Raw genomic sequence first — 56,746 nt, 5'->3', positions numbered from 1 at the left:
GCCGCGGCCACCCCCACCGCCGTCCGGAGTCTCGCGGGGGCCGTGGAGACCGGTTCAGCGGTTCGGATCACCGGTCGGACGCTAGCAAAACCGGGCGACCGGCGACGGACGGCCGGTCACGGTTGTGAACGCCGGCCGTCGGGTAGTCCCGGTTGGTGGGGGCATCACTTACTTTCACCCCTGTGGGTGACGCGGTGCGGCGGCTCGTGGGGTCGTGGGCGGACCGCGTCGGCGCCGGCGTGGACGCCGGGCGGGCCGTGGCGGGCGAGGCCCTGGAGCTCGCGGGCGGCGTGCTGCGGGCCGCCGCTTCACCCGGAGGTGTGCGCGGTGTCGCCGTCGAGGCCGCCTGGCTGGCCGCCCGCACCGTCCTCTACCCCTGGGGTGTCCTGGAAGAACAGGTGAAGCCGGACGGCCACCTCCGCGCCTACCGCACCGACCGCCTGCCGCCCCGGCAGCGGGGCCTGGTGGTTTCGTCGATGGAAGCGGCGGGCACCCCGATCGTGTTGGTGCACGGCATCGGGGACAACCGGTCCGCCTTCGCAGTGCTTTCGGGGGCGCTGCGGAGGCGTGGCTTCGGAGTGGTGCACGCGGTGAACTACAGCGTGCTGACCGCGTTGACGGGGGACGTCCGGCGGTCGGCGGCGCTGCTCGGGGAGCACGTCGAGCGGATCTGCGCGGAGACCGGGTCCGACCGGGTGCACGTGGTGGGCCACTCGCTGGGCGGCCTGATCGCGCGTTATTACGTGCAGCGCCTGGGGGGCGACGCCCGCGTCCGCACGCTCGTGACGCTGGGGACCCCGCACCGGGGCACGATGACCGCCTACCTGCTGTCCACCTCGCTGACCAGGCAGTTGAGGCCCGGCTCGGACCTGCTGTCCGAATTGGCCGAACCGTCCCGACCGTGCCGCACCAGGTTCGTCGTCGTGTGGAGCGAGATGGACCAGGTGGTCGTGCCCCAGCGGAACGCCCGGTTGGAGCACCCCTCGTTGGTCGTCGAGGAGCACCGGATACGTGATTCAGGTCACCTTTCGCTCCCGGTCGACACGCGCACGCTTCACCTCGTTGTGACCGCCATCACGCGTCCGGATGACAACCTGGATCACCCCATCGTGCCTGCACGCGCCGTGTTTACCGCCGGCGATCATGACCCTGCGTGACGGGTCATACGCGGGGATGTCCCACTGACCGCTAAACGGTCATCTTCACCTTCGGGGATTGCCCTTAGGGGCTCCGCGCCGTTATCTTCCCCCGGTCCGTTGTCACGGTCTGGTCACAAGCAGGACGACGAGTCGGTACCCCGACCGGCTCAACCGGGATCCCCCGCCCGGTAGTCCGACCGGACTCCCCGAAGACGGAAGGCCAGGTTTTGTCTCAACACCGCTCCCCCGGCGGCCATACGAGTTCTGCTGTGCTCGAAGAAGCGGTAGACCGCGCTTCGACGCGCACGGTGAGCACGCACCGGCTCCCGCCCCCGCCCTCGGCGCTGCGCGGACGGATCGTGGTCGCCGCGGTCGCCGTCGGCGCCTTCGCCGCCGCAGGCGCAGGGCAGACGCTCCACGCGCTCGGCTCCGACTCGCCGTCCCAGGCCGACGAGGTCACCCCGCTCGCGAACGCCGCCGCCGACGGCGCCGCCGCGTTCGGCGTCGGCGGCACCGGCCCCGCCTCCCCGCAGGTCCTGCCCGTCGCCAAGACGGTCGACCCGGCGGCCGAGGCGCAGAAGCTCGTCAAGAGCCAGCACATCACCGAGACCCGCGAGGCCGAAGAGGCTGAAGCGCGTCGCCCCAAGTTCGCCCGCCCCGCCGCCGGTGACTTCACGTCCGGGTACGGCGGTCGCTGGGGCGAGATGCACTACGGCATCGACATCGCGGGCCCCATCGGCACGCCGATCCTGTCCGCCGCGGATGGTGTCGTGATCGAGGCCGGTCCCGCAAGCGGTTTTGGCCTGTGGGTCAAGGTCGAGCACGCCGACGGCTCCGTGACCGTCTACGGCCACGTGGACACCTACTCGGTGCGCAAGGGTCAGCGGGTCCTGGCGGGCGAGCAGATCGCGCGCATGGGCAACCGCGGCTTCTCCACCGGCCCGCACCTGCACTTCGAGGTCTGGAACCCGGAGGGCAAGAAGATCAACCCGCTGAGCTGGCTGAACTCCAAGGGCATCAGCGTCTGAGCCGATCGGGCTCGATCACAAGCGCAAAAGGAGGGGCCGGGCTGCTGAGCAGCCCGGCCCCTCCACTGTGTGGAACCGCCCCCCGGAGGTGATCCCCTCTCGCGGTCACCGCCCCCGACGCGGCTCCCGCACCTGCTGCACCCCCGTGCAACCCCCTGCCGCCGGCGGGCTCCCCCCGGCCGGTTCACCCCGAATGACCCGGCCTTCCCGCTTGTGACACCTCTAGAGACGCACGGACCCGATTCGGGTTGCGCGGGAATTCCGGCCACGTTCAGGTGAACACCGGTCGACCCCAGAGGTCGACCGGGCACACCTATATGTACGTAGGACGGCGAACTACGGCTGAGCGCGCCTAGAGCTTCACGAGGGGCACGCCGCCGATGAGCATCAGCCGCACGGTCCCCGCGCCGCCGAAGTCGATCGTGGCGGTCGCGCGGGGCCCTGAGCCGTCCACGGCCACCACGCGACCGAGCCCGTACTTGTCGTGGCTCACCCGGTCGCCCACGTCCAGCTTCAGCGCGGGCGTGTCCTTCCAGCCCGCGTTCGTCGGCGCCGGGCGCGACGGGCCCGAACCGCGGCTCCACGACGTCGGCGCGGACGGCGCGGTGCGCCTGGGCTCCACCCGCCGCCAGTCGAGCAGGTCGGCCGGGATCTCGTCCAGGAACCGCGACGCCGGGTTGGCCGACGGCTGGCCCCACGCCGAGCGCACCAGCGCCCGCGACAGGTACAGCCGCTTCTGGGCGCGCGTGATGCCCACGTACGCCAGGCGGCGCTCCTCGGCCAGCTCCGTCGGGTCGCCCAGGGCCCGCATGTGCGGGAAGACGCCGTCCTCCCAGCCGGTGCAGAACACGACCGGGTACTCCAGGCCCTTGGCGGTGTGCAGCGTCATCAGCGTGACCACGCCGTCGGACTCCGCGTCCGGCACCGAGTCGGCGTCCGCGACCAGCGACACCCGCTCCAGGAACGCGGCCAGCGAGCCCTCGGCGGGGAGGTCCGCGGAATCAGGGGCCACTGCCTCGTCCGGCGTGCCGGTGTTCAGGTCGGTGAACTCGCGGGCCACCGTGACCAGCTCGTTCAGGTTCTCGACCCGGGTGTGGTCCTGCGGGTCCTCGCTGGCCTCCAGCTCGGCCCGGTAGGCGGTCTTCTCCAGCACCGCCTCCAGGACGTCGGCCACGTCGTCGCCGCGCTCGACCAGCTGCCCCAGCTCGTCCATCATCTCGACGAACCCGGCGATCGCGTTGCGCGAGCGCGGGTTGAGCAGCGGCACCTTGCCGGTCACCGCGTCGCGCAGCGCCGCCGCGAAGCCGATCCGCTCGCGCTCGGCGTACATCGACACGCACGCCTCCGCGCGCTCGCCGATGCCGCGCTTGGGCACGTTGAGGATGCGCCGCAGCGACACCGTGTCGTCGGGGTTGGACAGCGCCCGCAGGTAGGCCAGGGCGTCGCGCACCTCGCGCCGCTCGTAGAACCGGACGCCGCCGACCACCCGGTAGGGCAGGCCGAGGCGGATGAAGATCTCCTCGAACACGCGCGACTGGTTGTTGGTGCGGTAGAACACGGCGATCTCGCCGTTGTTCGCCTCGCCGGTGTCGACCAGGCGGTCGATCTCGTTGGCGACGAACTGGGCCTCGTCGTGCTCGTTGTCCGCGACGTAGCCGACGATCTTCTCGCCGTCGCCCAGGTCGCTCCACAGCCGCTTGTCCCGGCGGTTCGGGTTGCGCGAGATGACCGCGTTGGCCGCGGTCAGGATGGTCTGGGTGGACCGGTAGTTCTGCTCCAGCAGGATCGTGGTGGCCTGCGGGTAGTCCCGCTCGAACTCCACGATGTTGCGGATCGTCGCGCCGCGGAAGGCGTAGATCGACTGGTCGGCGTCGCCCACCACGCACAGCTCGCCCGGCGGCACGCCGTCCGCGCCGGTCCCGATCAGCTCGCGGACCAGCGTGTACTGGGCGTGGTTGGTGTCCTGGTACTCGTCGACCAGCACGTGCCGGAACCGGCGGTGGTAGTGCTCGGCCACGTCCGGGTGGTTCTGCAGCAGCTCGACGGTCCGCATGATCAGGTCGTCGAAGTCCAGCGAGTTCGAGTCGCCGAGCCGGCGCTGGTAGCTCTCGTAGACCTCGGCGACGCGGCGCTCCAGGTCGTTGGTCGCGCGCTCCTTGGCGGTGGCCGCGTCGACCAGCTCGTTCTTCAGGTTCGAGATGTGGATCGCCAGCGTGCGCGCCGGGTAGCGCTTGGGGTCCAGGTCGAGGTCGCGCGCCACCAGCGTGATGAGCCGGCGGGTGTCGTCGGAGTCGTAGATGGAGAAGTTCGACGACATGCCGAGCGTCTTGGCCTCGCGGCGCATGACCCGCACGCACATCGAGTGGAACGTGGACACCCACATCGAGCGGGCCCGCGCGCCGACCAGGTCGGCGACGCGCTCCTTCATCTCGGCGGCGGCCTTGTTGGTGAAGGTGATCGCCATGACCTCGCCGGGGTGCACGTTCCGCTCGGCGAGCAGGTAGGCGATCCGACGGGTGAGCACGCGCGTCTTGCCCGAGCCCGCACCCGCGACGACCAGCAGCGGGGCGCCCGAGTGCTCGACGGCCCGACGCTGGGACGGGTTGAGGTCTTCGAGCAGCCGCCCAGAGGGGGAACCGCTCGACCGGGGGGCAGGGGGACTTGCGGGCAAGTCGAACAAGGCGCTCATCGCCTGTCCACGTTACCGGGTGCCACCGACAGCCCGCGGCTGTGGCATGATGAGCGGGTGCGCATGGCCCACTTCGAGTTTTTTTACGGGAACCGGACTCCGGCTCCCGTGGACCGCTAGCGCCGACAAAGCCACCACGAAGCCCCGGAGTCCTCGGACCCCGGGGCTTCGCTGCTGCCAGGGCTGGGACTCCAACCAGAGTCGAGAGGTCGTCACGATGAACAGCACCGAAACCGCTCACGACACCGAAACCGCCCAGGACATCGACGCGCTGCGCCAGGAGATCGACCACCTGGACGCGGAGCTGCTGCGGCTGGTCAAGCGACGGGTCGAGGTCTCCAAGATCATCGGCGCGGCGCGGATGGCCGCCGGCGGCACGCGGATCGTGCACAACCGGGAGATCGACGTGATCAACCGGTACAAGGAGCTCGGCCCGGACGGCCGCGACCTGGCCATGATCCTGCTCAAGCTGGGCCGCGGCCACCTCGGTCGGTGAGCCCCACCGGCGAGGTCGACCCCCGGGCGGCCGAGCCCTCGGCGCCGGGGGCGGCGAAGTCCCACGCGGTGAGCGCCGACCTGGCCCTCGCCAGGTCGGCGTCCACCAGCTGGGTGTCGTCCGGCACGTAGGCCAGCGGGTCGTCCAGCAGGTCCACGCCGACCAGGCCCTCCACCAGGGCGTGCAGGCACAGCGCCGCGTAGCCGCGCAGGTAGCCGCCCTCCTGCGTGAGCACGGTCGGCAGGCCGAGGCCGGACACCGCACGGCCGATGTCCCGGTACCCGGCGGCGGTGAGGTTGTGCCTGCCGTTCGGGTCGAACGCCGACCCGTCGAACCCCGACGCGCACACCAGGAAGTCCGCGCCGAACTCGGCCAGCGCCGGGAACGCGACCTCCGCGAGCGCCCGCCGGTACGCCTCGTCACCCGCGCCCAGCGACAGCTCGACGTTGATGTTCGAGGCGTCCGACTCGGCGGGCGCGCCGGTCTGCGGGTGGTTCGCGCCCCACGGCCCGTGCCGCATGTGCACGGACACCGTGAGCACGTCCGGGGTGTCGCGGAACACCTCCTGCGTGCCGTTGCCGTGGTGCACGTCCCAGTCCAGGACGGCGACCCGGCGACCCGCCCGCCGGGCCGTCTCGGCGACCAGCGCGGCGTTGTTGACCAGGCAGTACCCGTCCGCCGCGGTCGGCTGGGCGTGGTGGCCGGGCGGGCGGATCAGGGCGTACGCCAGGCGCGTGCGGCCGGCCGCGACCGCCTCGTAGGCCGCGAGCGAGGTGCCCGCGGCGGCGCGGATCGCGTCCCACGATCCGGGGCCGACGACGGTGTTCACCTCGACCGCGGTGCGCTCCCGGCACGCGGCGCGCAGCTCGGCCAGGTAGGACGGCGCGTGCACGCGGGCCAGCTCCTCGTCGTCGGCGAACCGGCCGGTCGACCACGACAGGTGCGGCGCGACCGGGCCGTGGCGCAGCGCGTGCCGGAACGTGCGCAGCCGCGCCGCGTTCTCCGGGTGCGGTTCGGGCGCGTCGAGCCACTCCCACCGGCCGGGCAGCTCCCACAGCCCCTCGCCGGTGTCGTGCTCGAGGCAGGCGTCGTGCCAGAAGACCTCCACCCGGGGTGGATATCAGGGCGATCACGGATGGTCCAGCGGGTTTGGGCGCGGGCACACTGGTGCCATGGTCATCGGTCTCATCACGGGCCTCATCGCGATCCTGGGTGTGCTCGCCGCGCTGGCGCACGACGGGTACCTCGCGATGCTCGGTTCCGCCGCCAAGTCCAAGCGCGCCGCGGGCGCGCCCATCGCCCAGTACGTGCGCAGCCGGTGGACCCTCGCCGGGGTGACGACGATCATCGCGCTGGTCGGTCTGCTGATCACCTCGGGCGCGAGCGTCTCGGGCGACATCATCGGCGCGCTCGTCGCGGGCGGCGCCGGCCTGGCCGCCACCAACGCGCTCCAGGGCACGAGGAAGAAGCTGAACAGCGGGAGCTGAGGGATTCACTCTTACGTGTGTCGATCAGCCCCACAAGGCTGATCTGCGCAGCTCTACGTGCACCCGGCACCTACCCTGAGGTAGCGGCGGGGTCCTCGGCGTCCCACCCCCAATTCCCCGCGCCACCGGTCAGCACACCAGGTGAGTTCGACCCATCAGGGTGAAAAACCGCGAGGGCCGTCAGGCCGGGGGGCGGGAGGGGTCTGCACAGCATGGACATCGGGGAACCGGAACGGTCGGGTCGGCATCGGCTGGAGGACGGGGCGGCGATCTGGCTGCCCATGGGCGGGGAGCTGGACCACACCCCCCTCGAACGCGCGCCGGCGCGACCGGCGCCGCCCCCGCCACCACCGGACCCGCTGGTCGACACCGACGCGATGGGTCTGCGCAAGTTCAACATCGGGCTCGTGCCCGCGTCCGTGACGCCGCCCCGGACGTGGCGGTTCGCCGCCTGGTTCGCCGTGCTGTCGTCGGCGGGCGTGCTGGTCGGCCTGGCCGTCGCGGCGGCCAGCCTGGTCGGCACGAACGGCCCGACCGAGCGCATCGGGCTGCCCGGCTACCCCACCGACGTGCCGCTGCTGAGCGGCTTCCCCACCACCCCGCCCCCGCCGCCACCGCCGTCGACGGCGCGCCGCCAGCCCGCCGAGGCCCTGGCGAACGGCCTGGTGCCCGCGAGCGGCGAGCGCGCCGCGCCCGGCTCCGGCGCGGACCGCACCGGAGCCGCGCCGGGCCCCGACACGTCCGCGCACGTCACCACCGTGCCCGCGGGCGCGCAGCCGATCGTGGACCCGGAGACCATCGCGGAGAACACCGAGCTGTTCTACGAGGGGGTCGCGGTGAACTCCGACAGCGCGCTGACGCTGGTGTCCGACACGTTCCGGCTCGCCGGCGAGGTGCTGCTGGCGGAGGAGTTCGCCGACGTGTCGCTGATCGAGGTGCGCGAGATCACCGTGGACGCGGTCCGGGGCATCACGGTGAGCACGCTGGAGGTGACCCGCAAGGACGGGTCCAGGAGCACGGAGAGGCGCGAGCTGGTGTTCACCACCGGCGGCGCGCCGCTGATCGACGGTGAACGGCGGGCCGCCGGGGCCTGAACCCGCACCCCGGGTGGGCGTCGTTCCGTAGTCCTTCGCCCGTTCGAGCTACGGCGATCGACCACTGGTCGCCACGAACGAGTGAACTCCCCCGCTGAGCTGGCTTCTCGCAGGTCCACCACGGTACGAGTTTCGGCGACGACACGACCGAGGGAGTCGCCAGTGCAGCGCCCTACGACGAGCGGTCGCAGGCACAACCGCGCGGGTTCGGTCACGGTGGCGGAGCTGATCAGGAAGCAGCCCGCGTCGGTGCGGACCCGGCCCCGCGAGCAGCCCACCACCCGCGGTCCGGCCGCCGAGCCGCAGCCGGTGCCGGGCGACCCGGTGCCGTCCGCCCGACGACCCGTCCGCGCGGCGAAGCTCGCCGGCGTGGCCACCGGGGCGATCGTGCTGCTGGCCTCGATCGCGGCGGCCTCGGTGCTGGCGGGCAACCGCTCCGGCGGCCCCGCCCAGCCGCGGGTGGAGCCGCCCGGGTCGATCACCGGCTCGTCCGCGCTGCGGCCCGACCTGCTGTCGGCCGAACTGGGCGGCGGGCGGCCCGAACGCGTGCCGGTCGCGGCCCTGCAGGCCGCGCCGCCGAACGACGTGCCGCCGGAGTCGCCGGTGATGGTGCCGCCGCCGCAGGTGAGCGTCGGGCCGCAGCCGCAGGTCGACATCGTGCGGCGGTTCTTCGAGCTGCTGCCCGCCAAGCCCGCGGAGGCGTCCCGGCTGCTGTCGCCGGAGCTGCTCGGCGGCAGCGCGCGGGACTTCGTCGAGTCGTGGGGTCACGTGCAGGCGATCACGATCGAGTCGACCTCGCTGCGGCCGGACGGCGCGGTGCTCGCGGTGGTGTCGATGCAGGAGCGCACCGGCCGGTGGCTGCGCGTCGAGCAGCTTTTCCGGTTGACCGACACGAGCGTCCCGCGCATCGTGGCCACCGAGATCCTATCGGCCCAACAACGCTGACTCTCCGTAGTGATCAAGCACGAACTGTTCACCCAGCGTTCAGAAGACCCCTGATCCCGTAGGAAACTTCACTCAAAGGGGTTACGAAGACGGTCACGATTCGGTATCCATGGTCCCGGTCAGTAGCGCAACGCACTCCCGGGAAAGGTGTCCATCGGTGTCGAACGACGACAAACGCCGTCGGCAGGATGGCTCGACGGCCAAGCTGTCGGTGGCCGACCTGCTCGCCAGGCGCGAGGCGGAGACGCAGCCGATCCCGCGGATCACCGCCGGCAGCCGGCCGAACGCCGATCGGGCCGCCGACCGGATCGCTCCCGGCGCCCGGGCCACCGAGCACACCGACGACGAGGAGACCGTGCGCTTCTCGGCCGCCGCCCTCGCGGCGGGTGCGACCAACCTCTCGGGTCGCGAGCTGCACGTCACCGAGTTGCTGCGCCGCGAGGGGCGCGCCGGTGAGGAGGAGCGCGGCGGGTTCTCCGTGCCGAAGCTCGTCGCGATGGCGGGCGGCGGCGTGGTGCTCGCCGGCACCGTCGCGTTCACCGCGACCAACTTGATGTCGTCCCCGGACGAGCGCCCGCTGGCGGAGGTGCGCTTCGACGCCCGCCCGGCGGCCCGCGCCACCAACACGCTCACCAAGGACCTCGGCGCCGCCGCCGCCCAGCAGCAGGCCCAGCAGGCGCAGGTCGAGACCACCACCACGACGCCCGAGCAGACGCCGGAGACGACGACCCAGCGCGCGCCGCGGCCCGTCACGCAGCAGCAGACGACCACCACCACCCAGCAGCAGGCGCAGCAGCAGACCCCGTCGAGCACGACGACGCAGCCGCCGAGCTCCAGCAGCCAGCAGACGACGACCCCGTCGCCGAGCACGAGCACCACGACGCCGCCGCCGCCGAGCAACAGCTCGCAGCCGCCGTCGTCCTCCACTCCGCCGTCGTCCTCCACTCCGCCGTCGTCCTCCACTCCGCCGTCCTCGTCCACCCCGAGCACCCCGCCGTCCGACGACGGCTCGGGCCTCGGCCTGGGCCTGGACCTCGACCTGGGCGGGATCCTGAACCCCCTCGGCGGGTTCGACTTCTTCGCCCCGGCCGGCTGACCCCCGCACCGGCGTCCACCCACCCCGCCGCCCGGCGTGCCCGAGCGGCGGGTGAGGGCTGTCCGTCCCCCTCTAGCGGATCATCCGAACGGGTGACGGGCGAGACAGTTAGCCCGTTCGGCCGCAAAACCGGCGATCTTCGTGCGAACGGGTGTCCTTACGCGCCGGTATCCGGTATCCCTTCCCGGTCACCCCTCGGCTCACGTGACCTGCGCAACGGCTCGAAAGGCGTAGTCACGGCCGGGGTAGGCTCTGCGGGCGAGCGGTGGCCTAGCCTGTTCCGCGCACCGATCCGCACGACGAGGAGCCCGAGCGTGAGACCAGCAGCCCTTGCCGCGGTCACGCAGCGCCCCAGCGAGGTGGAACGGTGAGCAACGACGGTCGCGTCATCGCCGAGCGCTACCGGTTCCTGGACCGGATCGGCAGCGGCGCGATGGGCGTCGTGTGGCGCGCCCAGGACGAGCGGCTGGGCCGGATCGTGGCGATCAAGCAGCTGCTGCTGGCCCCCAGCCTGGACGAGCGCGAGCAGGACGAGGCGATCCAGCGCGCCATGCGCGAGGGCCGCATCGCCGCCAAGCTGCACCACCCCAACGCCATCGCCGTCTACGACGTGGTGGAGGAGAACGGCGCTCCCTGCCTGGTCATGGAGTACCTGCCGTCCTACAGCCTGGCCGACACGATGGCCGAGCACGGCCCGCTGGACCCCGTCGAGGTGGCCCAGATCGGCATGCAGGCCGCCGCCGCGCTGGCCGCCGCGCACGCCGCCGGGATCGTGCACCGCGACGTGAAGCCCGGCAACGTGCTGCTCGCCGACAACGGCCTGGTCAAGATCACCGACTTCGGCATCTCGCGGGCCAGCGACGACGTCACGGTCACCAAGACCGGCCTGATCGCGGGCACCCCGGCCTACCTGGCACCGGAGATCGCGCGCGGCCAGGACCCGACACCCGCCTCGGACGTGTTCTCGCTCGGCTCGACGCTGTACGCGGCGGCCGAGGGCGAGCCGCCGTTCGGGCTGTCGGAGAACACCCTGGGCGTGCTGCACGCCGTCGCGGCGGGCCGGATCAACCCGCCGACGGTCGACCACCCGCTGACCGACGTGCTCCTGCGGCTGCTCAACTACGACCCGGCCGACCGGCCGACCATGGCGCAGGCGCGCGACATGCTCAGCGCGGTCGCGCACGGCCGCAACCCCAGCCTGACCGGCCTGCTGCCGGCCAGCTCGCCGGGGTTCGCGCCGGTGCCCGCGGGCGCCACGGCGGTGATGGACGCCGACCGCACCCGCGTGGTGCGGCCCGGTCCGCGGTCGACGGGCGGCGCCGCCCCGGTCGCCGCGCCACCGCCGCAGCGGTCGAACAACCGGCCGCTGGTGATCGCCGCGGTGGTGCTGGCGGTCGTGCTGCTGCTGGGCACGATGGCGGTCGCGTTCGACTGGTTCGACCGGAAGGACCCGGTCACGCCGCCCATGAGCACGACCTCGTCGTCGGTCGCGCCGACCACCACGACCACGACGCAGGCGCCGACGACCACCGTGGAGACGCAGACGGTCACGGTCGAGCAGACCACGACGACGACCACCACGACCACCACGACGACCACACCGCCGCCGCCGACGACCACCACTACCACCACCCAGGCGCCGCCGAGTTCGGCGAAGCCGACGACGACCACCACGACACCCGCGCCGACCACCGCCACACAAGCGAACCCATGAACCTCGTAAGGTGGTGCCGAACCCGTTCGGGTGACGCAACGTTCTTGTCCTAGTGGCGTCTTGTCGTTCGCCACTGAATGAAGCCCTAGCAGCTACTGGGAGCACGCCGTGAGCGACGATGGCCGCCTGGTTGCCGGCCGCTACCGACTTGGCCGGCGGATCGGCAGCGGTGCGATGGGCATCGTCTGGCAGGCGCACGACGAGCGACTGCACCGCACGGTCGCGGTCAAGCAGCTCCTGCTCCAGCCCGGCTTGGCCGAGTCCGACACGGACGAGGCCAAGCGCCGCGCGATGCGCGAGGGCCGGATCGCGGCCCGCCTCCAGCACCCGCACGCGATCGCCGTGTACGACGTGGCGGAGGACGACGGCCAGCCCTGGCTGGTGATGGAGTACCTGCCGTCCAAGAGCCTGTCCACGGCCCTGTCCGAGCGGGGCACGCTGCCGCCGCGCGACGTGGCGTCGATCGGCTCGCAGGTCGCCTCCGCGCTGGCCGCCGCGCACAACGCGGGGATCGTGCACCGCGACATCAAGCCGGGCAACATCCTGCTCGGCAACGAGGGCACGGTGAAGATCACCGACTTCGGCATCTCCCGGGCCACCGGCGACGTCACGGTCACCGCGACCGGGATGCTCGCGGGCACGCCCGCCTACCTCGCGCCCGAGGTGGCCAAGGGCTACGACCCGGGCCCGCCGTCGGACGTGTTCTCGCTGGGCTCGACGCTGTACGCGGCCATCGAGGGCGCGCCGCCGTTCGGCCTCAACGAGAACACCATCGCGCTGCTGCACCAGGTCGCGTCGGGCAAGGTGGTGCCGCCGAAGCAGGCCGGTCCGCTGACCGCGCTGCTGATGCGCCTGCTGCGCGCCGAGCCGGAGGACCGGCCCACCATGGCCGAGGCCCGCGAGGCGCTGGCCGCGGTGGCGGCCGGTCGGGCCGCGCCGGAGTTCCCGATGGCGCTGCCGCAGACCCACCCGCCGTCGTGGCAGGGCGCGCCCGTGCAGGCCCAGCCGACCCGGGCGCTGACCCCCTCGGCCCAGCAGAACCCGCAGGTCGCGTCGAGCACCCCGCCGCACTCCGCGACGAGGGTGGCCCCCGCGCCGACCCCGCCGCCCGCCGCGCAGCGGCAGGTGGGCGCCACCCCGCCGCCCGCCCGCCCGTTCGGCGCGTCGAGACCGGCCGGCGGTCCGATGAGGAACAAGCGGTCCGCCGCGGTCACCGCGCTGGCCATCGCGGCCGCCGCGGTGGTCGGCATCCTGCTGGCGAGCGTGCTGTCCAACGGTGACGACACCAAGGACGACCTGGCCGACCCGCCCCCGTCGAGCGCGGCGGTGGAAGCGGGCGGCGAGGCGTCGGTGACGCCGTCGAAGAAGCCGGTCGGCCCGCCGCTCAAGATCACCACGTCGCCGACGGTGCAGCAGCAGCAACAGGCGATCCGCGACTACTTCGCGTCCATGCCGGAGGACGTGGACGGCGGGTTCAGCCGGCTGAGCGCGAAGATGAAGGGCACCTCGGGCGGGCTGGAGACCTACCGGGCCTGGTGGGCCAGGGTGAAGTCGGTCAGCCTCGACGAGATGAAGGAGAACTCGTCGTACGCGTACGAGGTCGTCCTCACCTACACCATGAAGGACGGCTCGGTCAGCCGCGAGCGCAAGCTGGTCGCCCTGGAGTGGCAGGGCGAGTACCTGCTCATCGACAAGGAAGACCCGATGGGCAAAGCCTGACCTAGCCGGTCGATGCCTTGAGGGCGTCCAGCAGGCTCGCCACGGCGGGTGAGCGGACGCCGTCCTCCCGGATCGCCGCGCAGATCGTCCTGGTCGGCTCGGGGTGGCGCAGCTTGCGGATCACCACGCCGGGGTGCACCACGCCCAGGCTGAGCTTGGGCACGATGGTCACGCCGAGCCCGGCCGCGACGAAACCCTGCGCGGTCGGGTAGTCGTCGGCCTCCACCACGACGTGGGGCGCGAACCCGGCGCCCGCGCACGCGTCGAGCACGATGTCGCGGCACGGTCCGGGCGGCGTCACGGCGTCCACCCACTGCTCGTCGGCCAGGTCGGCGAGGTCGACCACGCGCTTGCGGGTCAGCTCGTGCCCGCGCGGCAGCACGGCCAGGTACGGGTCGTCGAGCAGGTGCACGAGGTGCACGCCGCGCGGCGTTCCGCTCTCCCGGTGGTGCACGACGATGGCGATGTCGGCGCGCCCCGCCTCGACCTCGACCATCGGGTCGTCCGGCTCGGTCAGCTTGAGGTCGAGCTGGACGTCGGCGTGCGCGGCCCGGAACAGGGCCACGGCGGGCGGCACGAGCGCCGCGCCCGCGGTGGCGAAGTAGCGCACCCGCAGCCGCCCGGTGCGGCCCGCGCGCAGGTCGGCGAGCGCCGCCTCGGCCTCGACCAGCCGGTCGGTGATGAGGGCGGCGTGCTCGGTGAGGAGCTTGCCCGCCACCGTGGGCCGCACCCCGCGCCCGACCCGGTCCAGCAGGGGCAGGCCGGCCTGCTTCTCCAGGGCCGAGACCTGCTGGCTGACGGCCGAGGGCGTGTACCCGAGGTTCACCGCCGCGGCGGTGATGGAGCCGGTGGTGACCACGGCCCGGAGCACCTGCATGCGTCGCACGTCCAACATGAGCCAACCGTACAGCCCTGCTTAAGCGTCGTGCAGTTCTATTCACTTGTGCTGATACTTCGCGTCGCGCACAGTATGGCCGTGAACAAGCCTGGCACGCTGATCAGGATGGGTGTCCTGGCCCTGCTCTGGGGCTCCAGCTTCCTGTGGATCAAGATCGCCCTGACCGGCCTCTCGCCGGTCCAGATCACGCTCACCCGCACCGCGCTCGGCGCGGCGGTGCTGGTCGCGCTGGTCTACTGGAACAAGCAGCGGCTGCCGCGGGACCGGACGTCGTGGCTGCACCTGAGCTTCGCCGCGCTCTTCGGCAGCGCGGTGCCGTTCGCGCTGTTCGCGCTGGGCGAGCAGACGGTGGACTCGGGTGTGGCGGGCGTGCTGAACGCCACCACCCCGCTGTGGGCGCTGGGGATCGGGCTGGCCCTGGGCACCGAGCGGCAGCGCAACCCGGCCCGGTTCGCGGGCCTCGGGCTCGGCTTCGCGGGCGTGCTGCTCATCTTCGCGCCGTGGCAGAAGGCCGGGCTGGCGAGCTGGGGCGCGCTGGCGTGCCTGGCCGCCGCGGCCTCCTACGCGGTCAGCTACGCCTACATCGGCCACAAGGTGTCCGGGCGCGGCCTGACCCCGATGCAGATCTCCTCGACGCAGCTGGTGGCCGCGGCGGGCATGACGGCCGTGGTGGTGCCGGTGGCCGGGTTGCAGCCGGTGCACCTGTCCTGGCCGCCGCTGGTCGCGGTGGCGATCCTGGGCGTGTTCGGGACGGGCGTCGCGTTCGTGCTGAACTACCGCGTCATCGAGGACGAGGGCGCGACGAACGCCACGATGGTCGGCTACCTGCTGCCCGTGGTGTCGGTGCTGCTGGGCGCGCTGTTCCTCGGCGAGGCGCTCAACCTCCGCGTCGTGCTGGGCATGGTCGTGGTGCTCGTCGGCGTCGCGCTGACCCGCAAGCAGCCCGCGGTGGCGATCGTCCCGGTGGTCGCGGAACCGGCCGCCGAACCGGTCACCGAGCCGGCGACCGAAAAGGTGACTACGCTCAAGTGACCTGCGATAACGCAGGGTTACTCATCGGTACGGCGGGCTCCGCGGCCAACTGAGACAGCTGTCCTGGGCAAACGGGTGGACTTGAGACGCAGGTCTCCCCCGATCGCGTGGTGTTCACGCGAACCACGTCCCGATTCGCCCTCTCGGACGTCTCCTCACATGAGAGGGACGACTCCGGAAGGGAACCCACAGGCATGAGCAACGACAGCATCACCATCACGACGACGTTCCACCTCCTCGTCCCGGGCGTGGCCCCGGCGCCGGTGGAGGCCGAACTCCACTACGAGCCGGAGGACCCGTACGCGGTAGCCGTGCTGTTCCACACCGGCCAGGGCAAGGTCGAGTGGATCTTCGCCCGCGACCTGCTCGCGGACGGCCTGCTGACCTCGTCCGGCGAGGGCGACATCCTGGTCCGGCCGGCGGCCGACGACCCGGAGCGGGTCCTGGTGGAGCTGAACGCGCCCACCGGCTTCGCCATCCTGTCCGCCGACGCCGAGGACATCGCCGAGTTCCTGGACCTCACCTACGACGTGGTCCAGCCCGGCGAGGAGGACCTGTGGATCGACTTCGACCGCGAACTGGCCAAGCTGGTCTCGACCAACTGACCGTTCCGACCCACGCCATCGCCTAACCTGCTGGCGTGGCGGAGTCCGGGGGGACAGGGGCGGGAGCGGGGACGGTCGGCGGCCGGTACGCGCTGGTCGAGCGGGTCGGCAGCGGCGCGATGGGCGTCGTCTGGCGGGCGCGGGACGAGCTGCTGGGCCGCGAGGTGGCGGTGAAGCAGCTCCGGTGGCCCGACCTGACGGCCGAGGTGGCCACGGCGCGGGCGATGCGCGAGGCGCGCAACGCGGCGCGACTGCAGCACCCCGACGCGATCTCCGTGTTCGACGTGGTGGTCGAGGACGACCGGCCTTGGCTGGTCATGGAGTACCTGCCCGCGCGCAGCCTGGCCGGGTTGCTCGCCGAGCGGGGCGGGCTGGGCCCCGACGAGGCGGCCAGGATCGGCGGCCGGGTGGCGTCCGCGCTGGCCGCGGCGCACGAGGCGGGCATCGTGCACCGGGACGTGAAGCCGTCCAACGTGCTCATCGGGCACGACGGCAGGGTCAAGCTCACCGATTTCGGGATCTCGCGGGCCGCGGGGGACGGCACGCTGACCGACAGCGGCATGATCACCGGCACCCCGGCGTACCTGGCGCCCGAGGTGGCGCGGGGTGAGCAGCCGTCACCGGCTTCGGACGTGTTCTCGCTGGGGGCGACGCTGTACGCGGCGACCGAGGGGCAGTCGCCGCACGGGGTGAGCGACAACAGCTTCGGGCTGCTGTACCGGGCCGCGGCGGGGCGGATCGAGCCGCCCAGGCGTTCCGGGGCGTTGACGGGGGTGCTGCTGCGCCTCCTCGCCGCCGACCCGGCTGAGCGGCCCTCAGCGGCGGAAGCGGTCGAGCTGCTGGCCGAGGTGGGGCCCGGGGTCGACACCCGCCCGTCGGTCGAGTCGAGGACGCCGGTCACGCCCGTGCGGGCGGTCGGGTCGCCGAAGTCCGCCGAGGCAGCCGTGTCCCCCGAGCCGGCGGGGTCCGCCGAGTCGGTGGAACCGGCCGAGTCGGTGAAGCCGGTGCGGCCGGGCAAGCGGGGCCGGTCGGTGGAGCCGGTGGAGCCGGTCGAGTCGGTGGAGCCCGCGGAGGCGGCAGAGTCGGCCGGGTCGGAAGCGCCGGTCGGGTCGGGCGCGGTCGACGGTGGGAAGCGCAAGCGGTGGCTCGCACCGGTGGTGGCGGCCGTCGTGCTGCTGCTCGGCGCCGGGGCCGTCGCGTTCGCCGCGTTGTTCGGCGAGCGGTCGCCCGACTTCACGACGACCGACGCCATGGGGTTGGTGCGGGAGCACTACGAGCAGCTCCCGGAGAACACACCGGTCGCCTACGAGAACCTCACCCCGTCGTTCCGGCAGCCGTTCGACGAGTACCAGGGCTTCTGGCGCCAGTACCAGGACGTGCGCACGGACCAGTTCGAGGCGTGGCAGGACCAGCCGAGCCGGTTCATCGTCCGGGTCCGGGTGACGTTCGTGCGCGGCGCGGCGGAGGTCGCGGGCTCCTACCAGCTCGTCGTCGAGGCGGTCGACGGCCGGCTGCGGATCAGCTCCTCCGAGCAGCTCACCTAGTCCCGCGTCACACCAGGCGGCGGTCCGACGCCCAGCGCGACAGCTCGTAGCGGTTCGACAGCTGCGTCTTGCGCAGCACGCTCGACACGTGCGTCTCGACCGTCTTCACCGAGATGAACAGCTCCGACGCGATCTCCTTGTACGCGTACCCGCGCGCCAGCAGCCGCAGCACGTCCCGCTCGCGCGGGGTCAGCAGGTCCAGCTCGGGGTCGCTGATCGGCGCCGCGCCCGGCCGGTCGGCGAACGCGTCCAGCACGAACCCGGCCAGCCGCGGGCTGAACACCGCGTCGCCCTCCGAGACGCGCACGACCGCGCGCACCAGCTCCTGGCTGGAGATGGTCTTCGTCACGTACCCGCGCGCGCCGGCGCGGATGACCGCGATGACGTCCTCGGCCGCGTCCGACACCGACAGCGCCAGGAACACCACCTCGGGCAGCGCGGTGCGCACCTGCCGCAGCACCTCCGCGCCACCGCCGTCGGGCATGTGCACGTCCAGCAGCACCACGTCCGGGCGGTGGTGCCCGATGCCCGCCACCGCCTCGCCGACCGAACCGGCCTCGCCGACCACGTCGATCTCGTCGGTGATCGAGTCCAGCTCGGCCCGCACCCCGGCGCGGAACAACGCGTGGTCGTCCACCAGGAACACCCGAACGGTCATGTCCTGGCCCCCGTCTCTCTCTTGTCTGCGGTCTTCCTCGGCATCATCAGCTGCACCTCCGTGCCCTCACCCACGCGGGTGCGGATCCGGACCTCGCCGCCGTGCCGGTCCATCCTCCCCCCGATCGAGTCCGCGAGGCCATGCCGGTCCTCCGGCACGGTCTTCGGGTCGAAGCCCTTGCCCCGGTCGCGGACGAACACGGTGACGCGTTCCGGCTCGACCTCGCCGTACACGCTGATCTCGGCCACGCCCGCGTGCTTGGCCGCGTTGACCATCGCCTCGCGGGCGGCCTGCACCAGCGCGTACAGGTTCGGGTCCAGGTGGCAGTCGCCGACCACGACCTGCTGCACGGCCAGCGCGAAGCTGTCCTCCACCTCGCCCGCCGCCTTGGCGATCGCGGCGGACATGGTGGTCGGCTGGTCGTTGTCCTCCACGATCCGCCCGTACAGCCACTCGCGCAGCTGCCGCTCCTGGCCGCGGGCCAGGCGCTTGACCTCGCGCGGCTGCTCGGCCTGCTTCTGGATCAGGGCGAGCGTCTGCAGCACGGAGTCGTGCAGGTGGGCGGCGATCTCGGCGCGCTCCTCGGTGCGGATGCGGACCCGGCGCTCCTCGCCCAGGTCGTTGATCAGCTTGATCCACAGCGGCACGGTGAGCACCGCCACCCCACCCAGCGTCGCGACCACGGCCAGCAGCGCGAACCGGAGCTGGTCGATGCCGTAGCTGTTGACCAGCAGCACGCCGATGCCGATGGCGACCAGCGCCACGCCCGCCATGACCCGCACGATCGTGCTGCGGCCCGTGCCGCCGAGGATCCCGGACTTCGCGCCGTCCCGCCACCGGCGGCGTTGCGCTTCGTCGGCCTCCCGCCACACCACGGCCGCGCCGACCAGGGCGACGGCCAGCGGTCCGGCGATCCAGCCGCTGAGCGGACCGGAGAACAGGCCGGCGAGCACGGCCGCGCCGATGCCCAGGGCGACCAGGCCCAGCGCCTGCTGGCGCTCCCTCGGGTTCGGGGCCTCCTCCGGCTCGCCGGCGGCCCGCTGGGGCACGAACAGCCACAGCAGCCCGTACGCGATCACGCCGACGCCGTTGAGCGCGGTCAGCGCGGCGAACGCCGCCCGCACCCAGAACACCTCGATGCCGAGGTGGTCGGCGACACCGCCGGCCACGCCCGCGACCACCCGGCCGGTTCGCCTGCGGCGCACCGGCTCGACGGCGGTCTTCGTCTCCACGCTCACCCTGTGATGGTCACACGCGGGTCCGGGCCGGTCATCAGGGTTCCACCCGATGCCCGGTTCAGGGTGGGTCCCCGATGTGCGCGGGCCGGTCGGGGACGCAAGCTTGTCGTCGTGAGCGGGAGCATCAGCGCAGCCGGCGTCGAAGAGACGCTGAAGGACTTCTGGGCCACGCGGCCCAGGCGGCCCCACGACGGTCGCAAGATCGCCGGAGTCGCCGCCGGTATCGCCCAGCGGTACCAGATCGACCCGGTGATCGTCCGGGTGGCGTTCGTGGCCATGGCGCTGTGCAACGGCGCCGGGGTGCTCATCTACCTGCTCGGCTGGTTGTTGCTGGCGCAGGCGGACGACGAGGTGTCGGCCGCGGAGGCGCTGCTCGGGCGTGGGCGCAGCTCGACGCCGACGGCGTTGACGGTGCTGCTCGGGCTCGCGGTGGTGCCCGCGACCGGGTTCTTCGTGGACGGTGGTTTCACCATGGTCGGCGGCGTGCTGCTGTCCGTGGGCGCGATCTACCTGCTGCACCGCGGTCGCGGGCAGCTCAACCGGCCGGAGTCCGCGGTGGCCTTCGGCGCGGGGCAAGGCGTCGGTGTCGGTGACGGTGCAGGGGGCAGGGTGTCGACGGAGGAGCAGACGACCGAGCGCGTGACGCCGCCGGCGTGGGACCCGCTGGGCGCGGCACCGTTCGCGTGGGACCTGCCCGAGCCGGGTGGTCCGCCGGAGCCGGTGGCGGCCTCGCCCGCGCCGGTGGTGGCGCGGCGGCCCCGGTCGCGGGTCGGGCCGGCGACGTTCGGCGCGGCGCTGGTGGTGCTGGCGGGGTCGCTGGTGGCGTCGTCCTACTCGGACTGGTTCCAGGCCCAGCACGTGCTGGGGCTGCTGGTGGCGGTGCTGGGCGCGGGGATGGTGCTCGGCGCGCTGCGCGGCAACGGCGGGCGCGGGCTGATCTGGCTCGTGGTGCCGCTGTCGGTGGTGGGCGTGGTGCTGACGTCGGTGGACTTCGACGTGGACGCCAAGCAGATGGGCAGCACGCGGGAGAGGCCGACCGCGGTGGCCGAGGTGGACGACCGGTACACGGCGAGCGTGGGCGAGGTCGAGCTCGACCTGACCGCGTTGCCGAGCAGCGGGTCCGTGACCACGGGGGTCGAGGTCGGGTTGGGCAGCGCGCGGGTCAGGGTGCCCGCGGAGGCGGACGTGACGGTGAACTGCCGGACCGACCTGGGTTCGGTGCGCTGCCTCGGCCGCGAGTCCGACGGTGAGGGCAGGCACGAGGAGGTCACCGACTACGGGACCGACGGGCCTGGCGGGTTGACGATCGTGCTGGACGTGCGCACGGATCTCGGAGAGGTGGAGGTGAGTCGTGGCTGACCAGGATTCGGTCGAGAAGCGCGGGGTCGACGTGGTGGGGCTGGTGTTCGGGGTCGCGGCCCTGGTGGCAGCCGCCTACATGCTCTCCGACGGCGCGTCCTGGCCCGACTTCCTCGACCTGAGGTGGGCGTTGGCCGGAGGGGCGATGGTGATCGGGCTGGGGTTGCTGGCGGGCTCGGCCCGTCGGCGGCGCTGAGCCGGGGGAAAGCCGGGGGAACGAGGAAAGGGCCCGTCCTGGGGAGGACGGGCCCTTTCCGCTACTCCCACTCGATGGTGCCCGGCGGCTTGCTCGTCACGTCCAGGACCACGCGGTTGACCTCGGCCACCTCGTTGGTGATGCGGGTCGAGATGCGCTCCAGCACCTCGTACGGCAGGCGGGTCCAGTCGGCGGTCATGGCGTCCTCGCTGGACACCGGGCGCAACACGATCGGGTGACCGTAGGTGCGGCCGTCGCCCTGCACGCCCACGCTGCGCACGTCGGCCAGCAGGACCACCGGGCACTGCCAGATCTGGCGGTCGAGGCCCGCGGCGGTCAGCTCCTCGCGGGCGATCGCGTCGGCCTTGCGCAGGACGTCCAGGCGCTCCTGGGTGACCTCGCCGATGATCCGGATGCCCAGGCCGGGGCCGGGGAACGGCTGGCGCTGCACGATCGTCTCCGGCAGGCCCAGCTCGGTGCCGACCCGGCGCACCTCGTCCTTGAACAACGCGCGCAGCGGCTCGACCAGGGCGAACTGGAGGTCGTCCGGGAGACCGCCGACGTTGTGGTGGCTCTTGATGTTCGCCGCGCCCGCGCCGCCGCCGGACTCGACCACGTCCGGGTAGAGCGTGCCCTGGACCAGGAACCCGTAGTCGCCCTCGGCCTTGAGGTCGCGCTCGGCCTGCTCGAAGACGCGGATGAACTCCCGGCCGATGATCTTGCGCTTCTGCTCCGGGTCGGTGACGCCCTTGAGCGCGTCGAGGAACCGCTCGCGGGCGTCGACGGTGATCAGGTTGACGCCGGTCGCGGCCACGAAGTCGCGCTCGACCTGGGTGCGCTCCCCCGCCCGCAGCAGGCCGTGGTCGACGAAGACGCAGGTCAGCCGGTCACCGATGGCGCGCTGGACGAGCGCGGCGGCCACCGCCGAGTCGACGCCGCCGGACAGGGCGCAGATGGCCTTGCCGTCGCCGACCTGCTCGCGGATGCGCGCCACCTGCTCGTCCACGATCGAGGACGTCGTCCACTGCGGCCGGATGCCCGCGATCTCGTGCAGGAACCGGCGCAGCACCTCCTGGCCGTGCGGCGAGTGGCCGACCTCGGGGTGGTACTGCACGCCCGCGAAGCGGCGCTCGGTGTCCTCGAACGCGGCGACCGGCGCGCCTTCGCTGGTCGCGGTCACCGTGAAGCCCTCGGGGGCCTTGGTGACGCAGTCGCCGTGGCTCATCCACACCGGGTGGTTGGCGGGCAGCTCCTCGTGCAGCAGGCCGCCGGTGTGCTGGACGCCCAGCTCGGTGCGGCCGTACTCGCGGGTGCCGGTGTGCTCGACCGTGCCGCCGAGCGCGCCCGCCATGGCCTGGAAGCCGTAGCAGATGCCGAAGACCGGGACGTTCATCTCGAACAGCTTCGGGTCGACCTGCGGCGCGCCCGGCTCGTAGACGCTCGACGGGCCGCCGGACAGCACGATGGCGGCCGGGTCGCGCTCCAGCAGCTCCGCCACGGGTGTGGTGTGCGGGACGACTTCCGAGTAGACCTGCGCCTCCCGGACTCGCCGGGCGATCAGCTGCGCGTACTGCGCGCCGAAGTCGACTACCAGCACAGGGCGGTTGCTGCTCTCGGCCACTGGGGAAAAACCTCTCGTCTGGCGGATCCGCGCAGGTGAAGGATGTCATGCATGCGGGAGGAAGTGCTCACCGGAGGCGGGCTCAACGAAGTCGTGCGGGTCGGGTCGACGGTCCTGCGACCGGTCGGGCCGTGGACGCCCACCGTGCACCGGCTGCTCGAACACCTTGCCCCGCTTGGCATTTCGCCGGTGGTGCACGGCATCGACGAGTCGGGCGGGCGGCGCCGGGAGGTGCTGTCGTACCTGGAGGGTGAGGTCGGCCACCCGCCGCTGGCGCCGCGGTTGCGGTCGGACGAGGTGCTCGTGGCGGTGGCGCGGATGGTGCGGCGGTTGCACGACGCGTCGGTGGAGCTGGTGCGGGACGGGGCGTGGTCGGAGGGGTGGCAGTTCCCGGCGATGTCACCCGTCGAGGTGATCTGCCACAACGACCTCGCGCCGTACAACATGGTGTTCCGGGACGGGCTGCCGGTCGGGGTGTTCGACTTCGACGGTGCCCGGCCGGGGCCGCGGTGGTGGGACGTGGCATACACGGCGTACTGCCTGGTGCCGTTCTCGCCGGAGTTCGGCGAGGTCGAGGACCAGCGGCGGCGGGCGGCGCTGTTCTGCGAGACCTACGGGTTGCCGGTGCGCGGGATGGGGCGACGGGTGCTGGCCCGGCTGGACGACATGGTGGCGATGATCCGGGAGCGACCCGAGTTCCGGCGGCAGCGGGAAGAGGGTCACGACGATTACTACTCGGGGCACATCGAGTACGTGCGGGAGCATTTCTCGGACATGTAGGGCGTTGTCGGCGTTCGCCGTCGAATGAGATGGGTCGAGTGGTTCCCGGACCGCCGGGGACCGGTGGCGCGTTGTGGGGTCGGTGGCCCGGCCCTACGGTTGCGGCATGGACGCGTTTACGCCTCAGCCACGGCCCTGTTGGATTGCTGGACGCGCTGAGCAGGGCGTTTCAGCCATCGCGGTGCACCACCCGTTCGACGGGACGGAGGTGGCGTCGGTGGCGGTGCCCGGGCCGGAGCAGGTGGAGCGGGCCGTGGCGGCAGCGGCGGCGGTCGCCAAGGAGTTCAGGCGGACGCCCGCGCACGTCCGGGCGAAGGCGTTGTCGCAGGTGTCGGAGGCCCTGGTGGAGCGGGCCGAGGAGATCGCGGAGACGATCACGGCGGAGAACGGCAAGCCGCTGAAGTGGGCCGAGATCGAGGTCCGGCGGGCGGTGAGCACGTTCCGGTTCGCGGCGGAGGAGGCGCGGCGGTTCAGCGGCGACGTGCAGCGGTTGGACACCGACCCCAACGGCGAGGGGCGGATGGCGGTGGTGCGGCGGGTGCCGCGGGGGCCCGTGCTGGCGGTGGCGCCGTTCAACTTCCCGTTGAACCTGGTGGCGCACAAGGTGGCGCCGGCGTTGGCGGTCGGGGCTCCGGTCATCGTGAAGCCTGCGTCGGCGACCCCGTTGTCGGCGTTGTTGCTGGGCGAGTTGTTGGCCGAGACGGATTTGCCCGAAGGGGCGTTCTCCGTGCTGCCGGTGCGCGGCTCGGACATGAAGAGCCTGGTGACGGACGAGCGGTTGCCGGTCATCTCGTTCACCGGGTCGACGGGTGTCGGGTGGTCGTTGATGGATTCGGCCCCGCGCAAGCACGTGGTGATGGAGTTGGGCTCGAACTCGGCGGCGATCGTGTGCCCGGATTGGACCGACCTGGATTTCGCGGCGCGGAGGATCGCGACGTTCGGCAATTACCAGGGCGGCCAGTCGTGCATCGCGGTGCAGCGGGTGCTGGTGCACCGCGACGTGGCCGCGGAGTTCGTGCCGAAGTTGGTGGAGGCGGTCCGGGGGTTGAAGACCGGTGACCCGCACGACCCGGAGGTCGAGGTCGGGCCGTTGATCGACGAGGACAACGCCCGGCGGGTCGAGGAGTGGGTCGAGGAGGCCGTGGCCGGCGGGGCGGTGCTGCACGTCGGCGGTGGGCGGTCGGGGACCTCGGTGGAGCCGACCGTGGTGCAGGACGTGCCGGTGGAGGCCAGGTTGTGGCACCAGGAGGTGTTCGGGCCGGTGCTGGCGGTGGCTGTGGTGGACTCGGTGGACGAGGCGTTCGAGCAGGCCAACGCGACGGACTACGGGTTGCAGGCGGGCGTGTTCACCAAGGACGTGACGGTGGCGTTCGCGGCGGCGGCGGAGCTGGAGGTCGGCGGGGTGATCATCGGCGACGTGCCGTCCTACCGGGCCGACCAGATGCCGTACGGCGGGGTGAAGGGGTCGGGCACCGGGCGCGAGGGCGTGCGGTCGGCGATGGAGGACTTCACCGAGGAGCGCACGATGGTGCTCACCGGCATCACTCTCTGAGCGCGCCCTTGGCGAGCATCAGCAGGCCGTTGACCAGGTCGTCCGTGCCGCAGCCGGTGGCCAGGGCCCGCAGCTTGAGGCCCATGACCATGCCGACGACGGCGCCCGCGACCTGGTCGGCGTCCTTCACGCCGATCGAGGCCAGCACGGTCTCGGCGAGCTTGTCGTAGGCGGCGAAGCACTCGGCGGCGGCGGCGCGCAGCTCCGGGTCGCGGCCCGCGTGCAGGTACAGCTCGTAGGGCGCGATGCGCTCGCTGTCGGTGCCGGTGGCCTCGGCCACCTGGCCGACGATGTCGACGACCTGGTCGAGGTCGGCGCAGGCGGCCTTGTTCTCGGTCGCCAGCTCGCCGAAGCGCTTCGTCTCCTCGGTGACGAAGTGGCGCAGGCTCTCGCGCAGCAGGTCCTGCTGGGTGGCGAAGTGGTAGGTGACGGAGCCGAGCGAGACGCCCGCCTCCTGCGCGATGCGCCGGTTGGTCACGCCCGCGACCCCGTCGTCACCGATGATCCGCAGCACGGCCGCGATGATCCGCTGCCTCGTCTCGGCCGGTCTCGTCATGTCGTTCATTCTCCGCCATGGGACGGGTCGCCGGATCCGCGATACTGTTCGTTCGAACGAACAGTATCGGGAGGGCGCATGCGGGTCTCGGGATCGACCGTGTTGGTGACCGGCGCGACGGGCGGGATCGGGCAGTCGATCGCCCGCGTCCTGGCCGGTCGTGGCGCGAAGGTGGTGGTGACCGGGCGGAAGGTCGCCGAGTTGGAGCGGCTCGCCGGGGAGGTCGGCGGGCGCGCCGTGGCAGCCGACCTGGCCGACTCGGACGACGTCCGGCGGTTGGTGGACGAGGTCGGCGCGGTGGACGTCCTGGTGGCCAACGCGGCGCTGCCGGCCAACGGTGCGCTGACCGACTTCACCCCCGAGCAGGTCAGGCGGGCGCTGGCGGTGAACCTGGAGGCGCCCATCGAGCTGGCCCACGCGTTGGTGCCGTCGATGGTCGCGGCCCGGCGGGGTCACGTCGTGCTCATCGGGTCGTTGGCGGGCAAGGTGGCCTCGGCGCACTCCTCGCTCTACAACGCGACGAAGTTCGGGCTGCGCGGCTTCGCCCTGGGGCTGCGGGAAGACCTGCACGGCAGCGGTGTGGGCGTGTCGATCGTGCAGCCGGGGTTCGTGCGGGACGCGGGGATGTTCGCCGACACGGGCGCGAAGCCGCCGGCGGGGATGCGGACCGTGTCACCGGGGCAGGTCGCGGCCGGCGTGGTCAAGGCGATCGAGGAGGACCGGGCCGAGGTCAACGTGGCACCGCCCGAGCTGCGGGTGCTCAGCGCGGTGGGCGGGGCGTTCCCGGCGATCTCCTCCGGGTTGCAGCGGCGGATGTCGAACGACGAGCTGATGCGGCGGATGAGCGCGGCGAACCGGGACAAGCGGTGACGGCCGCCGCGATCCCGCACCCGAGGTGGCGGGTGCCGTTCCTGGGTGACGTGCTGGGCACCAACCGGCACACGCCGGTGCAGGACACCATGCGGCTGGGGCGCGAGCTCGGCCCGATCTTCACCCGGCGGTTCCTGGACCAGGAGATCGTCTTCGTCGGGGGCGCCCGGCTGGCCGCGGAGCTGGCCGACGAGTCGCGCTTCGCGAAGCACCTCGCGCTGGGCGTGGAGGCGTTGCGGGACGTCGGCGGCGACGGGCTGTTCACCGCCTACAACGACGAGCCGAACTGGAAGGCGGCGCACGACGTGCTGCTGCCCGCGTTCACCCAGAGCGCCATGCGCGCCTACCACCCGACCATGGTCGACGTCACGGCCCAGCTCGTCGAGAAGTGGGACCGGGGCGGCGTGGTCGACGTCTCCGGCGACATGACGAAGCTGACGCTGGAGACGATCGGGCGGGTCGGCTTCGGGTACTCGTTCGAGTCGTTCTCGCGCGTGGACACCCACCCGTTCGTGCGGGCGATGACCGGGTCGTTGCGGTACGCGCAGCGCAAGAACTTCGTGATCCCCGTGCTGGGCAGGCTGTTCGGGCGCGAGGCCGAGGAGCGCTACCGGCGTGACCTCGCGTACCTGGCCGAGGTGGTGGACGAGGTGGTCCGGTCGCGGCGCGGGTCGGGCGGGTCGGACCTGCTCGGGCTCATGCTGTCGTCCGGTGAGCTGGACGAGGTGAACATCCGCAACCAGGTGATCACGTTCCTGATCGCGGGGCACGAGACGACGTCCGGCGCGCTGTCGTTCGCGCTGTACTACCTGTCGCGGCACCCGGAGGTGGTCGAGAAGGCCCGCGCGGAGGTCGAGGCGGTGTGGGGTTCGGCGGACGTGCCGGAGTTCGAGCAGGTGACGAAGCTGCGGTACGTGCGACGGGTGCTGGACGAGGCGTTGCGGCTGTGGCCGACCGCGCCGGGGTTCGCGCGGGAGGCGCGGGCGGACACCGTGCTGGGCGGGCGGTACCCGATGCGGGCGGGCCAGTGGGCGCTGGTGCTGCTGCCCCTGGTGCACCGCGACCCGGCGGTGTGGGAGTCGCCGGAGGCGTTCGACCCGGACCGGTTCACGCCCGCGCGGGTGAAGGCGCGGCCCGCGCACGTCTACAAGCCGTTCGGGACGGGGGAACGGGCGTGCATCGGGCGGCAGTTCGCGGTGCACGAGGCGACGTTGGCCCTGGGCACGCTGCTGCGCCGGTACGACCTGGTGGCGGCGGGCGACTACGAGCTGCGGGTGGCGGAGATGCTGACGTTGAAGCCGGACGGGTTCACGGTGACGCCTCGGCGGCGGTGAAGCCCCGGGCGCGGCGGAGGGCGCGCGCGAGGTCGGTCCCGGTGGCGGCGGTGTGGCCGTCGGGGCGGACCAGCGCGTCGCCCTCGACCGTGAAGCCGGGGCCGTAGCGGCGGCTGTCGGGGCGGAGCTCGCCGTCGCCGTTGGTGGTCAGCGGCGAGTCGCGGTAGGCGAAGGGCTCGAAGAGCTTGCCGGAGTCGATCTCGTGGGCGGGGCCGTGCTCCAGGACGTGGCGGCGGTGGGAGCGTTCGGCTTCGGTCCGGGGCACCAGGAAGCGCATGGTGGCGTCGGTGACGCGCAGGTTCTCGTCGGCGGCGGCCGCGCGTTCGCGGTGGTAGGAGTCGAGGAGGTGGGGGCCCGCTTCGCCGGCGCGGTCGAGGGCGACCTTCCACGCGGCGTTGTCGGCGTCGCAGATGCCGGAGTTGAGGCCGCGGGCGCCGAAGGGGCTCATGACGTGGGCGGCGTCGCCCGCGAGCAGGACGTTGCCGACGCGGAAGCGGGCGGCTCGGCGTTGGTGGAAGCGGTAGGTGGACTGCCAGAGGACCTCGTGCGGGCGGTCGCCGGTGATGGCGCGGACGTGGTCGGGGGTGAGGACGAAGTCCTCGGGGACCTGCCAGTCGATGCGGTGCACGCCGTCCGGTTGGGGGTGCACGAGGACCTGGCGGCCGGGGTTGGCCGGCGGGTCGAAGTGGAAGCGGCGCTCGGGCTCGGGGTGGCCCAGGTCGACGCGGATGTCGGCGATGACGAACCGGTCGTCGTAGGAGTGGCCCTCGAACGGGATGCCGAGCAGGTGCCGGACGGTGGAGTGCGCGCCGTCGGCCGCGATGCAGTGCGTGCCCTCGAACGTCCGGTCTTGTGTATGCACTATGACGTGTTCGATCTGCTGTATGCGTTCGACCTTCTGCCCGAACCACAGGTCGATCAGCGGCTCACTCTGAGCTTTTGTATGCAGGATGCGTTCGACAACGGTCTGGGGTGTGTTGACGAACGGCGGGAAGCCGGCGGTGCGCGGCAGCTCGACGGTCAGCACTTCGCGGTCGCGGTAGTAGGTCCGGCCGCGGTACCAGGTGACGCCGGCGTCCACGACGGCTTGGCCGACGCCGACCCGTTCGAGGATGTCGAGCACGTCCCGCTGGACGCAGAGGGAACGGCTGCCGATCGCCCGGTGCCGGTCCTGGGCTTCCAGCACGACCGTCGGCACGCCCGCGCGGGCCAGCAGGAGCGCGGCGGTCAGCCCCACCGGCCCCGCGCCGACGATTAGCACGGGTCTCATCGCCGGTCCCGGGTCATCGCCGCTGCCCGCTCATCGCGAGCCCCGTGATCGCCGGCCCCTGGTCGCCGGCGGCCCCGGTGATCGCGAGCCCAGGTGAGCGCGGGTTGTCGTGGGGCCGGGTCCTCGTGGCGTCCTGGTCATTGCAGCGCCGCCCACACCTCGCGGTCCCGCTCGGCGGTCCAGATACGGGGCCAGGACACGCCGTCGCACTCGTCCCAGTACCGCTGGACGTTGAACGGCAGGCAGTGCTCGAAGATCGGCCACCGCCCGTAGCGCGGTGCCAGGGCCGCGTGCGCCGACTCGAACGCGTCCTTCACCGTGCCGCCGCCCACGTGCACCGTCCCGACCGTGCGGCGCAGCTCGTCCAGGAAGTGCCGCGACTGGGCGATGGCCGCGTCCACCTCGGTCCGGTCGCGGGCGGGTGCGCCACGGCCGCCGACGAGCTGCTCCGCGCCCAGCGCGGCCACCCGGTCCAGCGTCGACGTGGCCCACTCGTCGTGGAACGCGTCACCGGTGTAGAGGGCGGCCTGGGACTCGACCAGGTCGCCCGCGAACAGGATGCGCTGGTGCGGCAGCCACACCACGACGTCACCCGCGGTGTGCCCACGACCGCAGAAGCGCAGTTCCACCTCGCCCCGGTCACCGCCGAGCGGGATCGTGAGGCGGTCCGAGAACGTCACCGTGGGCCACGTGAGACCGGGGATGCCCTCGGGTTCCTCGAACAGCCGGGGCATGCGGCCGTACTCGCTGAGCCAGTCCTCCCGGCCGCGTTCGGCGATCAACGCCCTGGTGGTGTCGTGGGCGATGATCTCGGCCGCGTCGAACGCGCTCGCGCCGAGCGTGCGAACCGCGTGGTAGTGGGTGAGCACCAGGTGGCGGACGGGTTTGTCGGTGCGCTCGCGGAGCAGGTCGAGCCAGCGCTGGGCCGCTTTCGGCGTGGCGCGGGCCTCGACGCAGACCAGGAAGTCCTCGCCCTCGATCGCCCCGACGTTCGGGTCGCCCTCGGCGGTGAGGGCGTAGACGCCGTCGGCGAGTTCGACGAACCGCTCGTCCTTCGGGGCGAGGTCGGCGCTGGACGCGAACGGCTTCGGTGCCACACAACCCACCATAGGGCGATCAGGTCGACTTGACCTCCACGATCGGCAACCGCAGCGCACCGGGCGCCCCGGCGGGTACGGCAGGGTGGCGCGGCGGCACCGGGGCGATCCGCCGGTAACCCTCCGACTGGCCCGGACGCCGGTCCGCCTCGCCCTTGTTCGGCCACACCGAGAACGCCCGCTCGGCCTGCGCGGTGATCGTCAGCGACGGGTTCACGCCCAGGTTCGCCGAGATCGCCGCGCCGTCCACCACGGACAGCCCCGGGTAGCCGTAGACCCGGTGGTAGGGGTCGATCACCCCGCTGGCCGGGTCGGACCCGATCGGGCAGCCGCCGATGAAGTGCGCGGTCAGCGGGATGTTGAACAGCTCGCCCCACGTGCCGCCGGGGATGCCGTCGATGTGCCGGGCGGCCAGCAGGTTCGCCCGGTGCCCGGCCTCGATGAACGTGGGGTTCGGCTGGCCGTGCCCCTGCTTCGAGGTGAGCTTGCGTCGGAACAGGCCCTTCTTGGTGAACGTGGTGATGGAGTTGTCCAGGCTCTGCATCACCAGCAGGATCACGGTCCGCTCGCTCCACCGGTGCACCGACATGAGCCGGGCCAGCCGCAGCGGGTGCCGCACCGCCTGGGCCAGGAACTGGAGCACCCGCGGGGTGGCCTTCGCGCCGTCCGTGGCCAGCGTCTGGAGCAGCCCCATGGCGTTGCTGCCCTTGCCGTAGCGCACCGGCTCGACGTGGGTCTGCTCGTCCGGGTGGATGGACGACGTGATCGCCACGCCCTGGCTGAAGTTGCGCTGCTCGTCCACGGTGAAGCGGGCCGCGCCGATGATCGACTCCGAGTTCGTCCTGGTCAGCTCGCCGAGCTTGGGCGAGAGCTTCGGCAGCACCCCGTCGGCCCGCATCCGGTGCAGGAGCTGCTGGGTGCCCCACGTGCCGGCGGCCAGCACGACCTGGCCCGCGGTGATCGTGCGCCGGCCGCGGCGCAGTTTGCCTCCGGTGCGCCGGGTGCCGACCGCCCACGTGCCGTCCGGCGACTGCCGCAGGTCCGTCACGGTGGTCAGCGGCAGCACCTGCGCGCCGTTGCGCTCGGCCAGGTACAGGTAGTTCTTGACCAGCGTGTTCTTCGCTCCGACCCGGCAGCCGGACATGCACGCGCCGCACTGGGTGCAGCCGGTCCGGCTCGGGCCCGCGCCACCGAAGTACGGGTCCGGCGCGGGCTCGCCGGGTTCGCCGAAGAACACGCCGACCGGCGTCGGGTGGTAGGTGTCGGCGACGCCCATGTCCTCGGCGACGCGCTGCATCACCACGTCCGACGGCGTGGTGGTCGGGTTCTCCACCACGCCCAGCATCCGGCTCGCCTGGTCGTAGAACGGGGCGAGCTCGGCCTCCCAGTCGGTGATGTGCGCCCACTGCCGGTCGGCGTAGAAAGGCTTGAGCGGCCGGTACAGGGTGTTGGCGTACACCAGCGACCCTCCGCCGACGCCCGCGCCGGCCAGGACCATCACGCTGCGCAGCGCGTGGATGCGCTGGATGCCGTAGCAGCCCAGCGCCGGTGCCCACAGGTAGCGCCGCAGGTCCCAGGAGGTCTCGGCGAACTCGTCGTCGGCGAACCGGCGGCCGGCCTCGACCACGGCCACCCGGTAGCCCTTCTCGGTGAGGCGGAGCGCGGCGACGCTGCCGCCGAAGCCCGAGCCCACCACGACGACGTCGTAGTCGGTGTTGTTACCGGCGAGTTCACCCATGGCACAGGAGGTTAGGCGTAACTTCCGGTAACAGGCTAGTGCTCAATCGGTTCAGGCACTTCCGGGCACGAAAAAGCCCCCGCCTGGAGCAGGGGCTCGGTCGCCCGGATGTCGGTGGTTCGCGGCTCATCCCGCGAACCACCGACGCGACCTCGCGCGCGTCGTGACCGCCGGGAACGCTCAGCCGCGGATGGTCAGGCCGACCTTCTGGAACTCCTTGAGGTCGGAGTAGCCGGTCTTCGCCATCGCCCGGCGCAGCGAACCGAACAGGTTCGTCACGCCGCGCGGGTCCACCGACGGGCCGAACAGCAGCTTGCGCAGGTCGACCACCTGGTCCACGCCGGTCGACACGTGGCTGCGCGGCACCGAGGGGTGCGCCGACGCCGCCGTCCAGTACAGGCCCTGGCCCGGTGCCTCCGACGCCGCCGCCAGCGGCTCGCCCAGCATCACCGCGTCGGCGCCGCACGCGATCGACTTCGCGATGTCACCGCTGGTCAGCGCGCCACCATCGGCGATCACGTGCACGTACCGGCCACCGGTCTCGTCCAGGTAGTCCCGGCGGGCCGCGGCCGCGTCCGCGATGGCCGTGGCCATCGGCACGCCGATGCCGAGCACGGCGTCCGTCGTGGTCACGCCCGGCGTGTAGCCGTAGCCGACGATCACGCCCGCCGCGCCCGTGCGCATCAGGTGCATCGCGGTCCGGTAGTCGCCGACACCGCCCGCGATCACCGGGATGTCGAGGTCCGCGATGAACGACTTCAGGTTCAGCGGCTCGCCGTCGCGCGAGACGTGCTCGGCCGAGATGATCGTGCCCTGCACGACCAGGATCTCCACGCCGGCCGCCAGCAGGTCCGGGGTCAGCTCGGCCGCCCGCTGCGGGCTGACCCGCACCGCGACCGTGACGCCCGACTCGCGCACCTGCTTGATGGCCTCGGCGATCAGGTCCATCCGCACCGGCGCGGCGTGCAGCTCCTGGAGCACCTTCACCGGGGCGGCCGGGTCGTCGGTGTCCTCCACCGCCTGCACCAGCCGGAACAGGGCCTCTTCCACGTCACCGTGCCGCGCCCACAGACCTTCGGCGTTCAGCACGCCCAGGCCACCGAGCTCGCCGATCGCGACCGCCGTGCCCGGCGACACGATCGCGTCCGTCGGGTGGGTGATCAGCGGGATCTCGAACCGGTAGGCGTCGATCTGCCAGGCCGTCGAGACGTCCTTGGAAGACCGGGTCCTGCGGGACGGGATGATTTCGAGGTCGTCCAGCTCGTAGGCCCGCCTCGCGGTCCGGCCCATGCCGATCTCGACCAGATCGCGCACCTTTGTCGTCCTTCCGTGGAACTGGCGGAACCCGGGAACACTAGCCCAAGGCGGTCCGGTTCAGCGGGTCGTGTAGTTCGGGGCTTCGACGGTCATCGTGATGTCGTGCGGGTGGCTCTCCTTGAGCCCGGCCGCCGTGATCCGCACCAGCTGCTTGCGCTGCAGGTCCAGGACCGTCTTCGAGCCGGTGTAGCCCATGGCCGCGCGCAGGCCGCCCACCAGCTGGTGCACGACCGTGGACAGCGGACCGCGGAACGGCGTGCGGCCCTCGATGCCCTCGGGCACCAGCTTGTCCTCGGACAGCACGTCGTCCTGGAAGTAGCGGTCCTTGGAGTACGACTTGCCCTCGCCGCGGCCCTGGAGCGCGGCCAGCGACCCCATGCCCCGGTAGGTCTTGAACTGCTTGCCGTTGACCAGCACCAGCTCGCCCGGCGCCTCGGCCGTGCCCGCGAGCAGGCTGCCCAGCATGACCGCGCTCGCACCCGCCGCGATGGCCTTGGCGATGTCGCCGGAGTACTGGATGCCGCCGTCGCCGATCACCGGCACGCCCGCCGGCCCGCACGCCAGGCTCGCCTCGTAGATCGCGGTGATCTGCGGCACGCCGACACCCGCGACCACGCGCGTGGTGCAGATCGAGCCGGGGCCGACGCCGACCTTGACGCCGTCCGCGCCCGCGTCCACCAGCGCCTGGGCGCCCGCGCGGGTGGCGACGTTGCCGCCGACCACGTCGACCTCGTCGCCCAGCTCCTTCTTCACCCGGGCGACCATCTCCAGCACGTTGCGCTGGTGGCCGTGCGCCGTGTCCACCATGATCACGTCGACGCCCGCCTCGGCCAGCGCCATGGCCCGCGCGAAGCTGTCCTCGCCGACGCCGATCGCGGCCGCGCACAGCAGCCGGCCGTCCGGGTCCTTCGAGGCGTTCGGGTACTGCTCGGTCTTGACGAAGTCCTTGACCGTGATCAGGCCGCGCAGCTTGCCGTCGCCGTCCACGATCGGCAGCTTCTCCACCTTGTGCCGGCGCAGCAGGCCGAGCGCCGCCTCGGCCGAGACGCCGACCTGGGCGGTGATCAGCGGGCCCTTGGTCATCACCTCGCTGACCTTGCGCGAGTGGTCCACCTCGAAGCGCATGTCGCGGTTGGTGATGATGCCGACCAGCTTGCCGTCCGCGTCCGTGACCGGCACGCCGGAGATCCGGTAGCGGGCGCACAGGTCGTCCACGTGCTTGATCGTGTCGTCCGGGGTGCACGTGACGGGATCGCTCACCATGCCCGCCTCGGACCGCTTCACGGTCTCCACCTGGCGGGCCTGCTCCTCCAGGGACAGGTTGCGGTGCAGCACGCCGATGCCGCCCTGGCGGGCCATCGAGATGGCCATCCGGCCCTCGGTCACGGTGTCCATGGCGGCCGAGGCCAGCGGCACGCGCAGGGTGATGTTGCGCGACAGCTTGGTGCTGGTGTCGACACCGCTCGGGACGATCTCCGACTCGGCGGGCAGCAGCAGTACGTCGTCGAAGGTCAGTCCCAGCATGGCGAACTTGGGCGGGACTCCGTCAGCGTTGAGCTCGCTGGTCATGGCGGCTGGCTTGCCTTCCGTCGTGCGGCGATCCCGCCGCCGCGGATCGGGTGCCACGCAGCGGCGATGGGTTCAGGTCATGGTATCTGGACGTGGTCGGGGGTCCGCCCGGTACCGTGCGGGGTCGTGCCGCACGACGCGTTGCCACCAGACCCGTTCGCGGGCGACCCGGAGGACCCGGCCCGGGTCCTCGGCGAACCCGACCACGACCACGACCACCCGCCGATGGACGACGCCGAGCGGGCCGAGCTCGTCGGCGACCTCAGCGACCTCGCGGTGTACCAGGCGCTGCTGGAACCCCGTGGTGTCAGGGGAATCGTGGTCGACTGCGGCGAGTGCCAGGAGCCGCACTACCACGACTGGGCGCTGCTGCGGTCGAGCCTGGAGCAGCTGCTGTCCGACGGCCGGATGCGCCCGCACGAGCCCGCGTACGACCCCGATCCGGCGGCGTACGTCAGCTGGGAGTACTGCCGCGGCTACGCCGACGGGGTCACCGCGACCGAGAGCGCCCGCTGAAAGTGTGACGAAGCCCGCCCCCTCCGTGCGGGGCGGGCTCGGTCACACGCGTGCTCGCGGGTCAGTTCCCGGACGTGGTCTGACCGTCCGTGGCGCCGGGGGTCTGCGACTCGCCCCGCGTCTGACCGCTGGCCGGCGGCTCGCCCGAGGTGGGCGGCGGCGGCACCGTGCCGTCCGTGCTCGGACTCGTCGTCGTGGTCGTGGTCGGCTCGGGCACCGAGGTCGGCTCGGGCGTCGTGGTCAGCGTGGGCGACGGCTTGCTCGGCTCCACCGTCGGCAGCGCGGGCGTCGAGGACGGCCCGGCGGTGGTCGGCGTGTTCGGCGACGGCGTGGTGCTGGTCAGCTCCTCCAGCAGCGACGAGTGCTGCTGGACCAGGGCGTCCTTGTCGTCGTCGGGAGAGACCGACGGCAGGCTCCGCTCCGCCTTCAGCAGGGCGTCGCGCGCCTCGCCGTAGCGGCCGTCGCGCAGGGCCGCGCGAGCGGTGTCGAGGTCGGTGCGCACCGCGACGGCGGCTTCCACCGACCGCGCGTGCTCGGAGTACAGGACCCTGGTCAGTCCCCAGAGCGCGTCGCCCGGCTGGGCGTCGCGCGCGACCAGGCTCATCCCGGTGAACGCGATCGCCAGCACGGCGGCGGCGCTCGCGAGGGGGATGAGGAAGCGTTGCCGGCCCCGCGGCTGGGGGCGGGCGGCGGCGATCGTGGCCACCGCGGTCTCGGTGTCGACCAGCTCACCCATCGGCGGGCTGTCGACCTCGCGCCGCCAGGCGAGCAGCAGCGCGTTCAACTCGTCGTCCACGAGCGAGTCCGGCTGCTCACCGTCGCGCCCGCCCAGCGCGTCGAGCAGCGCGTCGTCAGCTCGGATGCCCGCGAGGTCGTCCCCGGGTTCCACCGCGACGTCCTCGATCAGGGCGTCGTCAGACTGCGGCGGTCTCTCATCTCGTCCGCGCACGACTTCTCCGTTGCCCTTCCCGTGCTGGTCAACCACTCAGACCACCTCCTCCGCTGCCAACGTCTTGCGAAGGCGGGCCAGGGCGCGGTGCTGCGCCACCCGAACCGCGCCCGGCGTGGAGCCGACCGCGTCGGCGGTCTCCTCGGCCGACAGGCCGACGACCACGCGAAGCAGCAGGATCTCCCGCTGCTTCTCCGGAAGGACCTTGAGGAGGAGCGCCATCCGCCCCGACAGCTCGCCCTGCATGGCGCGCTGCTCGGGACCGGCCTCCGTCTCGGGGGCGTCGGGCACCTCCGGGACCGGTTCGGACCGGTTCCGGGCTGCGGAGCGATGCGCGTCGGCCACCTTGTGCGCGGCGATCCCGTAGACGAACGCCAAGAACGGCCGACCCTGGTCGCGATAGCTGGGCAGGGCCGTCAGCACCGCGAGACACACCTCCTGGGCCACGTCGTCCGCCGAAGCGAAAGACCTCTCCTGCCTTCCGACTCTGGCGCGGCAGTACCGCACCACGAGGGGTCGGATGGATGCCAGGAGCCGCTCGATCGCGTGGCGGTCGCCATCGACGGCTGCGCCCACTTCGGCGTCCAGTCCGTCCCCCAAGTTGGTCATCGCAGACAACTGCCCTGGTGTTACGCGTAGGCGTACCGACAAAGAACAGCACGGGACGATCGACGTCGCCCGTACTGGTGATGCTCACCGTACCGGTCCCGCGGCCGGATGTTCCGCAATGGGGTCCAAGTGGGGTCTTTCGACCTCACCTGACCAGCCGACACGTCGCGGGCGCACGGAGCGGACGCACGACGGCCCGGTGACGCGTGGCGTCACCGGGCCGCGGCTGGAGGAAGGAGTGCCGGTGCGACTCGCCTGACGAGTCCGACGAGCCTGGCCCCGAGCCGTGTGGAGTCCTCGTGGAGTCCTCGTGCGCGCTAGGACACGAGGCCGCGCCGGAAGCCGTGCGCGACGGCCTGGGCGCGGTCGCGCACGCCGAGCTTGCGGAACAAGCGCCGGGCGTGCGTCTTCACCGTGTCCTCGGACAGGTAGAGCTCGCGCCCGATCTGCCCGTTGCTCTTGCCCTGGCTCATCCCGCGCAGCACCTGGAGCTCGCGCTCGGTGAGCTGGACGCCCGGGTCCGACGGCTGGCGCGGCGCGGGCACGCTCGTGCTCGCGAGCGTGTGCGCCAGCGCGGCGACCAGCTCGGGGCGCGAGGCGTCCCAGCGCAGGTAGCCGCGAGCCCCGCCGGCGATCGCGGCGGCGATGCTGCCCGCGTCGTCCGGTGCGCCGAAGACGATGACGTTTGCCTGCGGGTTGGCCGAGACGAGTCGCCGGGTCGCTTCGACCCCGGTCGGGACGGCGCGCTGGGTGCCAACCAGTACGACGTCGACCGGCTGCCGAGAGAACCGAGCCAACAACTCGTCACCGTGCGCTACGCAGTCGATGCGGCTAACCCCTGGGACAGCCGACATCACGCGGGTGAGACCCTCCCGCACACTGCGCCGGTCGTCGCAAATAAGGACCGTGGTCACGGGGACTCCTTCCTGCAGCCGAGTGACGTTCCACATCCCCTATCGGACGCTAGAGGCCGAACCTTGACACGATCCGGTGCTTAATCCGTCAAGAAGTTCGTCTCAGGGTCTGCGTTCGGGGGTTCCCCGGAACGGAGCAGCGCAGTCGGGATCCACGGCGAGCGGTCCGCGAGACGGCGACCCAGCGGGTCGGCTCTGCGCAACACGCAGCTCAGAGCGTTTTCGGCGCGTTCCTTCATGTTTCCCGTGCCCGCAATAGTGCGGTCTGCCTGGGCGTTTGCCAGAACAAGCGCCGTCGGCCAGACCAACGAGAAAAGCCCTCGGCGGTCAGTGTGATTTAGGTCACAGAGTAGCAGGTCGACCCCTCGGCCGACGCTTTCGGGTGTCCCCCGTACCACCAAAGCGGTGCCCAGGACGAGGTCGGACTTGAGGATGTGTCGCGTTGCGCCGGCTTCCCGGGCGGTCGCCGCGGCCTCCTCGGCCGGGTGCACCGCCCGGTCGGCGTGACCACCGGCCAACGCGATCTCGGCGGCCAACCACCGGTGCCGCACCCGGCTGCGCCACCCGCGCGGCTCGACCCCCGCGTGCAGCCGCCGCGCCTCGTCGAGCCGCCCGCTCCCGACGGCGTCGGCCGCGAGCCCGAGCAACGCGTCCGCCCGCGCCCCGGCCGCGTCCACGTCGTCGGGGTCGACCCGGTCGTCCTCGGGCACCATCGCCAACGCCCGCCCGTCCAGCACCCGCGCCGCCGCGTGCCCACCCAACTGCCGCCGGTGCGACGCGAGGGTGGAAGCCGCCAACGACCCGAACAACCCCCCACCCTCGATCACCCCGCGAAGCACCCCGGCCGCCGCCGCGTAGTACCCCTGCCCCCCGAGCACCACCGCCGCCAACCACCGCTCCCGCACCCCACCTCTCAGAGCCGCCCACACCTCGGCCTCGGGCCGATCCCCGAACGCCGCCTCCCGCAGGTCCACCGACTCCACCCACTCACTGGTCGTCCACAGGTCCGGGAGTTGTCCACAGGCACCACGCCGGCGGCCTCGGACCGTCGGACCCGGGTGGCAGGGTAGAAGCAGGGGTCCCCTGGGCGGGGACCCCTGCGAAGCGAGAACAGGAACGGCCACCCCGGCGCGATCCCGGTCGGCACGGTCCCGGTCGGCGCGGCCCCCGTCAGCAGACGGCTCGTTCGATGGCGTCCGCGGCGGAGGAGAGGGTGTTGATCCGTTCTGCCGGTTGGGGCACGACGCCGCGTTCCCAGCCGGGGCCGCCGACGAAGACGCGGACCTGTTGGCGGGTCCGCGGCAGGGCCGTCACGACACCCGGATCGGCGTAGCGCGGCAGTTGGGCCCACAGCACGACGGCGGCCGGGGCGGTGCGGCGGACGGCGGCGGCCAGGGCGTCGGCGGGGAGGGCGGCGCCCAGTTGCCGGACGCCGACGCCACGCAGAGCGAGCACGGCAGCCAAGGGGTACAGCGGCAGGTTGTGCCGTTCGTCCGGCATGCACGCCAGCAGCACGGGGCGGTGGTTGCGCGGGTTCGTCACGAGGGGGGTCGCGCGCACCAGGGCCGCCAGCGCGCACTCCTCCACCAGGTGCGCCACCTCGACCCCGGCGCCGGAGTGCTCCCACCTCGCCGAGATCGCGGCCATCACCGGGCGCACCACCTCGTCCCAGGTCGTGATCACGCCGTCCGCCTCGATCGCGTCGGCCAGCAGCGCCTGCACCGCCGCCGAGTCCATCGCCAGCGCCGCCCGACCCACGCCCCGGGCCCGCCGGTTCGCCGCCTGGAGCTTCAGGCCCCGCCCACCGGCGGACCCGCCGCCGTCCAGCTCGCCACCGGTCAACGTCGCGGGCACGGCGGCCGGAGGCGTGCGCACCGGGCTGGCCAGCGCGTACTTGGCCGCCTCGGCCGACGACGCGCCGCGCAGCAGCGCCCGCTGCATCAGCTCCAACCGCGCTACGTCGAGTGGCGCGTACTTGCGGTGTCGCCCGGTTGTGTGATCGCTGGGTCCGAGGCCGTACCGGCGGTCCCAGGTGCGGAGAGTGGCCGGCGCGACGCCCAGCCTGCGTGCGACCGCGGCCACCGAGAGGGTCACCGCATGCGCGGGATCGTCTTCCGCCGCAACGGTTTCCCGGTCGCCTTCCGGCACGGTCCCGGCGTGGTCGGGGGGCGTCATCACGCTGACATCGTCCGTTCACCTGGCGTCACCGGCAACTCCGGGTTTCAACGCCAATCGATCACCCATCGTATGAATTGCCCGCAAAAGCCCCCGCACCCCCTTGAACAAGTTTTGGCGCGGTTCTACGGTGGATCATCGTTAAGCCGAATGGAGCAGTTCTCGTCCATGGGCCAAGGAGGCGGTCTCGATGGCGGACACCCGAAGGCTTCCCGGTCCCAACGCGGATCTGTGGGACTGGCAGATGCGCGGCTCGTGCCGCGGGATGGACAGCGCGTTCTTCTTCCACCCGGACGGGGAGCGCGGACCGGCGCGGGCTCGGCGGGAGGCGCGGGCGAAGGCCGTGTGCCTGTCGTGCCCGGTGCTGGAGATGTGCCGGCGGCACGCCCTGGCGGTGCAGGAGCCCTACGGGATCTGGGGCGGTCTCTCGGAGTCCGAGCGGGACAGCATCATCAAGGCGCGCAAGCGGCAGTTGACGCCCGCTTGACGCCACAACGCGCGGGAGGGACGGCACCACGCGGGTGCCGCCCCTCCGTTCGCGCTCTGACCGACCTATAACGCCAGGTCAGTGGCCGTGACCGTGGCCGTGCCCGTGGCCGTTGCCGCCGGCGGGCTCCTCTTCCTTCTTCTCCACGACGGCGCTCTCGGTGGTGAGCACCATGCGGGCGATGGAAGCGGCGTTGGTGACCGCGGACCGCGTCACCTTCACCGGGTCGATGATCCCGGCCTCGAGCAGGTCGCCGTAGGCCAGGGTGGCGGCGTTGAGGCCGAAGCCCCAGTCCTGCTCGCGCACCTTGTTCACCACGACGGCGCCTTCGAGGCCCGCGTTCGCGGCGATCCAGAACAGCGCCGAGCCCAGGGCCTCGCGGACGATCGCGACACCGGTCGCCTCGTCACCGGACAGGCCGAGCCCGCCGTCGAGCACCTTGGCCGCGTGCACCAGGGCGGAACCGCCGCCGGGCACGATGCCCTCCTCGACCGCGGCCTTGGTCGCCGACACCGCGTCCTCGATGCGGTGCTTGCGCTCCTTCAGCTCGGTCTCGGTGGCCGCGCCGACCTTGATCACCGCGATGCCGCCGGACAGCTTGGCCAGCCGCTCCTGGAGCTTCTCGCGGTCCCAGTCGGAGTCGGTGGCCTCGATCTCGCGGCGCAGCTGCTCCGCGCGACCCGCCACGTCGGCCTTGGTGCCGCCGCCGTCGACGATGGTCGTGTTGTCCTTGGAGACGACGACCCGCCGGGCCGAGCCCAGCACGTCGAGGCCCGCCTCGGACAGCTTCAGGCCGACCTCGGCCGCGATGACCTGCGCGCCGGTGACGACGGCCAGGTCGTCCAGGAACGCCTTGCGGCGGTCGCCGAAGTACGGCGCCTTGACCGCGACCACGCGCAGGGTCTTGCGCAGGGCGTTGACGACCAGGGTGGACAGCGCCTCGCCCTCGACGTCCTCGGCGATGATGACCAGCGGCTTGCCGGCCTCGGCGACCTTCTCCAGGATCGGCAGCAGGTCGGCCAGCGCCGAGATCTTCTCGCGGTGCAGCAGGATGCGGGCGTCCTCGAACACCGTCTCCTGGGCTTCCAGGTCGGTGGCGAAGTGCGCCGACACGTAGCCCTTGTCGAACTGCACGCCCTCGGTGATCTGGAGCTCGGTGGCCATCGAGGAGGACTCCTCGACGGTGATCACACCGTCCTCGCCGACCTTCTCGATGGCTTCGCCGAGCAGGGCGCCGATGGACTCGTCACGCGACGAGACGGTGCCGACCTGGGCGATGTTGTCGCGACCCTTGACCGGGGTGGCCTTGGCCTTGAGGGCGTCCACGACGGCCTCGGCGGCGGCCTGGATGCCGACGCCGAGCGACATCGGGTTCGCGCCGGCCGCGACGTTGCGCAGGCCGACCCGGACCATGGCCTGGGCCAGCACGGTCGCGGTCGTGGTGCCGTCACCGGCGACGTCGTTGGTCTTGGTGGCGACGCTCTTGGCGAGCTGCGCGCCCAGGTTCTCGAACGCGTCGTCCAGCTCGATCTCGCGGGCGATGGTCACGCCGTCGTTGGTGACGGTGGGCCCGCCGAACTTCTTGTCGAGCACCACGTGCCGGCCGCGCGGGCCGAGGGTGACCTTGACCGTGTCCGCGAGCTTGTTCACGCCGCGCTCGAGCGCCCGACGAGCGTCCTCGTCAAAGCTGATCTGCTTGGGCATTGCCTACGCCTCTCTTGATGCGAAACGCCCCGGGAGCCCCGGTGAGGGGTTCGCCGGGGCGTCTTGCGTGTCAGCCGAGCGTCAGTTGATGACGGCCAGCACGTCGCGGGCGGAGAGGATGAGGTACTCCTCGCCGTTGTACTTGACCTCGGTGCCGCCGTACTTGGAGTAGATGACGACGTCGCCGACAGCCACGTCCACGGGGACGCGGTTGCCCTTGTCGTCGATCCGGCCGGGGCCGACCGCGATGACCTTGCCCTCCTGGGGCTTCTCCTTCGCGGTGTCCGGGATCACGAGGCCGGAAGCGGTCGTGGTCTCGGCCTCGCTGGCCTGGACGACGATCTTGTCCTCGAGCGGCTTGATGTTCACGCTCACCGGGCTGACCTCCACGGTCGTCGAAAGCGTTGGCAGGTTGCTGTTACGGCTCCTGCCACCCCGCCGTCGCGGGGGTCGGGGCGGTTGCTGGTGCCGTGCATCTAGCACTCTACCCATGCGAGTGCCAACGCTTCAACGAACCCCCCGCAACGGGTGGGGTGAAGTCGTCCACTCGTGTCACACCGCCGTTCACCTGGTCGCCAACCTGGTCGGCAACGGTGTCCCGCATGACTGCGGTGACCCGACGTTCCCTGCTCATCGGCGGTGCGGCCGGTGTGGCGCTCGCTACCGCCGGCGCGGGCTCCCCCAAGCTCGCCGACCCCTTCACCCTGGGCGTGGCCTCCGGCGACCCCAGCCCGGACGGCATGGTGCTGTGGACGCGCCTGGCGCCCTCCCCGCTGAACGAGGACGGCCTCGGCGGCATGCCGAACCGGGTCGTCCCCGTGCACTGGGAGGTGGCCGAGGACGAGCGCTTCCGGCGCGTGGTGCGGCGCGGCGTGCAGGTGGCGCGCCCCGAGTCGGCGCACAGCGTGCACGTGGAGACCTTCGGCCTGCGGCCGGGCCGCGAGTACTTCTACCGGTTCCGGGTCGACGGCCACGTCTCCCCCACCGGGCGCACCCGCACCGCGCCCGAGCCGTGGGCGCTGGGCCAGGACCTGACCATGTGCTTCGCCTCGTGCTCGCACTACGGCGAGGGCTACTTCACCGCCTACCGGCGGCTCGCCGAGGACCACCCGGACCTGGTCCTGCACCTGGGCGACTACCAGTACGAGTACGCGGCCAAGGCGGCGGACGTGCGCACCGTGCTCGGCCCGGAGACCCGCACGCTGGCCGACTACCGGCTCCGGCACGCCCAGTACAAGACCGACGAGGACCTGCGGCTCGCGCACTCGGTGGCGCCGTGGCTGGTGATCTGGGACGACCACGAGGTCGAGAACAACTGGGCCGACGAGGCGCCGGAGCAGCCGGACCCGGACTTCCCCGCCCGGCGCGCGGCGGCGTTCCAGGCTTACTACGAGAACATGCCGCTGCGGCGCGGCGCGAAGCCCAACGGCGTCGACATGCAGCTCTACCGGCGCGTCCAGTGGGGTGGCCTGGTCAACTTCCACATGCTCGACACCCGCCAGTACCGCGACGACCAGGCGTGCGGCGACGGCTGGAAGACCTGCGCGGACGCCGGCGTGGCCACCCGGACGATCACCGGCGCGGCGCAGGAGGAGTGGCTGCTGGACGGCTTCCGCCGGTCGCGGTCGCGCTGGGACGTGCTCGGCCAGCAGGTGTTCTTCGCCGAGCGCGACCGCAAGGACGGGCCGGAGAAGGAGCTGTCCATGGACTCGTGGGACGGCTACCTGGCCTCCCGCGACCGCGTCACCCGCGGCTGGGTGGACGCGAAGGTCCGCAACGCGGTCGTGCTGACCGGTGACGTGCACGCGGCGTACGCCGCCGACATCAAGGCCGACTGGAACGACCCGGCGTCGTCGCGCACCGTGGGCACCGAGCTGGTGTGCACGTCGGTGACCTCCGGCGGCGACGGCAACGACACCGTCGACCAGGTGCAGCTGCGGCTGAACCCGCACATCAAGCTGCACAGCAGGCGGCGCGGGTACGTGCGGACGAAGTTCACCGCGCACGAGATGCGGGCGGACTTCCGCGCGCTGCCGCACGTGCGGACGGCCGGGGCCGAGGCCACGACGCTGAAGTCGTTCGTGGTCGAGGACCGCAACCCCGGCTTGAACCCCGTGTGATCAGCTCCGCAGGACGTTGATCAGGGCGGTCCAGCTGTCCTTGCCGTGCCCCGCCGCGAGGGCGCGGTCGTAGAGGGACCGGACCGCCCTGGGCAGCCCGGCGTCGACGCCGGCGGCCTCGCTGGCACCCACGACGTGCGCCGCGGTGGCGCCCATCATGGCGGTGTTGGCGAGGTCGCCGGGGTGCTCGTCGGCGTCGACGTGCCGGGCGGTCTCGGCGACGTACAGCGACAGCGTGTTGAGGTTGTCGGTCAGGTAGGGCGCGTACCGCTCGGCCGTGACGCCCGCCGACTTCACCAGGGCGATGCCGTGCAGCATCGCGGCCAGCGAGGTGAGGAAGACGTCGAGCTGCGCCTGGTACAGCAGCTGCGCCAGGGTGTGGTCCTCGCCCATGTAGTCGGGCCGGCCGATCACCGCGAGCGCGTCGGCGTGCCGGTCGAACACCTCGCGCGGGCCGCTGTAGAAGACGTACGCGGCCGGGTGGCCGACCATCTCCGCGTTCGCCATCACGCCGCCGACCAGCAGCTCCGCGCCCCGTTCGGCGAGCCAGGCGGCGGCCTTGAGGGTCTTGTCGGGCGTCTCGGAGCTGAGGTTGACCACGACGCGGCCGGCGAGGTCGGCGCCGTCGAGGATGTCGTACATGGCGGCGTAGTCGGTGAGGCTGAGCACCAGCAGCCGATTCGCGGCCACCGCGTCGGCGGCGGTCGCGGCCCGGACGGCGCCCCGGGCGACGACGGCGTCGGCACGGGCGGGGGTGCGGTTCCAGACCGTGGTCGGGTGCCCGGCGTCGAGGAACCGGGTCACCATGGCCTGGCCCATCGGGCCGAGGCCGATCACGGTCAACGGGGTCTTGTCGGTCATGTGTTCCTCACTCCTTCGTGTGCCTCCGACAGTGGCCGGTGCCGCGCACGGTTCGCTGCGGGTCCGCTGGGGGTCGGCGCACCGCCGCCCGGTTACGGTCCGGGCGTGAGATTCGGGGTGTTGGGTCCGCTCGGGGTGTGGGCGGCGGGCGGTGCCGCGGTGCGGGTGCCGGAGGCGAAGGTCCGGTTGCTGCTGGCGGACCTGCTCGTGCACGAGGGGCGTCCGGTGTCCGCGGACCGGTTGGCGTTTGACCTGTGGGGCGACCGGCCGCCCGGCAACCCGGTGAACACGCTCCAGACCAAGGTCTCCCAGCTGCGCCGGGCGTTGGAGGCGGCGGAGCCGGGCGGGCGGGAGCTGGTCGCGCACGGGCCGGCCGGGTACGCGGTGCGGGTCGACGCGTCCACCCTGGACGTGCTGCGGTTCCGGGAGCTGGTGGCCGCCGGGCGGTGCGGCGAGGCGCTGGCGCTGTGGCGCGGCGAGCCGCTGGCGGAGTTCGCCGACGCGCCGTTCCTGGCCCCGGTGACCGCGCGGTGGGCCGAGGAGCGTCTGGCGGCGCTGGAGGAGTTCGCCGAGTCGGGTCCGGGCGGGGTGGACCTGGCGGCCGAGGTGGCGCAGCACCCGTTGCGCGAACGCTTGCGCGGGCTGCACATGCGCGCCCTCTACCGGGCCGGGCGGCAGGTCGAGGCGTTGGCGACCTACGCGGAGCTGCGGCGGGCGCTGGCCGAGGAGCAGGGGCTGGAACCGGGGCCCGAGCTGGTCGCCCTGCACCGGGCGGTCCTCCGGCACGACCCGGCGCTCGGGTCCGTCGCGGCGCGCACGAACCTGCCGGTGCCCGTGACGGAGCTGGTCGGCCGGGAGCGGGCGGTGCGGGACCTGTGCGGGCTGCCGCGGGACGCGCGGCTGGTGACGCTCACCGGTCCCGGCGGGGTCGGCAAGACCAGCCTGGCCCTGGAGGTGGCCCGGCGCTCGGCGGTCGCGGACGGGGTGTGGCTGGTCGAGCTGGCGGGTGTCGGGCGGGCCGAGCAGGTGGTGGGCGCGGTGGCCGACGTGCTCGGCGTGCGCGAGGACGCTTCCGGGACGGCGCTGGTGGAGGCGTTGCGCGGGCGCGAGGTGCTGCTGGTGCTGGACAACTGCGAGCGGCTGGTCGAGCCGGTCGCCGCGCTGGTCTCCCGGCTGCTGCGGGCCGTGCCGGGGCTGCGGGTGCTGGCCACCAGCCAGGAACCGCTCGGGTTGGCGTTCGAGACGGTGTGGGCCGTGCCGCCGTTGGACCTGTCGGATTCGGTGACGTTGTTCGCAGCGCGCGCTGCCGCCGCCGCGCCGGGCTTCGCCGTGACGCCGGACACCGCGCCGGTGGTCGAGGCGATCTGCCGCCGGCTCGACGGGCTGCCGCTCGCGGTGGAGCTGGCCGCGACGCGGGTGCGCGGGCTCGGCGTGACGGCGCTGCTGGACCGGCTGGACGACCGGTTCCGGGTGCTGGCGAGCGGGCACCGGGACGCGCCGGCCCGGCAGCGGACGCTGCGGGCGATGATCGACTGGAGCTGGGACCTGCTCGGGGACGCCGAGCGGACCGTGCTGCGGCGGTTGTCCGTGCACGTGGACGGGTGCGCGGTCGACGCCGCCGAGGCCGTGTGCGCGGGTGGCGGGGTCGCGGCGGACGAGGTGCTCGACGTGCTGACCCGGTTGGTCGACCGGTCGCTGGTGGTCGCGCCCGAGCACACCGGCGAGCCGCGGTTCCGGTTGTTGGAGTCGGTCGCCGACTACGGGCGGGAGCGGTTGCGGGAGGCGGGCGAGTTCGAGGAGGTGCGGGGGCGGCACGCGGCGTTCTACCTGGCGCTGGCCGAGCGGGCCGACCCGGAGCTGCGGGCGGCCGGGCAGCTGGCGTGGTTGGACCGGCTGGACGCCGACACGGCGAACCTGCGTGCCGCGCACGACGCGTCGGGGCCGGCCGAGGCGGCCCGGTTGACGCGCGCGTTGACCTGGTACTGGTTCCTGCGCGGTCGGCTGCGGGAGGGCCGGCGGCTGATGACGGCGACCGATCCGGTGACGGCGGCGTGGCGGGCCGGGTTCGGGCTGCTGCTGGGCGAGGCGGCGGAGCCGGCGGCGGTGGCCGGTACGGCGGATATTGACGATTGCCTGCAGAAGGCACGTGCTCGGTGGTTCCTCGGCTACGTGCTGTCGACTGTAGGCGATATGCCGTCGGCCGAACGGCTGACCGACCAGGCGCTGGCGGCGTTCGAGGAGCTGGGCGACCGGTGGGGTGTGGCCGCCGCGCACAGCGACCGGGTGAGCCAGGCGCTGGCCCGGGGTTCGGTCGAGCAGGCGCGGGCGTCGGCCGCGCGGTGTGCGGCGCTGTTCGAGTCGCTGAGCGAGCGGTGGGGGCGGCTGAAGGCGTCGTTCGGGCTGGGGATGCTCGCGCAGCTGACCGGTGACCACGACCGCGCCGAAGCCGTGCACCGGGACGGGCTGCGGGTGGCGGAGGAGCTGCGGTCGTGGCCGGAGGTGTCGTACAAGCTGTCCTGGCTGGGCCGGGTGGCGTTGACCCGCGGTGACTACGCGAAGGCGCGTGAGCTGCACGAACGGGCCCGCCGGGCGGCGGCCGAGCACGGCTTCTCGCCCGGTGAGGTGTACGCGGTGACGGGGCTGGCACTGGGTGCGCGGCGGGAGGGGCGGCTGGACGAGGCGGAGGCGCACTGGGAGCGGCTGCGGTCGTGGCACCGGCAGGTCGGGTTCGCGGCGGGCGCGACGCTGGTGCTGGCGGAGCTGGGGTTCGTGGCCGAGCAGCGCGGTGACGCGGCACGGGCGGAGGAGCTGCACGCGGAGGGGCTGGCGCTGGCCCGGGAGGTGGGCGACCCGCGGGCGATCGCGCTGGCGTTCGAGGGCTTGGCGGGCGCTCGGGCGCTGGCGGGCGACGCGGGGACGGCGGCGCGGCTGCTGGGCGCGGCGACAGCGGCCCGTGCGTCCGTGGGCGTGCCGCTGCCCTCCGGTGAACGCGGCGACGTGGACCGGATCTCCGCCGCGGCCCGCGCCGCCCTGGGCTCCGACGCCTACGCCGCCGCTTTCGCCGCCGGTCACGCCGACGGCCTGACCGTCCCCTACCCGTGAGTCGAACGCTCAGGCCCCGCGAGTCGAACACTCAGGTACCCCGAATTCAACGCTCAGGTACGGCCGGAGCCGACGTGAACGTGGAACTCGGGGGTCCTGAGCGTTCGACTCACGGGACGTGAACGTTCGACTCACGAGACCTGAGCGTTCGACACGCGGGGCCTGAGCGTTCGACACGCGCGGGGTCAGAGGATCTGGATGGTGCTCACCGGCAGGCCGGGGGTGGTCGAGAGGTCCAGGGCGGACGGCTTCGCGCCGGCGGCCACCAGGTGCGCGCCGAGAGCGGCGATCATCGCGCCGTTGTCGGTGCACAGCCGGGGACGCGGGACGCGCAGCTCGATGCCCGCCTCGGCGCACCGCTCGGCCGCGAGGCCGGACAGCCGCGAGTTCGCGGCCACCCCGCCGGAGATGACCAGCGTGTCCACCGCCAGGTCCCGGCACGCCCGGATCGCCTTCGCGGTCAGCACGTCGGCCACCGCCTCCTGGAACGACGCGGCCACGTCGGCCAGCGGGATCTCCTCCCCCGCCCGCTCCTGCTTCTCCACCCACCGCGCCACGGACGTCTTCAAGCCGGAGAACGAGAAGTCGTACTTCGCGTCACGCGGACCGGTCAGCCCGCGCGGGAACGCGATGGCGCAGCCGTTGCCCTGCTTGGCGAGCTCGTCGATCGGCGGGCCGCCCGGGTACGGCAGGTCGAGCAGCCGGGCCACCTTGTCGTACGCCTCGCCCGCCGCGTCGTCCACCGTGGACCCGATCTCGGTGATCTTCTCCGCCAGCCCCTCGATCAGCAGCAGCTGCGAGTGGCCGCCCGACACCAGCAGCGCCACGCACCGCTTCGGCAGCGGACCGTGCTGGAGGGTGTCCGCGGCGACGTGGCCCGCGAGGTGGTTCACGCCGTACAGCGGCTTGTCCAGCGCCGCCGCGTACGCCTTGGCCGCCGACACGCCGACCAGCAGGGCTCCCGCGAGCCCGGGACCTGCGGTGACCGCGATGGAGTGCACGTCACGCAGCTCGATCCCGGCCTGCTCCACGGCGCGGCGCATGGTCGGCACCATGGCCTCCAGGTGCGCGCGGGACGCGACCTCGGGCACGACGCCGCCGAAGCGGGCGTGCTCCTCGACGCTGGACGCGACCTGGTCGGCGAGCAGTTCCATCGACCCGTCCGGGCCGAGCCGGACGATGCCGACACCGGTCTCGTCGCACGAGCTCTCGATACCGAGGATGAGCCGGTCAGTCACGGTTCGCGGGCCTTCCCATCGTGTACGCGTCGGCGCCCGACGGCTGGTAGTAGCGGCGGCGCAGGCCGAGGTGCTCGAACCCGTGCGCCAGGTAGAGGCCGATGGCCCGCGCGTTGTCCGTGCGGACCTCCAGGAACACCGGGAGCCCCAGCTCGTCGGCCTTGGCGAGCAGCGCGCGCAGCAGCGTCTTGCCGACACCGCTGCCCTGGTAGTCCGCCACGACGGCGATCGTGTGGACGCTCGACTCGAAGTCGGTCAGGCCCAGGCCCGCGTACCCGATCAACGTCTCGTCGACGTACGCGCCGACGTAGAAGTTGCCGTGGTCGAGCTCGCTGCGGAACGCGTCCGCGCTCCACGGGTCGTCGCCGGGGAACAGGTCCTGCTCGATCTGCGCGCACCGCGCCGCGTCCCGGCGGCGCAGCGGCGCGATCGTCACGGTGCCGGAGCTCACGCCCGGGTCACCCGCTTGCGGCCGACGGGCTCCACCGCGTCGGGTCGGCGCAGGTAGAGCGGGGTGAGCGCGGCCGGACGGGCGCCGGCGAGCAGCTCCTCGGCCGCCGCCGCGACCAGCGACACCGGCGACGGGTAGCGCGCCGCCACCACCGGCAGCCCGATCACGTCGGCGTACAGCTCGGCGCCCTCGCCGGCGGCCTCGGCCACCGCGGGCAGCTTCGCGACCAGGTCGGCGGGGCGGTCGACGTGCGGGCCGTCGGTGCGCCGGCCGGCCGCGTCGTAGGCCGCCCAGTACACCTCCTTGCGGCGCGCGTCGGTGGCCACGAGCAGCGGTTTGCCGGTGGCGGCGTCCAGCGCGACGGCGTCCGGCGTCGGCACCGGGTAGACCGGGCGGTTGAGCGCCTGGCCGAGCGCGGCGGCGGTGACCAGGCCCACGCGCAGCCCGGTGAACGGGCCGGGACCCGAACCGCACACGATCGCGTCGAGCTCGGAGAGCCGGTGACCGGCCTCCGCCAGCGCCTCCTGGAGGTGCGGTGTGAGCAGCTCACCGTGCGCCTTCGCGTTCACCGTCACCCGCTGGGCGAGCAGCCGGGGGGGCGAACCGGGCGTCAGTTCCACCACACCGGCCGTGACGGCGGGGGTGGCGGTGTCCAAGGCGAGCACCAGCACAACTGCCAAGGGTATCGGGTGGCGTGGACCACACTTGTGTTGACGTCCACGTCAAGTCGGAGGATGAGCGCGTGCGCATCGGAGAACTGGCGCGGCGGGGTGGCACGACCACCCGTGCGCTGCGCTACTACGAGTCCCTCGGCCTGCTGACCGCGCGACGCGGGGCGAACGGGCAGCGGGAGTACGACGAGGACGACCTGAAGCTGGTGCACGAGATCCGCTCGCTCACCGGCATCGGGTTCGCCCTGGAGGACACCCGGCCGTTCGTCCAGTGCCTGCGCGACGGCCACACCAGCGGCGACGCCTGCCCGGCGTCGGTCCAGGTGTACCGGCGCAAGCTGGCCGAGCTGGACGACTGCATCACCCGGTTGCAGGCCGTTCGGGACCAGGTGCGCGCGCAGCTTCAGGACGCCGAGCAGAGGAGCAGGCCGTGCGGACGTTGACCGACGACGAGTTCACCGGTGCCGTGACCACCGGGAACGTGCTGGTGGAGTTCGGCGCCGCGTGGTGCGGGCCGTGCCGGATGCTGGAACCGGTGCTGGACGAGATCGACCGGGAGCGCGACGACCTGACCGTGGTGAAGGTCGACATGGACGCCAGCCCGCGCACGGCCCGCGACCAGGGGATCATGTCCGCGCCCACGCTCCAGCTCTACCGGGACGGCCAGTTGGTCGCACAGACAGTCGGCGCTCGGCCGAAGATCCACCTGATCGCGTGGCTCGAACCACACTTGTGATGCGTCCGGTGCCCGGGCCGGTCACTGTAAGGGGATGCTGCTGCCAGCGCTGGCCTCGCCGTCACCCAAGATCGCTCTGCGCTTCCCCGAGCGGGAGCTGACGTACGAGCAGCTGGCCCGCGAGGCCCGCGCGGTGGCGGGCGGGTTGGTCGGGCGGCGCCGGGTCGCGGTGTGGGCGCGGCCGACCCCCGAGACGTGCGTGGTGATCGTCGGCGCGTTGCTGGCCGGCGTGCCGGTCGTGCCGCTCAACCCCAAGGTCGGGGAGCGGGAGCTCGCGCACATCCTCGCCGACAGCGCGCCCGACCTGGTCGTGGACGACGTGCTGCCGTCCGGCCCGGTGGTCGACCTGCCGGAGCCGGACGGCGAGGCGCCGGCGCTGATCGTCTACACGAGCGGCACGACGGGACCACCCAAGGGTGTGGTGCTGCCGAGGCGGGCGCTGGCGACGAACCTCGACGCGCTGGCGGCAGCGTGGGCGTGGACCGAGGACGACGTGGTGGTCCACGGCCTGCCGCTGTTCCACGTGCACGGCTTGGGCGTCGGGGTGATCGGGCCGTTGCGGCGGGGCGGGACGGTGCACCACCTCGGGTCGTTCAGCGTCGCGAAGGCGGCCGGAGCGCTGCGGGCCGGCGGCACGATGGTGTTCGGCGTCCCCACGATGTACCACCGGATCGCGGCCGAGCCCGAGCACGCCGCCGCGTTCGGGGAGGCCCGGCTGCTCGTGTCCGGGTCCGCGGCGCTCCCGGCTTCGGTGCACGAGCGGATCACGCGGCTCACCGGCCAGCGGGTGGTGGAGCGCTACGGGATGACCGAGACGCTGATGAACACCAGCGTCCGCGCGGACGGCGACCGGCGGCCCGGCACGGTCGGCCTGCCGCTGGACGGGGTGGAGCTGCGCGTCGTCGGCGGGTCGGGCGACGAGCCGGGCGAGATCGAGGTGCGCGGGCCGAACCTGTTCCTCGAGTACCTGAACCGGCCGGACGCCACGCGCGAGGCGTTCCGCGACGGCTGGTTCCGGACCGGTGACCTGGCCGTGGTGGAGCCGGACGGGTACGTGCGGATCGTCGGCCGGCGGGCCACCGACCTGATCAAGAGCGGCGGGTACAAGATCGGCGCGGGCGAGATCGAGAACGCCCTGCTGGAGCACCCGTCGGTGGCGGAGGTCGCGGTGACCGGCGAGCCGGACGACGACCTCGGTGAACGGGTGGTCGCGTGGGTCGTGGCCGACGGCGAGCCGCCCGCGCCGGAGGCGTTGAGCGACCACGTGGCCAGGTTGCTGTCGCCGCACAAGCGGCCGAGGGTGGTGCGGTACGTGGACGCGTTGCCGCGCAACGACATGGGCAAGGTGCTGAAGCGGGAGCTGCGGTGAACCCGCTCGGCTGGCCGGGCTACGAGGAGCAGCTCGGCCGGGCGCGGGCGCGGTCCGGCGGCGTCGAGTCGGTGACGTGGCGCCGGGCGGCGCGCGCGGTGGAGATCACCTTCGACTTCCGGTTCCTCGGCGGCTCGATCGGCACCGCCGCCGGTGCGCTGATCGAGGAGGCGTTCACCGAGGCGCGGGCCGCTCGGTTGCCCGTGGTGTCGCGGATCGCCACCGGCGGGAGCCGGATGCAGGAGGGGATGCTGTCGTTGCGGCAGCTCCAGCGGGTGGCGCGGCTGTGCGCCGTGCACCGGGAGGTGGGCTTGCCGCACGTGTCGGTGCTGGGCGACCCGACCACCGGCGGCTTGTGGGCTTCGCTGGGCGCCGGGGCCGACGTCGTCATCGGGGTGGCGGGCGCGCAGGTCGGCTTCGCGGGCAGTCGCGTGCGGCCCGCCGACGATCCCGCTTACACCGCTGAGGGCCAGTTCGCGGCCGGCACGGTCGACGTCGTCGTGCCGGCGGCGGAGGTCGACTCGACCGTGGCGAAGGTCGTTTGGCTGCTCACCCACGGCGACGCCGTTCCTGCCGAGGTGCCACGCGCTTTGGGCGCTCAAGAGCTGCCCGTGGACGGTTGGGACGCCGTGCAGCGTGCGCGCTCGGCCGACCGCCCCCGTGCCGGGGCTTACCTGGACGACTACTTCGACTTCCGGATGCCGCTCAGCGGCGACCGCGCGGGCGGGGTGGACGCGGGGATGCTGTGCGGCATCGGGCGGCGGGGCGAACGCGCCATCGCCTTCGCCGCCCAGACCGGAACCGCCAACACCCCGGCCGGGTTCCGCTCGGCGGCCCGGCTGGTCCGGCTGGCTTCGCGGTTCGCCTTGCCGGTGCTCACGTTGGTGGACACGCCCGGGGCGGCGAACGACGCGGCGGCGGAGCGGGCGGGTGTCGGCGCGGCCATCGCCGAGCTGTTCGCGGCGGTCGCGGAGGCCCGGGTTCCGATCACGACCCTCGTCGTCGGGGAAGGCGGGTCGGGCGGGGCGTTGGCCCTGTCGTCCCCGGAGCACACGTGGATCACCCCGGATGCCTACTTCTCGGTCATCGCACCGGAACTGGCGGCGGCGATCCTGAAGCGGGACGACGTGACCAGGCTTGCGGACGACTTGAGGCTCCGCCCCCAGGATTTGGTGGAGTTGGGTGTGGTTCGGGGGATTTCCGGAAGCTTCACGAGCTGAAAGATCGTGAAGAACAAAGCTCACAAGTGCTCAGGCCGGAAGCTCGCGATCCACCCAAGCACCGTGCGGGTGCAGGTGGGCGATGCGCACGTCATCGTCCCGACGCTCCAGCTTGATCAGCAAGTGGTCCCCGGACAACCGCTCAGCGGCACCCTCTCCCCACTCCACCACCACCACGGCGTCCACCAGATCGGTGTCGAGGTCGAGGTCGTCGAGTTCGTCGAGCTGACCGCCGAGCCGATAAGCGTCCACGTGCACCAGAGGCACCCCCCGCCCACCGGGCGCGGGATCGTGGACGCGGGCGATCACGAACGTCGGCGAGCTGACCCGACCCGTCACGCCGAGGCCGGCGGCCAGGCCGCGCACCAGGGCCGTCTTGCCCGCGCCCAACGGCCCGGACAGCAGCACCAGGTCACCGCCTCGCACCAGTCCACCCAGCTTGCGCCCGAACTCCTCGGTGTCGTGCACCTCGGGGAGCGTCACGCTCACGCTCGTCGCCACCAACGCCGCCTGCTTTCCGACCGTTCGGCGGCACTGCGCCGAACCACTCCGACCAGGTGCCCGGTGACCAGGTCGGGTTGTTCCAACATGAGCATGTGGCCCGCCCCGGACACGCGGACCAGTTCGCCGTGCGGCATCTCCTCGGCCATCCGCTCGGCGTGCGAGAACGGCGTCAGCTTGTCCGCGTCACCGCTGATCACCAGCACCTCGCAGTGCCGCAGACCGGCCAGCGCCTTGTAGCGGTTGTGGGTGCCGAGGGTCTCCAGGAACTCGGTGAGCACCTGCACCGTCGTCCCGCCGATCATCTGCTCCATCAGGTCGACCAGCGACGGGCTGACCTTGCCGGTGCCGAACGCCAGCGCCCGGACGCCGCTCCACGTCAGCGTCGACGCCCGCCGCCTGACCCACTCCACCAGGCCCGGCTGCAACCCGGCGAGCCGGCCGACGCCCAACGTCACCGGGTTGTAGCGGGACAGCACGGACTTCGGCAGGCCCGCGCCACCGACCGCGCCCGCGGCCGTGCCGACGAGCGCCACGCCGCGCACCCGGTCGGCGAACAGCTCGGGGCGCTGCTCGGCCAACGCCATGATCGTCATGCCGCCCATGGAATGGCCGACCAGCACCAACGGGCCTTGGGGCGCCATCGAGCGGATCACCGCGTCGAGGTCCTTGGCGCACTGGTCGATCGTGCTGCCCTCGGCGGTGGACCGGCCGGAGCGGCCGTGGCTGCGCTGGTCGTACAGGACCTGGCGGACGCGCGGCTCGGTGAGCTTGGCCAGGTCGCGGCGCTGGAAGTGCCAGCTGCGGCGGTCCAGGGCGAAGCCGTGCACGAGGACGACCGTCACCTCGGGTTTCCCGCCGTCCTCCGGGTCGACCTCCTCGACCGACAGCGGCACGCCGTCGTCGGCCGCCACGGTCGACTCGCGGTTCGGGGTGAGGCGGCCCAGCGGTTCGTCGGCGAGCGGGTCGTCGGCCTTGCGGTCGTGCGACACCTTCTTCTGGTTCGCGGCCACGCCCACGGCGACACCGGTCGCGGCGGCGCCGAGGATGCCGCCGGCCCAGCCGACGGCTTTCCAGACCGTGTTCACCGCCGTGTCCCCACGTACTTCCGGGTGACACGCGGTCGGTACATGCCGGTGACGATCTCGTAGTCGATGGTGCCGGTGGTGTCGGCCCACTCGCGGGCCGTCGGCTCGCCGTCGCGACCCGGTCCGAACAGCACGACCTCGTCCCCCTCCGCCACCACGTCGTCGCCGCAGTCGACCACGACCTGGTCCATGCAGACGCGGCCCACGACCGGGCGGCGGCGTCCGGCCAGCCGGACGTCCATCCGGTTCGACAGGCTGCGCGGCACGCCGTCGGCGTACCCGACGGGCACCAGGGCCAGGTTCGTGTCGCGCTTCGCGGTCCAGCTCAGACCGTAGGACACCGACTCCCCGGCCGGGATGCGCTTGACGAGGGCGACCGCGGACCGGAACGTCATCACGGGCCGCAGGTCGGTGGGGACGGGGACGGGGTTGAGGCCGTAGATCGCGATGCCCGGGCGGACGAGGTCCAGGTGGAGGTCGGGGCGGGTGATGAGCGCGGCGGAGTTGGCGATGTGGCGGCGCGGGTCGAGGCCCGCGGCGACGGCTTCGCGGTAGGCGTCGTCGAAGCGCTCGGCCTGGGCGTCGGTGGCGCGGTGCCCGATCTCGTCCGCCGCGGCCAGGTGGGACCAGATCGAGTGAACTTCGACGTTCGGGGTCTTGGCGGCGCGCTCGACCAGCTCCGGCCAGTGCGCGGCCGGGCAGCCGTTGCGGGACAGGCCCGTGTCGACCTTGAGGTGCACGCGGGCGGTCCGGCCCGCCTTCTCGGCCGCCGCCGAAATCTCCTCCAGCTGGGACAGGGAGGACGCGGACAGGTCGACGTCCTGCTCGACGCCGGGCGCGTAGTCCGTGCCGGGCGGGTCGAGCCAGGCCAGGATCGGCACGGTCAGCCCGGCCGCGCGCAGCGTCAGGGCTTCGGCGAGCGAGCACGAGCCGAGCCACGTCGCGCCCGCCTCGACCGCCGCTCTCGCCACCTCCACCGCGCCGTGCCCGTACCCGTCGGCCTTGACGACGGCCATCGTGTCGGCGTGGGGCGCGAGGGCGTCGAGGTGGGCGACGTTGTGCCGGAGGTTGTCGAGGTCGATCACGACCTCAGCGCGAGGAGCAGCCATAACGCCGTTCATGGTGACACAACCACCTCCACCCCGACCGCGCGAGTCGAACCTCCAAAACGCGAGAGTCCTACGTTCGGAACGCGAGAGTCCTACGTTCAGGCACCCCGAGTTCAACACTCAGGACGGGCCGACCGTGTTCTGAGTGTTCAACTCACGTGTTCTGAGCGTTGGACTCACGCGTTCTGAACTTGAGTTTTAACCTGGTGGGTGAGGTCGGGACCCGGTTGATCATGGAAGCAGCCCTTGGGTGATCATCTTCTTGTCTAGGGAAGAGATCGAACC

53 protein-coding genes (1 of these 53 cut by a window edge) are annotated in these 56,746 nt (G+C 72.5%); 26 read left to right on the top strand and 27 right to left on the bottom strand.

The features are described 5' to 3' along the window. Nucleotides 1-71: the 5' end (the start) of a hypothetical protein gene (locus tag ACIQMJ_RS29070; protein WP_499764187.1), read on the bottom strand. It extends 1,558 nt beyond the left edge of the window; 71 of the gene's 1,629 nt are visible here — the first part of the coding sequence; its start codon is at nt 69-71; the stop codon falls past the left edge of the window. 111 nt (nt 72-182) lie between these two features. On the opposite strand from ACIQMJ_RS29070, the gene ACIQMJ_RS29065 reads away from it, so the two are divergent. Beyond that, nucleotides 183-1,157, top strand: coding sequence for an esterase/lipase family protein (locus ACIQMJ_RS29065; protein WP_499764186.1), 975 nt, complete (start codon nt 183-185; stop codon nt 1,155-1,157). 290 nt (nt 1,158-1,447) lie between these two features. Continuing rightward, nucleotides 1,448-2,167: a M23 family metallopeptidase gene (locus ACIQMJ_RS29060; protein ID WP_499764185.1), complete on the top strand. Its 720-nt coding sequence runs from the start codon at nt 1,448-1,450 to the stop codon at nt 2,165-2,167. Nucleotides 2,168-2,519: 352 nt separating this feature from the next. On the opposite strand, the gene pcrA is transcribed toward ACIQMJ_RS29060, so the two are convergent. After that, nucleotides 2,520-4,856: a DNA helicase PcrA gene (gene pcrA, locus ACIQMJ_RS29055; RefSeq protein ID WP_499764184.1), complete on the bottom strand. Its 2,337-nt coding sequence runs from the start codon at nt 4,854-4,856 to the stop codon at nt 2,520-2,522. A 217-nt stretch (nt 4,857-5,073) separates the two neighbouring features. On the opposite strand from pcrA, the gene ACIQMJ_RS29050 reads away from it, so the two are divergent. Then, nucleotides 5,074-5,352 carry a chorismate mutase gene (locus ACIQMJ_RS29050; RefSeq protein ID WP_499764183.1) on the top strand — a complete coding sequence of 93 codons (279 nt, stop codon included), beginning with the start codon at nt 5,074-5,076 and terminating at the stop codon, nt 5,350-5,352. On the opposite strand, the gene ACIQMJ_RS29045 is transcribed toward ACIQMJ_RS29050, so the two are convergent. After that, complete coding sequence (locus ACIQMJ_RS29045; protein ID WP_499764182.1) at nt 5,321-6,460, bottom strand: arginase family protein; 1,140 nt, start codon at nt 6,458-6,460, stop codon at nt 5,321-5,323. The two genes, ACIQMJ_RS29050 and ACIQMJ_RS29045, sit on opposite strands and share 32 nt — an antisense overlap. Nucleotides 6,461-6,524: 64 nt before the next feature. On the opposite strand from ACIQMJ_RS29045, the gene ACIQMJ_RS29040 reads away from it, so the two are divergent. The 6 genes from ACIQMJ_RS29040 (at nt 6,525) to ACIQMJ_RS29015 (ending at nt 13,407) form a co-directional block, all read left to right on the top strand. Beyond that, on the top strand, nt 6,525-6,839 hold the full coding sequence (locus ACIQMJ_RS29040) for a hypothetical protein (RefSeq protein ID WP_499764181.1): 315 nt from the start codon (nt 6,525-6,527) through the stop codon (nt 6,837-6,839). A 212-nt stretch (nt 6,840-7,051) separates the two neighbouring features. After that, entirely contained in the window at nt 7,052-7,933 is an 882-nt protein-coding gene (locus ACIQMJ_RS29035; protein ID WP_499764180.1) for a hypothetical protein, read from the top strand. Nucleotides 7,934-8,095: 162 nt separating this feature from the next. Continuing rightward, nucleotides 8,096-8,878, top strand: a complete 783-nt coding sequence (locus tag ACIQMJ_RS29030) for a hypothetical protein (RefSeq protein WP_499764179.1) — start codon at nt 8,096-8,098, stop codon at nt 8,876-8,878. Between the two features lie 157 nt (nt 8,879-9,035). Then, nucleotides 9,036-9,974 carry a hypothetical protein gene (locus ACIQMJ_RS29025; RefSeq protein ID WP_499764178.1) on the top strand — a complete coding sequence of 313 codons (939 nt, stop codon included), beginning with the start codon at nt 9,036-9,038 and terminating at the stop codon, nt 9,972-9,974. Between the two features lie 367 nt (nt 9,975-10,341). After that, nucleotides 10,342-11,688, top strand: a complete 1,347-nt coding sequence (locus ACIQMJ_RS29020) for a serine/threonine-protein kinase (RefSeq protein ID WP_499764177.1) — start codon at nt 10,342-10,344, stop codon at nt 11,686-11,688. Between the two features lie 108 nt (nt 11,689-11,796). Further along, a complete protein-coding gene (locus ACIQMJ_RS29015) occupies nt 11,797-13,407 on the top strand; it encodes a serine/threonine-protein kinase (RefSeq protein WP_499764176.1) in 1,611 nt (536 codons plus the stop codon). Nucleotide 13,408: 1 nt separating this feature from the next. Here ACIQMJ_RS29015 and ACIQMJ_RS29010 read toward each other — a convergent pair whose 3' ends face one another. Beyond that, the gene (locus ACIQMJ_RS29010) at nt 13,409-14,302 is read right to left on the bottom strand and encodes a LysR family transcriptional regulator (protein WP_499764175.1); all 894 of its coding nucleotides are present in this window, start codon (nt 14,300-14,302) and stop codon (nt 13,409-13,411) included. Between the two features lie 75 nt (nt 14,303-14,377). Here ACIQMJ_RS29010 and ACIQMJ_RS29005 point away from each other — a divergent pair, with 75 nt between their 5' ends. From ACIQMJ_RS29005 to ACIQMJ_RS28995, 3 genes are all read left to right on the top strand, one after another. Continuing rightward, nucleotides 14,378-15,337 (top strand): DMT family transporter, encoded by a 960-nt coding sequence (locus ACIQMJ_RS29005; protein WP_499764174.1) that lies wholly within the window; start codon nt 14,378-14,380, stop codon nt 15,335-15,337. Nucleotides 15,338-15,531: 194 nt separating this feature from the next. Then, nucleotides 15,532-15,942, top strand: coding sequence for an SsgA family sporulation/cell division regulator (locus tag ACIQMJ_RS29000; protein WP_053721570.1), 411 nt, complete (start codon nt 15,532-15,534; stop codon nt 15,940-15,942). Nucleotides 15,943-15,977: 35 nt separating this feature from the next. Next, on the top strand, nt 15,978-17,486 hold the full coding sequence (locus ACIQMJ_RS28995) for a serine/threonine-protein kinase (protein ID WP_499764173.1): 1,509 nt from the start codon (nt 15,978-15,980) through the stop codon (nt 17,484-17,486). Between the two features lie 7 nt (nt 17,487-17,493). On the opposite strand, the gene ACIQMJ_RS28990 is transcribed toward ACIQMJ_RS28995, so the two are convergent. Both ACIQMJ_RS28990 and ACIQMJ_RS28985 read right to left on the bottom strand, forming a co-directional pair. Beyond that, nucleotides 17,494-18,144: a response regulator gene (locus ACIQMJ_RS28990; protein ID WP_396537777.1), complete on the bottom strand. Its 651-nt coding sequence runs from the start codon at nt 18,142-18,144 to the stop codon at nt 17,494-17,496. Beyond that, a complete protein-coding gene (locus ACIQMJ_RS28985; RefSeq protein ID WP_499764172.1) occupies nt 18,141-19,382 on the bottom strand; it encodes an ATP-binding protein in 1,242 nt (413 codons plus the stop codon). The genes ACIQMJ_RS28990 and ACIQMJ_RS28985 overlap by 4 nt, the downstream gene beginning before the upstream one ends. Nucleotides 19,383-19,493: 111 nt before the next feature. Between ACIQMJ_RS28985 and ACIQMJ_RS28980 the strand changes: the two genes are divergently transcribed. Next, on the top strand, nt 19,494-20,741 hold the full coding sequence (locus ACIQMJ_RS28980) for a PspC domain-containing protein (RefSeq protein ID WP_499764171.1): 1,248 nt from the start codon (nt 19,494-19,496) through the stop codon (nt 20,739-20,741). Next, nucleotides 20,734-20,937: a hypothetical protein gene (locus ACIQMJ_RS28975; protein ID WP_077010043.1), complete on the top strand. Its 204-nt coding sequence runs from the start codon at nt 20,734-20,736 to the stop codon at nt 20,935-20,937. Before ACIQMJ_RS28980 ends, ACIQMJ_RS28975 begins: the two co-directional genes overlap by 8 nt. A gap of 61 nt (nt 20,938-20,998) precedes the next feature. Here the strand turns inward: ACIQMJ_RS28975 and guaA are convergent, their stop codons facing one another. Next, nucleotides 20,999-22,558 (bottom strand): glutamine-hydrolyzing GMP synthase, encoded by a 1,560-nt coding sequence (guaA, locus tag ACIQMJ_RS28970; protein WP_499764170.1) that lies wholly within the window; start codon nt 22,556-22,558, stop codon nt 20,999-21,001. Between the two features lie 51 nt (nt 22,559-22,609). Here guaA and ACIQMJ_RS28965 point away from each other — a divergent pair, with 51 nt between their 5' ends. Then, the gene (locus ACIQMJ_RS28965) at nt 22,610-23,338 is read left to right on the top strand and encodes a phosphotransferase enzyme family protein (RefSeq protein WP_499764169.1); all 729 of its coding nucleotides are present in this window, start codon (nt 22,610-22,612) and stop codon (nt 23,336-23,338) included. A gap of 106 nt (nt 23,339-23,444) precedes the next feature. Further along, on the top strand, nt 23,445-24,890 hold the full coding sequence (locus ACIQMJ_RS28960; RefSeq protein ID WP_499764168.1) for an aldehyde dehydrogenase family protein: 1,446 nt from the start codon (nt 23,445-23,447) through the stop codon (nt 24,888-24,890). Here the strand turns inward: ACIQMJ_RS28960 and ACIQMJ_RS28955 are convergent. After that, nucleotides 24,880-25,446 carry a TetR/AcrR family transcriptional regulator gene (locus tag ACIQMJ_RS28955; protein ID WP_499764167.1) on the bottom strand — a complete coding sequence of 189 codons (567 nt, stop codon included), beginning with the start codon at nt 25,444-25,446 and terminating at the stop codon, nt 24,880-24,882. The genes ACIQMJ_RS28960 and ACIQMJ_RS28955 overlap by 11 nt on opposite strands. Nucleotides 25,447-25,524: 78 nt before the next feature. Here ACIQMJ_RS28955 and ACIQMJ_RS28950 point away from each other — a divergent pair, with 78 nt between their 5' ends. Both ACIQMJ_RS28950 and ACIQMJ_RS28945 read left to right on the top strand, forming a co-directional pair. After that, the gene (locus ACIQMJ_RS28950; RefSeq protein ID WP_499764166.1) at nt 25,525-26,316 is read left to right on the top strand and encodes an SDR family NAD(P)-dependent oxidoreductase; all 792 of its coding nucleotides are present in this window, start codon (nt 25,525-25,527) and stop codon (nt 26,314-26,316) included. Next, a complete protein-coding gene (locus tag ACIQMJ_RS28945) occupies nt 26,313-27,650 on the top strand; it encodes a cytochrome P450 (protein WP_499764165.1) in 1,338 nt (445 codons plus the stop codon). Before ACIQMJ_RS28950 ends, ACIQMJ_RS28945 begins: the two co-directional genes overlap by 4 nt. On the opposite strand, the gene ACIQMJ_RS28940 is transcribed toward ACIQMJ_RS28945, so the two are convergent. The 5 genes from ACIQMJ_RS28940 to guaB form a co-directional block, all read right to left on the bottom strand. Next, the gene (locus tag ACIQMJ_RS28940) at nt 27,625-28,920 is read right to left on the bottom strand and encodes an FAD-dependent monooxygenase (protein ID WP_499764164.1); all 1,296 of its coding nucleotides are present in this window, start codon (nt 28,918-28,920) and stop codon (nt 27,625-27,627) included. The two genes, ACIQMJ_RS28945 and ACIQMJ_RS28940, sit on opposite strands and share 26 nt — an antisense overlap. A 137-nt stretch (nt 28,921-29,057) precedes the next feature. Then, on the bottom strand, nt 29,058-30,017 hold the full coding sequence (locus ACIQMJ_RS28935; RefSeq protein WP_499764163.1) for an MBL fold metallo-hydrolase: 960 nt from the start codon (nt 30,015-30,017) through the stop codon (nt 29,058-29,060). 19 nt (nt 30,018-30,036) lie between these two features. After that, on the bottom strand, nt 30,037-31,755 hold the full coding sequence (locus ACIQMJ_RS28930; protein WP_499764162.1) for an FAD-dependent oxidoreductase: 1,719 nt from the start codon (nt 31,753-31,755) through the stop codon (nt 30,037-30,039). A 180-nt stretch (nt 31,756-31,935) separates the two neighbouring features. Then, nucleotides 31,936-33,069, bottom strand: a complete 1,134-nt coding sequence (locus ACIQMJ_RS28925; RefSeq protein ID WP_499764161.1) for a GuaB3 family IMP dehydrogenase-related protein — start codon at nt 33,067-33,069, stop codon at nt 31,936-31,938. A 60-nt stretch (nt 33,070-33,129) separates the two neighbouring features. After that, nucleotides 33,130-34,641, bottom strand: coding sequence for an IMP dehydrogenase (gene guaB / locus ACIQMJ_RS28920; RefSeq protein ID WP_499764160.1), 1,512 nt, complete (start codon nt 34,639-34,641; stop codon nt 33,130-33,132). A 66-nt stretch (nt 34,642-34,707) separates the two neighbouring features. Between guaB and ACIQMJ_RS28915 the strand changes: the two genes are divergently transcribed. Next, nucleotides 34,708-35,157 (top strand): DUF5319 domain-containing protein, encoded by a 450-nt coding sequence (locus ACIQMJ_RS28915; protein ID WP_499764159.1) that lies wholly within the window; start codon nt 34,708-34,710, stop codon nt 35,155-35,157. Nucleotides 35,158-35,218: 61 nt separating this feature from the next. Here ACIQMJ_RS28915 and ACIQMJ_RS28910 read toward each other — a convergent pair whose 3' ends face one another. The 5 genes from ACIQMJ_RS28910 to ACIQMJ_RS28890 form a co-directional block, all read right to left on the bottom strand. Then, a complete protein-coding gene (locus tag ACIQMJ_RS28910; protein WP_499764158.1) occupies nt 35,219-36,046 on the bottom strand; it encodes an anti-sigma-D factor RsdA in 828 nt (275 codons plus the stop codon). 96 nt (nt 36,047-36,142) lie between these two features. Continuing rightward, on the bottom strand, nt 36,143-36,715 hold the full coding sequence (locus ACIQMJ_RS28905) for a sigma-70 family RNA polymerase sigma factor (protein WP_499764157.1): 573 nt from the start codon (nt 36,713-36,715) through the stop codon (nt 36,143-36,145). A gap of 317 nt (nt 36,716-37,032) precedes the next feature. After that, nucleotides 37,033-37,629, bottom strand: coding sequence for a response regulator transcription factor (locus ACIQMJ_RS28900; RefSeq protein ID WP_015805222.1), 597 nt, complete (start codon nt 37,627-37,629; stop codon nt 37,033-37,035). A gap of 80 nt (nt 37,630-37,709) precedes the next feature. Then, the gene (locus ACIQMJ_RS28895; protein ID WP_499764367.1) at nt 37,710-38,510 is read right to left on the bottom strand and encodes a hypothetical protein; all 801 of its coding nucleotides are present in this window, start codon (nt 38,508-38,510) and stop codon (nt 37,710-37,712) included. 289 nt (nt 38,511-38,799) lie between these two features. Further along, entirely contained in the window at nt 38,800-39,711 is a 912-nt protein-coding gene (locus ACIQMJ_RS28890) for a MerR family transcriptional regulator (protein ID WP_499764156.1), read from the bottom strand. A 283-nt stretch (nt 39,712-39,994) separates the two neighbouring features. Here ACIQMJ_RS28890 and ACIQMJ_RS28885 point away from each other — a divergent pair, with 283 nt between their 5' ends. Then, nucleotides 39,995-40,291 (top strand): WhiB family transcriptional regulator, encoded by a 297-nt coding sequence (locus ACIQMJ_RS28885; RefSeq protein ID WP_033428626.1) that lies wholly within the window; start codon nt 39,995-39,997, stop codon nt 40,289-40,291. A 78-nt stretch (nt 40,292-40,369) separates the two neighbouring features. On the opposite strand, the gene groL is transcribed toward ACIQMJ_RS28885, so the two are convergent. Continuing rightward, nucleotides 40,370-41,995 (bottom strand): chaperonin GroEL, encoded by a 1,626-nt coding sequence (gene groL / locus ACIQMJ_RS28880; RefSeq protein WP_499764155.1) that lies wholly within the window; start codon nt 41,993-41,995, stop codon nt 40,370-40,372. Nucleotides 41,996-42,076: 81 nt separating this feature from the next. After that, nucleotides 42,077-42,370 (bottom strand): co-chaperone GroES, encoded by a 294-nt coding sequence (gene groES / locus ACIQMJ_RS28875; RefSeq protein WP_015105192.1) that lies wholly within the window; start codon nt 42,368-42,370, stop codon nt 42,077-42,079. A gap of 227 nt (nt 42,371-42,597) precedes the next feature. On the opposite strand from groES, the gene ACIQMJ_RS28870 reads away from it, so the two are divergent. Further along, on the top strand, nt 42,598-44,115 hold the full coding sequence (locus ACIQMJ_RS28870) for an alkaline phosphatase D family protein (RefSeq protein WP_499764154.1): 1,518 nt from the start codon (nt 42,598-42,600) through the stop codon (nt 44,113-44,115). On the opposite strand, the gene ACIQMJ_RS28865 is transcribed toward ACIQMJ_RS28870, so the two are convergent. After that, entirely contained in the window at nt 44,116-44,976 is an 861-nt protein-coding gene (locus ACIQMJ_RS28865; RefSeq protein ID WP_499764153.1) for an NAD(P)-dependent oxidoreductase, read from the bottom strand. Nucleotides 44,977-45,081: 105 nt separating this feature from the next. Here ACIQMJ_RS28865 and ACIQMJ_RS28860 point away from each other — a divergent pair, with 105 nt between their 5' ends. Further along, on the top strand, nt 45,082-48,078 hold the full coding sequence (locus tag ACIQMJ_RS28860; RefSeq protein ID WP_499764152.1) for an AfsR/SARP family transcriptional regulator: 2,997 nt from the start codon (nt 45,082-45,084) through the stop codon (nt 48,076-48,078). Nucleotides 48,079-48,263: 185 nt separating this feature from the next. On the opposite strand, the gene tsaD is transcribed toward ACIQMJ_RS28860, so the two are convergent. From tsaD to tsaB, 3 genes are read right to left on the bottom strand one after another with little or no spacing between them, the layout of a single operon-like run. Continuing rightward, complete coding sequence (gene tsaD / locus ACIQMJ_RS28855; RefSeq protein ID WP_499764151.1) at nt 48,264-49,316, bottom strand: tRNA (adenosine(37)-N6)-threonylcarbamoyltransferase complex transferase subunit TsaD; 1,053 nt, start codon at nt 49,314-49,316, stop codon at nt 48,264-48,266. Then, complete coding sequence (gene rimI, locus ACIQMJ_RS28850; protein ID WP_499764366.1) at nt 49,309-49,752, bottom strand: ribosomal protein S18-alanine N-acetyltransferase; 444 nt, start codon at nt 49,750-49,752, stop codon at nt 49,309-49,311. Before rimI ends, tsaD begins: the two co-directional genes overlap by 8 nt. An 11-nt stretch (nt 49,753-49,763) precedes the next feature. Further along, entirely contained in the window at nt 49,764-50,438 is a 675-nt protein-coding gene (gene tsaB, locus ACIQMJ_RS28845; protein WP_499764150.1) for a tRNA (adenosine(37)-N6)-threonylcarbamoyltransferase complex dimerization subunit type 1 TsaB, read from the bottom strand. A gap of 71 nt (nt 50,439-50,509) precedes the next feature. On the opposite strand from tsaB, the gene ACIQMJ_RS28840 reads away from it, so the two are divergent. From ACIQMJ_RS28840 to ACIQMJ_RS28825, 4 genes are read left to right on the top strand one after another with little or no spacing between them, the layout of a single operon-like run. Then, entirely contained in the window at nt 50,510-50,881 is a 372-nt protein-coding gene (locus ACIQMJ_RS28840; RefSeq protein WP_499764149.1) for a MerR family transcriptional regulator, read from the top strand. Further along, the gene (locus tag ACIQMJ_RS28835) at nt 50,869-51,174 is read left to right on the top strand and encodes a thioredoxin family protein (RefSeq protein WP_499764148.1); all 306 of its coding nucleotides are present in this window, start codon (nt 50,869-50,871) and stop codon (nt 51,172-51,174) included. The genes ACIQMJ_RS28840 and ACIQMJ_RS28835 overlap by 13 nt, the downstream gene beginning before the upstream one ends. 34 nt (nt 51,175-51,208) lie before the next feature. Next, entirely contained in the window at nt 51,209-52,543 is a 1,335-nt protein-coding gene (locus ACIQMJ_RS28830) for an acyl-CoA synthetase (RefSeq protein WP_499764147.1), read from the top strand. Next, nucleotides 52,540-53,763, top strand: a complete 1,224-nt coding sequence (locus tag ACIQMJ_RS28825; protein ID WP_499764146.1) for a carboxyl transferase domain-containing protein — start codon at nt 52,540-52,542, stop codon at nt 53,761-53,763. Before ACIQMJ_RS28830 ends, ACIQMJ_RS28825 begins: the two co-directional genes overlap by 4 nt. A 30-nt stretch (nt 53,764-53,793) precedes the next feature. Here the strand turns inward: ACIQMJ_RS28825 and tsaE are convergent, their stop codons facing one another. Genes tsaE through alr form a run of 3 tightly spaced genes read right to left on the bottom strand, consistent with a single transcriptional unit; the run spans nt 53,794 to nt 56,473 of the window. Continuing rightward, nucleotides 53,794-54,252, bottom strand: coding sequence for a tRNA (adenosine(37)-N6)-threonylcarbamoyltransferase complex ATPase subunit type 1 TsaE (gene tsaE, locus ACIQMJ_RS28820; RefSeq protein ID WP_499764145.1), 459 nt, complete (start codon nt 54,250-54,252; stop codon nt 53,794-53,796). Continuing rightward, nucleotides 54,249-55,352, bottom strand: a complete 1,104-nt coding sequence (locus tag ACIQMJ_RS28815; RefSeq protein ID WP_499764144.1) for an alpha/beta fold hydrolase — start codon at nt 55,350-55,352, stop codon at nt 54,249-54,251. The genes tsaE and ACIQMJ_RS28815 overlap by 4 nt, the downstream gene beginning before the upstream one ends. Then, nucleotides 55,349-56,473: an alanine racemase gene (gene alr / locus ACIQMJ_RS28810; protein ID WP_499764143.1), complete on the bottom strand. Its 1,125-nt coding sequence runs from the start codon at nt 56,471-56,473 to the stop codon at nt 55,349-55,351. Before alr ends, ACIQMJ_RS28815 begins: the two co-directional genes overlap by 4 nt. Nucleotides 56,474-56,746: the final 273 nt, after the last annotated feature.

Source organism: Actinosynnema sp. NPDC091369, from assembly GCF_044757065.1.
Lineage (GTDB): Bacteria > Actinomycetota > Actinomycetes > Mycobacteriales > Pseudonocardiaceae > Actinosynnema.
The sequence above is the reverse complement of the archived record's forward strand: the minus strand, read 5'-3'. Positions and strand labels throughout refer to the sequence as shown.

Coding starts and splice junctions, on each gene's coding strand:
- pcrA (WP_499764184.1), bottom strand. CDS start 4,856: ATGAGCGCCTTGTTCGACTTGCCCGCAAGTCCCCCTGCCCCCCGGTCG.
- ACIQMJ_RS29050 (WP_499764183.1), top strand. CDS start 5,074: ATGAACAGCACCGAAACCGCTCACGACACCGAAACCGCCCAGGACATC.
- ACIQMJ_RS29040 (WP_499764181.1), top strand. CDS start 6,525: ATGGTCATCGGTCTCATCACGGGCCTCATCGCGATCCTGGGTGTGCTC.
- ACIQMJ_RS29035 (WP_499764180.1), top strand. CDS start 7,052: ATGGACATCGGGGAACCGGAACGGTCGGGTCGGCATCGGCTGGAGGAC.
- ACIQMJ_RS29010 (WP_499764175.1), bottom strand. CDS start 14,302: ATGTTGGACGTGCGACGCATGCAGGTGCTCCGGGCCGTGGTCACCACC.
- ACIQMJ_RS29005 (WP_499764174.1), top strand. CDS start 14,378: ATGGCCGTGAACAAGCCTGGCACGCTGATCAGGATGGGTGTCCTGGCC.
- ACIQMJ_RS29000 (WP_053721570.1), top strand. CDS start 15,532: ATGAGCAACGACAGCATCACCATCACGACGACGTTCCACCTCCTCGTC.
- ACIQMJ_RS28990 (WP_396537777.1), bottom strand. CDS start 18,144: ATGACCGTTCGGGTGTTCCTGGTGGACGACCACGCGTTGTTCCGCGCC.
- ACIQMJ_RS28965 (WP_499764169.1), top strand. CDS start 22,610: ATGCGGGAGGAAGTGCTCACCGGAGGCGGGCTCAACGAAGTCGTGCGG.
- ACIQMJ_RS28960 (WP_499764168.1), top strand. CDS start 23,445: ATGGACGCGTTTACGCCTCAGCCACGGCCCTGTTGGATTGCTGGACGC.
- ACIQMJ_RS28955 (WP_499764167.1), bottom strand. CDS start 25,446: ATGACGAGACCGGCCGAGACGAGGCAGCGGATCATCGCGGCCGTGCTG.
- ACIQMJ_RS28950 (WP_499764166.1), top strand. CDS start 25,525: ATGCGGGTCTCGGGATCGACCGTGTTGGTGACCGGCGCGACGGGCGGG.
- ACIQMJ_RS28940 (WP_499764164.1), bottom strand. CDS start 28,920: ATGAGACCCGTGCTAATCGTCGGCGCGGGGCCGGTGGGGCTGACCGCC.
- ACIQMJ_RS28930 (WP_499764162.1), bottom strand. CDS start 31,755: ATGGGTGAACTCGCCGGTAACAACACCGACTACGACGTCGTCGTGGTG.
- guaB (WP_499764160.1), bottom strand. CDS start 34,641: ATGACCAGCGAGCTCAACGCTGACGGAGTCCCGCCCAAGTTCGCCATG.
- ACIQMJ_RS28915 (WP_499764159.1), top strand. CDS start 34,708: ATGGGTTCAGGTCATGGTATCTGGACGTGGTCGGGGGTCCGCCCGGTA.
- ACIQMJ_RS28905 (WP_499764157.1), bottom strand. CDS start 36,715: ATGACCAACTTGGGGGACGGACTGGACGCCGAAGTGGGCGCAGCCGTC.
- ACIQMJ_RS28885 (WP_033428626.1), top strand. CDS start 39,995: ATGGCGGACACCCGAAGGCTTCCCGGTCCCAACGCGGATCTGTGGGAC.
- groL (WP_499764155.1), bottom strand. CDS start 41,995: ATGCCCAAGCAGATCAGCTTTGACGAGGACGCTCGTCGGGCGCTCGAG.
- ACIQMJ_RS28870 (WP_499764154.1), top strand. CDS start 42,598: ATGACTGCGGTGACCCGACGTTCCCTGCTCATCGGCGGTGCGGCCGGT.
- ACIQMJ_RS28865 (WP_499764153.1), bottom strand. CDS start 44,976: ATGACCGACAAGACCCCGTTGACCGTGATCGGCCTCGGCCCGATGGGC.
- ACIQMJ_RS28830 (WP_499764147.1), top strand. CDS start 51,209: ATGCTGCTGCCAGCGCTGGCCTCGCCGTCACCCAAGATCGCTCTGCGC.
- alr (WP_499764143.1), bottom strand. CDS start 56,473: ATGAACGGCGTTATGGCTGCTCCTCGCGCTGAGGTCGTGATCGACCTC.